The sequence below is a fragment of the Xanthomarina sp. GH4-25 genome (assembly GCF_045363175.1).
In the GTDB taxonomy this organism is placed as follows: domain Bacteria; phylum Bacteroidota; class Bacteroidia; order Flavobacteriales; family Flavobacteriaceae; genus Xanthomarina.
In genome coordinates this window covers 519045-574017 of the sequence record NZ_JBJFLO010000001.1, presented here as the reverse complement: position 1 = coordinate 574017, position 54973 = coordinate 519045, and the positions used below count along the sequence as shown (strand labels likewise).

Below are 54973 nucleotides of genomic sequence, written 5' to 3'. Positions count from 1 at the left end.
TGGTGCTAATCCTCAAACGGTTGAAACTTGTGGAACTTATAACGAACTTGGTGCTACGGCTAACGATCCTTGTTTTGGAGATATAACTGGTAGCATCGTTATTGATGCTTCGGCTGTCAATACGGCTCTGGTTGGTTCTTATTCTGTAACTTATAATGTAATGGATGCTGATGGAAACCCAGCTGCTCAGGTAACTAGAACGGTTGATGTTGTAGATACAACTATACCAACTTTCAATTCCTGCCCTCCTAGTGTTTCTGTAAATAACGATGCTGGAATTTGTGGAGCTATTGTAAACTATACTGTTCCAACAGCTACAGATAGTTGTGGAACTGCAACTGTTACTCAAACAGATGCTACTGGATTTACTTCAGGAGACATTTTCCCTATTGGTACTACAACAATAGAATACACGGCTACAGATGGAAATGGAAATAACACGGTTTGCTCATTTAATGTAACTGTAACAGATAATGAAGTACCAACGATAATCTGTCCTACAGACATTACTGTAAATGCTGATGCTAATTGTGAAGCAACCACGGTAACTTTAGGTGCTCCAACAACCTCTGATAATTGTGGTGTGGCATCTGTAACAAACGATTTATCATTGCCTTTATCTGTAGGAATTCATACCATTACTTGGACAGTAACAGATACAGCTGGATTAACAGCTACATGTACGCAACAAGTTACTGTTGAAGATGTTACACCACCTGTGATTACCTGTCCTACTCCTAACCCTTTCTATAACACAGATGCCGGACAATGCAATGCAACTCTTACATTTAATGCAACTGCTACAGATAACTGTAGTGGATCTCCTATTATAAGTTATGAAATAGCAGGAACACCAATAACGTTTCCTTATGTATTCCCTGTAGGAACTACAACTGTAGATGTTATTGCTGATGACGGAAACGGACTTACCTCTACATGTAATTTCAACGTTTTAGTAGAAGACCATGAAGCTCCGACAGCTGTTTGTCAAACAGTTCCAGTTACAATAACTCTAGATGCGACTGGAAATGCAAATATTGTAGCTTCTGACATAGATGGTGGCTCTTTTGATTATTGCGGAACAGTTACACTTAATGCTTCACAAACAGCATTTACATGTGCTGATGTAGGTACCAATATCGTGACATTAACAGTAACTGATACTGCTGGAAATTTTTCAACTTGTAATGCAGAAGTAATAGTTCTAGATCATGTGCAAGGGGCCACTGCTACAATAACCTCTACGCCAGGCTCGCCAATCTGTTTAGGAGAATCAGTAACCTTTACTGCAACTGGCACTAATTTAGGTGCTAACCCTTCTTACCAGTGGTATGAAGGAGGAACTCCTGTTGGTACAGATAGTAATACTTACGCAACTACAGGTCTTACTAATGGTGAAAATGTCTATGTAGAAATTACCTCCGGCCCATGTAATACGGTTACAATTAGTAATACGATAGTAATGACTGTTAATCCATTATTACCTGTAACATATACTCTAAATACTTCAGCTAATCCAGCTTGTTCAGGAGAGAATGTAACATTCTTTGTAACCGGTTTAATAAATGGTGGAGCGACACCAACCTATCAATGGTATGAAGGAGCAACTCCTGTAGGAACAAATACAAATTCATACACCTCATCAACAATTACAGATGGTGAAACAGTTTCTGTTGATGTAACATCAAGCTTGGCTTGTGCTAACCCTATTCCGGCTACTCAAAGCATTACTATGACAGTAACACCAAATGCTACCATTTCACTAACATCAGCTGCCGGAACAGATAATCAAGAAATTTGTAATGGTAGTAATATTACAGAAATCGAATATAATCTTGGCTATGTAACAGGAGCAGGAGCAACAGTTACTGGTTTGCCAGTTGGTTTTACCACCAATTATTCTGGAAGTAGTTTTACAATAAATGCTGGTTCAACAGTCCCTGTGGGTACATATAACTACACAGTTACTCCTATTGGTTGTGGTAATGCTACTGCAACTGGTACGATAATAGTGAATCCTGATGCTACAATAACTTTAATATCTCCTGATGCTTATGAAGGACTATGTAATGGCAACCCTCATTCAAATTCTATGACTCCTATTCAATTCCAATTAGGCCCAGGAGCTACAGGAGCAATTTTAAATAGTACTCCAGCATTGCCAGCAGGTATAATAGGGAGTTATAACGCAGGTACAGGTGTTTATACTATTAGTGGTTCAACTACACAAGTAGGAAGTTATGTTTATACAGTGACAACTACTGGCTGTGGGTCAGGAGCATCAATTGAAGGACTTATTAAAGTTTATAATGGACCACCAGTAATTAATGGAACTATAAATAATACAGGTGGATGGCCTACAAATATATGTGATACACCACAGACAGTAACTTTTTCAGTTCCATTAGATCCAAATGTAGAATCATACAATTGGACCTTCTCAAGTACAAATTTTACAATAGTCTCAAGTAACCCTAATGCTAACAGTGTTGAAGTCTTTATAACGGAACCTAATTGGTCAATTGGACATTGGGCTAATGTCACAGCCGTAAATCCTTGTGGTACAGATTCAGAGTACGAGAATGTGGTGAATTTAAATTTGAATCCTATTGATATTGAAGTATATACGCTAGATGACAATTCAGGAGACACGGATATAATATATGTTTGTGAAGGTACTACTTCGTATCAAATGGCTGGTGATGTTGGAGGTATAGATTATAGCAACTGGGAATGGAGTGATAATGGAGGAATTGATGGTACTCCAGGTAGCTTTTCTACAATAACATCTCCTCCGACCTATATTTGTGACTTTGAATTATTTGGTATCTGCTGGAGCGGTCATTGGGAATCAGGAGTAACAACAACTACTTTTAATAGTATATATACATTTCCTGCTAATGCTGAAGGTGGTGATATTATAACAATTACATTGGAAGCTAATCAAACTTTATGTGCCCCAGCTACTGACAACCTAGAAATCCATATATTAGAAGCAACAGACGCTGAAATCACCTCAACAGATACAACCATTTGTGAAGGAGAAAGTACTACGATAACCTTTGAAGGTGCTCCTGATAGTCAGATAAGAGTTTATGATGGGAGTGGGAATGTATGGTACAATGTTCAACCTGACGGTACATTTCCATTGACTGTTTCTCCAACCGTTACAACTACCTACACCTTAAACAGAGGGCGTTACCATCCAAATACTTATCCTGGAAGTAATAATAATAATTGCCCAACTGTTCTTAATGAATCTGTAACTATTACAGTTAACGAACCCCCAACAGTAACAGCTCCAGCAGATATTACCATCTGTGAAGGAGACACTGTATCTTTAGCTTCGGCTACAATTAATGGTACAAACGCTGTTGGTTCATGGACAACTTCTGGTAATGGAACATTTGCCGGTAACATATATACTCCACATGCTGCTGATGTATTTAATAGTCCTATTACTTTAACATACACCAACACTCCAAGCGATGGTATTTGTTCTCCAGTAAGCGACACCATGTTAGTGACTATCAATCAGGCTCCAACAATCTATGCTGGTGTCGATCAAACTATATGTAGTAGCGACTCTATTGCTATGACAGCTAGTTTTGGTGGTAGTGCCACATCTGGTACTTGGTCTGGTGGTACAGGAACTTTTAGTAGCAATGCTCCAAATGCCACTTATACACCAGGTGTTGGAGAAACAGGAACTATTATCTTAACCTATACGAGTAATGATGCTGATGGTGCTGGCCCTTGTGGTATAGCAACTGATACTGTTGAAATTACAATAAATCAAGGTGCAACAGTTAATGCTGGAGCAGATCAAACTATTTGTAGTAGTGATACCGTTTCATTGTCAGCTAGTTTTGGTGGTAGTGCCACATCTGCAACATGGAGTACAAGTGGTTCAGGAACATTTTCAGGTTCTACTTATACACCAAGTACAGCAGATATTACTAATGGATTTGTAACATTAACGTATACAACAAATAACCCACCAGGTATTTGTGGTATTGTTTCAGATAGTATTCTTATAACAATTAATGAAGCTGCTACAGTTAATGCTGGTTTAGATTCAACGATATGCTCTTCCCCATCTTCTAATACCATTGCATTGAACGCAAGTACAAATACAACGGGTAGTTGGTCTGGTGGAACCGGAACTTTTAGTGATCCTTCTTCACCTACAGCAACGTATACCCTTGGCGTTGGAGAAACATCTGGAACTTTATCTCTTACTTATACAACAATAGATCCTGATGGTGCTATTGGTCCTTGTTCTGCTGCTTCAGATACGGTTATTTATACAATAACACCATTCATAAACGCAGTAGCAAGTAACCTTACAACTATTACTAACTGTAGTAATACCAACATTCAATTAAATGCTAATGGTTCAGGATTCTGGTCTGCTACACCAGTAACACCTGGAAGCACTTTTGTGTTTTCTAATGTGAATGACCCAAATGCAATGTTTACAGGCGAGAGTGGTGCAGAATACAACATTACTTGGACATTAAACAATGTGTCTCCTTGTGGTATTGATACCGACATGTTAAACATTGTTTTTCCAAATTGTACAGATCAAATAGATTTCGATGGTACAGATGATAATATTAGTTTTAACAATGCGTATAATTTATCTGGTTCATTTAGTATTGAAGCTTGGATAAAACCAAATGAAATTAATGCCAATATTCAAACGATTCTGTCTAAACGTAATGCGAATAATTTAGCAACTGGCTATGATTTAAGATTGGTTGGCAATACCATATCGTTTCATGCAAATGGTTCAAATATTTCAGCTACTGGCATTACAGATAGCAGATGGTATCATATTGCTGTTACCTATAATGGAACACAATACAAATTGTATGTTGATGGTATTGATATGAACACAAGAACTGGCCCGAGCCCTACAACAAACACGTTTACAACACTTTTAGGTGCGATGTCGCGTGTTAATAATACACCAACAAATTACTTTAAAGGGTGGATGGACGAGGTTCGTATTTGGAATAGAGCCTTGACAGCAACTCAAATTAGAGAAATGATGAATCAAGAGATTCAACCTAATGGCGCATTAGTTCAAGGATCTGTAATCCCAGTAAACATTTCTGGACCATTAAATTGGAATACCGATTTAATAGGGTATTATAAAATGAATCAAGGGTCTGATATTTCAGGTGGAAATTTAGTTGCAAATGTTGGTGTTTCTGGTTTGTTACGAAACATTACAACTTTACAATCTGAATCTGCGCCATTGCCTTATATTAGCAATGCAGCTGGAAATTGGACTGCTGCTAGCACCTGGCTTAATGGCTCTGTGCAACAAATACCAAATACCAATGGACTTAATGGAAACCCTGTAACCTGGAACATTGTTAGAACCCAACACAATATTAGTTCTACTAATAAAAACATTACGGTTCTTGGTCTAATTGTAGATGAAAACACCTTGACGATTGAAAATTCAAACCCTGTTGAAGGTCAAAGCATCCGTGTAACTAATTATTTAAGAATTGGTGATTTAAACAATGGAAACAACCCTGCTGTACTGGATCTTGAAGGTGAATCTCAATTATTACAAAACACCAATAGTATTGTAGATTACACAGCAGATGGTGCATTACATAAAGACCAACAAGGCACAACCAACTTATTCAATTATAACTATTGGAGCTCTCCAGTAAGTACAGATGGTAATACCTATCAAATTGGTTCTATACTGCATGATGGAGCAAATCCTGTAGGATGGACAACTGCTAATGATGCCACGGGAAGCACAAACCCAGTAACTTTAAGTAGCCGTTGGTTATACCTTTACGAAAATTATCCAGTTGGAAATTATGCTGATTGGCATAGAATCAATCAAACTTATAATGTACCTGTAGGTCTTGGTTATACCATGAAAGGTAGTGGTGTAGGCGACCCTATAAACGATGTGCAAAATTATACGTTTGTAGGTAAACCAAATAATGGTATTATTACTTCACCAGTAACTGGTGGTAATGAAGCACTTGTTGGAAACCCATATCCTTCAGCATTAAATGCCAATCTATTTATAGCCGATAATGCAGGAAGTATCACAGGACCACTTTACTTCTGGGAACACTCTAGAACTAATGCATCACATGTTACAATAGATTACGAAGGTGGCTATGCAGCTTATTCTCTTTCTGGTGGTGTTGCAGCAACCACTCCTCCTACTGGTCTTGGTGGCATTGGATCCGTTGGTAAAATTCCAAGACAATTTGTACCAGTTGGACAAGGTTTTTATGTCACTGGCGACTCTGATGGAGGAACAATTACATTTAATAATAACCAACGTGAATTTAGAAAAGAAACAACACCTAATACATCTGTGTTTATAAGAAATTCTAATCAAGAAAGAACCGAATTGGAAGATCTAACAAAACGTGTACGACTAAACTTTACTTCTCCTGAAGGTGCTATTAGACCTTTATTATTAGCCTTTACGCCAAATAATGAAGCAACCGAAGGTGTTGATTATGGGTATGATGCTAAAAATTCTGACTACTTCCCTAGCGACATGTCTTTTGTAATTGATAATGAGAACTATGTCATTCAAGGTGTTGGTGAGTTTCAAATAGATAATATGTATCCTATATCTATCGAATTAGGAACCTCTGGAACCATTGAGATTGAATTAACAGATTTAGAAAATTTCGATGAAGAAATTGATGTATTTGTTTATGATGCCTTATTAGGAACCTATTCTAGAATTAATACGGTAAATTACCAAATAGCATTAGACGCTGGAAGTCATGCAGACAGGTACTTTATTGCCTTTAAAAATGAAGCAACTTTAAATACGGTTGATGAAGAATTCTCTAATGTGATAGTAAATTATTTAAATGCATCTAATGAAATCTATATTAATGTACCAAATGCATTAGAAATCAAACAAGTGTATTTAATTAATATGTTAGGACAAACGGTTAAATCGTGGAATAAAACCAATGCACCTTTATCTCATGAATGCAAAATTCCTGTGAGAAAAATTTCTGAAGGGACTTATATTATAAAAGTGAGAACTTCAGACAACAAACTTATTAACAAGAAAATTGTTGTGAAACAGAATTAATGTTTTAAAATTATTGTACAATTTTAAGCGACCCATTTGGGTCGCTTTTTTTATTTTAAATAAACCTGATACGCTTTATGAAACTATTTTTATTCCGACATTCAAGGAACAAACAAAAAAACATTTATGCATTTCATCGATTATTTTAGTATTTCATGGATTAATTGAAATAAAATACTATCTTGCTAGTCCCAAATTATATCAATTCATTTAAAACCTAACTAAAATGAATAAATTAACCTACTTATGTCTTATTGTGTTCTGTGCTACCTTTTTAACACAGGCAAGTCCTTTTTCAAATAACACAAGCACTGCTGAAATGTTTAACGACATCCAACGTGTTCGTATTGATTTTACAATGCCTAACGGTTATGTTAGACATTTACTGTTAGCTTTTACACCAGACAATGCGGCAACAGATGGAGTTGATTATGGATACGATGCGTTAAACTTCGATAATTTCCCAGATGATTTAAACTGGATGATCGACAGCCAAAGATACGTGATTCAAGGAGTTGGTGCATTCGATGTGTCAAAGCACTACCCTTTAGGTATGTTTTTATCGAATTCTGGAGATATAGCCATTTCATTAGACACTCTTGAAAATTTTAATACAGATATTTCTGTGTATTTATATGATACCGTTACCAATACACATACCTTATTAAATAACATGGATTTTCAACAAACAGTAACCCCAGGAACATATCTGGATAGGTATTATATTACATTTGCTAATACCACTTTTCCAAATGATTTAGAAACGCAATTATCTATTTCAGAGGAAGAATTAATAGACACTAAAATAGCCTATTTACTACAGTCTAATGAATTAGTGATTGAAAGCACTTCAACCATAGAACAAATTGAAATATACAATCTACTAGGTCAAAACCTGTCTCAATTTAAAAACATAAACAACAGTCATTTTAGAAATAATTTTATTACAGAATCAAAAAATTATCATGTTGTAAGGGTATATACTTCAGGTGGCGTCTTTAATAAAATAGTGTTCATGTAATTTGTTTCATAAATTGATTCAATCAAACATGAGATAGCGTTGTAATATTTCTTAATTTAACTTATAAGAACCCTACCACTGTTCCCGTTTTATAAGATGTTCAATATGCGCAAAATGATGGTTGCAATGCCAAGCATAAATACCAATATTTTTCTTTAATACAATTTCTTCGTCATGTTCTGGATGAATAAAACTTTTATTTAAATTGGTTTCATCTAAACCTTTTAATAAATACACCAATTTTGCGTGCACGGCCTTTAAATGATTTATGGATAAATTTATTGGAGCCGTTTTAGCATCGTCTAACTCTGCCCAAAGCGCTTCATAATAATATTTAATTACTGGCGTCTCTTCAGTTAATGCCCATTTAAATCGAATATAACTATGATGATGACTGTCGGCTAAATGATGTACAACCTGTCTAACTGTCCATCCATCCTGTCGATAAGGTGTATCTAATTGTGCATCTGATAAATTAGAAACTAAGTCTTCTAATCTCGCTGGAAATTGCTCTAAAGTTGCTATCCAAGATCCTAAATTTTTCTCAGTGATGTTTTTAGGACACTTGAAAGAGCCTATAGGGTATTTTAATTGTTCTAATGGTATTATGGTCATGACTAAATATAAAAAAAGCATCTCAATTGAGATGCTACTTTGTTATTAAATATTAAAAAAACTCAATCATTACTTTTCTTATAAGCTGCTATATATTTCTTTGCTCGTTTGTTTCCTGTATTCAACTCTAAAGCTTTTTCATAATTAATATATGCTTGTAAACTATCACCATTTCTTAAATAAGCATCTGCTAAACTATCGTAGGCATTTTCGCTTTCTGGATATAAAGCTGTGTTCATTTTAAACATATTTATTGCGTTTTCGTTTTCATTATTACGCAATAATTTATATCCCAGAGTATTAAAATCATTTTCATTAATTAGAGAGCTGGTAGAATCTTGTTTTTTAATCTCCAAAAAACCTTGAAGTGCTTTATCATATTCATGAGCTTTTAAATACATACTTGGTGTTTTAAAAGAATCTGCAACTTTTAAGTAATCGTAGGTTATCGGGCCACTATCTCCTTCTGGTATAACAGATAAAAAACGTTTTTTAGTTTCTGGATGCTGAACAAAACGTAATTTCTTATACATATCTGCAACAAAAAAAGTGTTTTTATCTAAAACTACAGGCTCAATAAAATCAGCGCCACGCCATTTCAGGAACAACTTATTATTGTTATAATAAACATCGATAACTTCATCTGGACTGTATAAATAACGACCTGAAGTTTGATTTATATGCTCTTGAGAATAATCTATGTTTTTTGAACAGCTTGTAATAATAACTGCAAAGAAAAAAGTAAGAATAAAAGCTTTTGGTGTCATTTTGAATAGATTGATTGGTTAATAGAAAATAACGAGCAAAAAAAAGTCTCATTATAAATGAGACGATTTTTTTCTATAATTGTTACTTTTTTTTGAAATATTCTCAATTCCATTTGCAGAAACAAACCATTCGAATAGGCAAATTTATTTCACATCCATTAATTCCACATCAAAAATCAACGTAGCATCTGGAGGAATAACACCACCTGCACCCTGACTTCCGTAGCCTAAATCGCTTGGAATAACCAATCGCGCTTTATCTCCAACGTTTAATAATTGAATGCCTTCATCCCAACCTGCAATAACCTGTCCTACTCCTACTGAAAACTCTAGTGGTTGTTTGCGTTTGTAAGACGAATCGAAAACAGTTCCATCAGGTAACTGCCCTTTATAATGTACTGAAACAGTTTTTCCTTTTTCTGCTTTTACACCTGTTCCTTTTTGAAGTATTTGATAACGTAAACCACTTTTTGTTTCTTCAAAACCTACAGCTAATTTATCTAACTCAGCTCTTTTTGCTTCACGTTCAGCAGCAACTCTTTTTTCTCGAGCTCCTTCAAAAGTTCTAAAAGCTTCAATAGCATTAAATGCTTCTGCTTCTGCTCCTTTTCTTATAATTTCTAAAGTGGTTAATTCATCTCCTTGTGCTATGGCATCTACCACTTCCTGACCTTCAATAACATTCCCGAAAACGGTATGCATATTGTCTAACCAAGGGGTTTCTATATGCGTAATAAAAAACTGAGACCCATTGGTTCCTGGTCCGGCATTGGCCATAGATAAGACACCTGGTCCAGAGTGCTTTAAATCCGGATGAAACTCATCGGCAAATTTATAACCTGGATTTCCTGTTCCTGTTCCTTGTGGGCAACCCCCTTGAATCATAAAATCTGGAATGACTCTATGAAATTTTAAACCATTATAATAAGGTGTTCCTTGGGCTTTCGCCGAATTTTCCATGTTACCTTCTGCTAGTGCAACAAAATTCCCAACTGTTCCTGGTACTTTTTTGTATTCTAGTGCTACTAAAATGTCGCCTTTACTTGTATTGAATTTGGCGTATAAACCGTCTTGCATATGCTTTGTTTTTTAATAATGTGCAAAGATAGTTAATGAAATTAAAAATGAAGAATTAATAATGAAGAATGCATGACGAAATTGTTAATCTCGCTACAGGCATCAAAAAAATATGACAAGGTTATCGTTACTAAGAGTCAAAGAATGTAAATTCACTAAAAACCGAATAATGGATGTAAGCAATAATATAATAACATAAACCTCAACAACAAACAATAAATCTAGTTTGCCACTTCGCTTATAAATTTAATACGATAGAGTCGTAATTCTTCATCATCATAATCGCCATCAAATTCATCTATAGCATCGTCTATCTTATCGGTTTTAGCTTCCATGAAGTAGTCGTGAATTTCTTCTTGTTGATCTTCGTCCAGAATACTATTAATCCAATAGTTGATATTTAATTTGGTTCCAGAAAAAACAATAGCTTCCATTTCTTTTATAAAGTCTTTCATCTCCATGCCTTTGGCTGAAGCAATATCATCTAAAGGTAATTTCCTATCGACATTTTGTATGATATAAAGTTTTAATGCCGAATTGGTTCCTGTAGACTTAACAACCATATCTTCAGGACGAATAATATCGTTTTCTTCAACATAATTTGCAATTAACGTCACAAAATCTTTTCCATATTTTTTAGCTTTCCCATCTCCAACGCCGTGCACATTACTCAATTCTTCTATAGAAATTGGATATTTTAATGCCATATCTTCTAACGAAGGATCCTGAAAGATAACAAAAGGTGGGATGCCCAGTTTTTTAGCATTCCTTTTACGTAAATCTTTAAGCATGTTCATGAGTTTTTCATCGGCTGAGGCTCCACCTCCTTTTGCAGATGTAATAATAGTATCGTCATTAGTACTATCAAACACATGATCTTCAGTCATCATAAAAGATTCTGGATGTTTAATAAAATGCTTTCCAGCATCCGTTATTTTAATTACACCATAGGTTTCTATATCTTTATGCAAGTATCCAGAAACCAAAACCTGTCTTACTAAAGCCATCCAATAACCTTTATCTTTATCTACCCCTTTTCCAAAAAAGTCTAACTCGTCTGTTCTATGAGACTTTATTAAAGCATTTGCTTTACCTATAATAACGTTTACCAGATCTTTAGATTTATATTTTTCATTGGTACTAACAACGGTTTCTAAAAGCAGTTTTACATGATTCTGAGCTTCATGTTTCTTTTTAGGATGACGAACATTATCATCTAAATCGCCACCTTCACCTGTTTCATTATCAAACTCTTCACCAAAATAATGAAGGATAAATTTTCTTCTGGAAATAGAGGTTTCAGCATATGCTACAACTTCCTGTAATAAAGCCTGACCAATTTCCTGTTCTGCAACAGGTTTTCCAGACATAAATTTCTCTAACTTTTCTATATCTTTATAAGCATAAAAGGCCAAACAATGCCCTTCTCCTCCATCTCTACCTGCACGTCCTGTTTCTTGATAATAACTCTCAATACTTTTAGGAATATCGTGATGAATAACAAAACGCACATCGGGTTTATCGATTCCCATTCCAAAGGCAATCGTCGCTACTACCACATCTATGTCTTCCATTAAAAACATATCTTGATGTTTGGCTCTTGTTTTAGCATCTAATCCTGCGTGATAAGGCACAGCTTTAATACCATTAACTTGTAACGTTTGTGCCAATTCTTCAACACGTTTTCGGCTTAAACAATAGATAATTCCAGACTTACCACTATTTTGTTTTACAAAACGAATAATATCTGCATCTACTTGTTTGGTTTTTGGACGTATTTCGTAATATAAATTGGGTCTGTTAAAAGAAGCTTTAAATGTTTTAGCATTTGGAATTGCCAGGTTTTTTAATATGTCTTCCTGTACCTTAGGCGTTGCAGTAGCTGTTAAACCAATAATTGGAATGTTATCGCCAATTCGCTGAATTATATGTTTTAGATTTCGGTATTCAGGCCTAAAATCGTGTCCCCATTCACTTATGCAATGTGCCTCGTCTACAGCCATAAAAGAAATTTTTACGGAACGTAAAAACTCAACATTTTCTTCTTTAGTAAGAGATTCTGGTGCTACATAAAGTAATTTGGTTACACCATCTACAATATCCTGTTTGACTTTTTTGATTTCAGTCTTATTTAAAGACGAGTTTAATACATGGGCAACACCTTCTTCGTTTGAAATGCCTCGTATAGCATCTACTTGATTTTTCATCAATGCGATTAATGGGGAAACTATTATCGCAGTTCCTTCTTGCATTAAAGCTGGTAATTGGTAGCATAAAGATTTACCTCCACCAGTTGGCATAATAACAAATGTATGTTGACCAGATAAAATACTTTTAATAACTTGTTCTTGCAATCCTTTAAACTTACTAAAGCCAAAATATGTTTTTAAGGCATCTTGTACGTTTTTTTCAACTATCGACATGAATCTTTTTAATTTTAATTTACACTTATATAAAATACATTAAATTAAAATTGCTATTAATTATCCTAATGTATTTAGAGACCTCTCAAAAAAAATTTCGTTAGATTTGTACCCTAATTTAAACGGACACAAAATCGTTTTGTTTGAATAACTTTAAAGATAATAAAATCTTTAAAAGCATCAACCCAAAAAAATAATAAATTTTGAACAGCCAGAATTCTATTATACATACTGCAAAACAAACCATTGAAATGGAAAGCAAGGCCATTTTAAATTTGGCCAGTTTAATTAACGAAGAATTTGCAGCAACTGTAGAGCTTATTTATAAGTCTAAAGGTCGCGTTATTATTACTGGAATTGGTAAAAGTGCCATTATTGCTACTAAAATCGTTGCCACTTTAAACTCCACAGGAACGCCAGCTGTTTTTATGCATGCTGCAGATGCAATCCATGGAGATCTAGGTTTAATTTTAGAAGACGACGTGGTTATCTGTATTTCCAAGAGTGGAAATACGCCAGAAATAAAAGTTTTAGTCCCACTAATAAAGAATGCTAAAAACAAAATGATAGCCATTACTGGCAATCTAGATTCCTTTTTAGGCCAACAAGCGGATTATGTATTAAACGCTTATGTGGAAAAAGAAGCCTGTCCGAATAACTTAGCACCAACAACAAGTACCACAGCTCAATTGGTTATTGGAGACGCTTTAGCTGTTTGTTTGTTGGAATTGAGAGGGTTTTCTAGCAAAGACTTTGCAAAATACCATCCTGGAGGTGCTTTAGGAAAAAAATTATATCTACGTGTTAGCGACATGTCCGAAGTCAATGAAAAACCTAGCGTAGCTTTAAATACAGGCATTAAACAGATTATTATTGAGATTACTGAAAAAATGCTTGGGGTTACAGCTGTGGTTGAAGATGGTAAAATCTTAGGGATTATTACAGATGGAGATTTAAGACGCATGTTGAGCAAATCGGATGATTTTACAACCTTAACAGCAAAAGATATTATGAGTCAGAATCCGAAACGAATTGACTCAAATGCTATGGCAGTAGATGCTATGGAGCTTATGGAAAAACATGGTATCTCTCAATTACTTGTTGAAAAAAAGGGACAATATGCTGGTGTGGTACATGTACACGATTTAATTAAAGAAGGCATTTTATAATGACAAAAAAGAATGTGAACGAAATGTCTTTCCTCGATCATTTAGAGGATTTACGCTGGCATTTAATTCGAGCTACCATAGCTATATTAATTTGTGGTACAGGGGCGTTTATCTTTTCAGATTTTATTTTCGACACCATTATATTTGGACCGAAGAGAATGAGTTTCCCTACTTACAAGTGGTTATGCAGTATGTCTCAATATATCGGTATTGAAACCACCTTTTGCCTGGACGAATTCCCCTTTAGAATTCAAAATAGAACCATGGCAGGACAATTTTCTGCCCATATCTGGACCTCTATTTATGCTGGACTGGTTATTGCTTTTCCTTATATTATTTATCAATTCTGGAAATTTCTAAGCCCAGGACTTCATGAAAACGAACGAAAACACTCCAGAGGCTTCATCATTATTTCATCATTCTTATTCTTCTTAGGGGTTTTATTCGGCTATTATATTGTAACTCCTCTATCTATTAACTTTTTAGGGACCTATAATGTAAGTAGTGAAATTTCGAACGAAATAGATATTAGTTCCTATATTTCTCTAGTAAGGTCTTCGGCTTTGGCTTCGGGTCTTATTTTCGAATTACCTATTATCATCTATTTTTTAACTAAAATAGGATTGGTTACACCTCAAATTCTAAAAAAATACAGAAAATTTGCTTTGGTAATTGTGTTAGTGGTTTCAGCCATCATTACACCACCAGACATTGCAAGTCAAATTATTGTAGCAATTCCTATACTAATACTTTATCAAGTAAGTATTTTTATTTCAAAAAGAGTGGTAAAAAATCAACAGAAAAAAGAAAAAAAACATGCCAGAAATAGTTAATGAATTCAACGAGTATCGTTCAAAAATGAACGACAAAATCTTAGCAGATAACAATAAAATCATCAAACGTATTTTTAATCTGGACACCAATGCGTTTCAGGAAGGTGCCTTAGATGTAAAAACCAAAGAATTATTAGGCTTAGTTGCCTCAACTGTTTTGCGTTGCGACGATTGTGTAAAGTACCATCTTGAATCAAGTTATAAAGTCGGCTTAAAAAAAGAAGAAGTTGTAGAAGCTTTAAGCATAGCCACTTTAATTGGAGGTACTATTGTCATTCCACATTTACGTCGTGCTTACGAATTTTGGGATGCTCTTGAAACCGAGCGTTAAACTTTTAATAAATGAAAGCTTAAAATATTAAGTATCTCTCTAATTTACTATTTTAGCAGGAATTACATGACTATATGAAGTTAAAAGCTGATAATTTAATGAAGTCCTATAATGGACGAAAAGTAGTAAAAGATGTCTCTCTTGAAGTTAATCAAGGTGAGATTGTTGGGCTTTTGGGTCCTAATGGGGCTGGAAAAACGACGTCTTTTTATATGATTGTTGGGCTTATTAAACCTAATGGAGGCAGTATTCATTTAGACAAAACAAACATCACCAAATATCCCATGTACAAACGTGCTCAAAATGGCATTGGCTATTTAGCACAGGAAGCTTCAGTCTTTAGAAAATTAAGTATTGAAGATAACATCTTAAGTGTGTTACAACTTACCAAGTTGACAAAGAAAGAGCAACACTTAAAAATGGAATCTTTAATTGAAGAATTTGGATTAGAACATATACGTAAAAGTCGTGGTGATTTGTTGTCTGGTGGTGAAAGAAGACGTACCGAAATTGCCAGAGCTTTAGCTACAGATCCAAGCTTTATATTATTAGATGAGCCTTTTGCTGGTGTCGATCCTGTGGCTGTTGAAGACATTCAGCGTATTGTAGCACAACTTACCAAAAAAAATATTGGCATTCTTATTACAGATCATAATGTACAAGAAACTTTAGCAATTACAGATAGAACGTATTTAATGTTTGAAGGAAGTATTCTAAAAGCTGGAGAACCTGAAGAATTGGCTAGCGATGAAATGGTTCGAAAAGTCTATTTAGGTCAGAATTTCGAATTACGTAAAAAGAAAATTAGAGAGTAAGCTTTTAACTCCCCAAAAACCAACAACCACTCCTCTACGTCACTTCGAGTGAAACCGAAGAATGAGGTGTTGTATCGAGAAGTAACCCATAACAGATAACCGTTACCCGCGAATCATCCCAACAACTTTCATCACAAGTTTAAAGAGTAACAGGGCTAAAAGTCCTACAACCAATCCAACTACAAATTCTTTAATGAGACTTGGCCAAGATTCTAAAACATGGTGCAGGTAGGCTATATTGTGAACAAAAATGCCCCCTGCAACCAGTAGGAGAGCAATTGTTCCAATTATAGATAAACTTTTAATAACATATGGTAACGACTGTACCAGCATGTTTCCAATAAAAAACAAGGCACCTTTCCCTTTACTTACTTTTACTAGACGCAGACCAAAATCGTCCATTCTTACTATTAAGGCTACTATACCATACACGCCTACAGTAGCAATAATGGCTACAATAGATACCACAATAATTTGCATCATTAATGTTTGTTCGAGTACCGAGCCCAAAGCGATAATAACAATTTCAACCGACAGGATGAAATCGGTTAATATGGCCGATTTAATTTTCTTTTTCTCTTGTTCTAATACCTCATCTTCGGAAAGTGATTGAGCATCTTCAGCAGTTTCAAGGTGTTTATGTGGCACAAAGACTTCATATACTTTTTCGGCTCCTTCAAAAGCTAAATAAACACCACCTAAAATCAAAATAATGGTGACAGCAGTAGGTAAAAAAGCACTTAATAAAAATGCAATTGGTAAGATTATTAGTTTATTAACAAACGATCCTTTAGAAATGGCCCATAAAACAGGTATCTCTCGGGAAGACACAAATCCTGAAGCTTTTTCTGCATTAACGGCCAAATCGTCTCCTAAAATACCTGCCGTTTTTTTAGTCGTTACTTTACTCAATACGGCAACATCGTCCATAAGAGCTGCAATATCATCAAGAAGAGCAAAAAATCCAGAAGCCATGTGTTAGTTTGGTGTTTAGTGTTAGGTGTTAAAAATATAAAAAAGGAATCTGATATGATTAAATACAACTTATTTAAAAAAGTGGTTTTATGAAATAGATGCCTGACTAAATAGAGATAATATTATATATAACAGAATGATTATTGGAATGGCTGCAAATTGTAAAACAGCCAATAACACCACACACAAAACGATAAAAATATAACGCAACGCATTATTTTTAAAACTAAAATCCTTAAACTTTAATGCAAATAACTTTACAGAAGAGACTAACATAAAAGCACTTACAAGCGTAAGAACAACTAAAAACCAGGTATTTAAAATCATCGCATTTATTAAATCGTTATTCTGAAACTCCATAATTAATGGCAAAGACACAATTAATAATGTGTTAGCGGGTGTTGGCAACCCTTTAAAATAAGATTGTTGATCTTCGTCAATATTAAATTTAGCCAATCTATAAGCCGATGCCATTGTTATTAAAAATCCTAATAGAGCAATGGGTGCAAATTGAAACCCTTGCCAGTGCATGGCACTATTCCATTCGTTAGAGAAAGATACCAAAGCTGGTGTATCACTAGACATGGCCAGTAGTTTAAACATAATAATACCAGGTACCAAACCACTTGTAACCATATCGGCTAAAGAATCTAACTGAATTCCTAAAGGACTTTGCACTTGAAGCTTTCTAGCTAATAACCCATCAAAGAAATCGAAAAAAATACCCAGAACTACAAACCCAGCTGCAGCTATAAAATTAGAATTAACGGCTAAAATCACAGCAATACACCCAGAGAATAAATTTAAAAGCGTAACAATGTTAGGAATCTGTTTTTTCATTAAAAATCACATATTTCATGTAAAAATAACAAACTATTTTCGTCTAATTGCAAATGAATTTCAAAATGATTGATAATAAATTTGCTTGTTCGTTTAATAAGACTGGTAATATAGTTTCTTAATAAGCTGCTCAATAATTCTAGTTGATGCTAAAAATACAGGAACTAGAAACGAATTTCAACGATTATTTTGACATTTAAATGGTATCCTACAACAATTATACAATAACTAGTATATTTTCAAGTTTAATATGTTGAAAAATTATAGCATATTTGCAGAAATAAATGCTTTTGAAAACGAAATTAACAAGCTTACTATTACTTATTTCCATGTCTGTATTCAGTCAAGCCGTTAGAAAATATTCTAACGAGTTCATGAATATTGGTGTTGATGCTGCTGCATTAGGTATGGGTAATGCTGTTACCGCTCATTCTGCCGATGTTAATTCTGGTTATTGGAATCCTGCAGGCTTAGTTCATTTAGAAGACAAACAATTGGCTCTAATGCATTCTAGCTATTTTGAAAGCATTGCCAATTACGATTATATTGGATTTGCCATGCCTATAGACGAAAAAAGTGCTATTGGTATTTCGCTAATTCGATTTGCCGTAGATGACATCTTAAATACCACACAACTTATTGATGATGAAGGGAATATTAATTACGACAGAATTAGCTTGTTCTCTACAGCCGATTATGGCGTAACCTTCTCTTATGCTAGAAAACTCCCTTTAGATGGATTGAATTATGGTATTAATGCGAAAGTCATCCGTCGTGTTATTGGAGATTTTGCATCTTCCTGGGGGTTTGGTCTCGATGCAGCCATTCAGTTTCAAACCAGAAACGAGTGGAAATTTGGTATTATGGCTCGAGATATTACAACAACTTTTAATACCTGGGCAATCAATGAGGAAGCATTTGCTACCATTCAAGATGCAGTTGAAGGGCAAAATCAAGAACTCCCTGAAACCACTGAAATAACCATTCCGAAATTACAATTTGGGGTTGCAAAAAAATTCATTATTAGATACGATTATTCCTTATTAGCTGAAGTCGATTTAAACATTCGTTTTCAAGAAAACAACGACATCATTTCTACCTCTTTCGCCAGTATAAATCCTGCTCTCGGTTTAGAGTTTGGGTATTTAGATATGATTTATTTAAGAACAGGGGTTAGTAATTTCCAAAATGAATTACAATTAGACGATAAAGAACGTGTTAGTTTCCAACCTAGTATTGGTGTTGGATTTAATTACAAAGGCATCCAAGTAGATTATGCATTTACAGATATTGGAGATCAAAGTATTGCCTTGTATTCCAATGTGTTCTCACTAAAAGTAGACTTTAGCATCTTTAGATAAATTCTAAGGTTTATAAAAAGGAAGTTATCATCAACCTTACTAGACTTCCCCCCTCTTAAAATAAAAAGCCTAGATAATTACTGTTTATTATATCTATTCAAATAGCAAAACATAGCTCTTGCTTCTCTAACTGACAAAGGGCCTATTTTTATTTTCGTAGAAAACAAGGTGAAATCTGAAGCGGTGGATGAAGGAGGATGGCCTAGCAAAGCGATTGCCATACGCATGATAAAGATTTTCGTAGTTTTCAAGAAAATTAAAATCAGCCTAGATTTTTTTGGTTCGTTTTTTCATCAATGGAAAAAATGAACATATAAAACAATTGTTTCAAATAGATATCACACCCAAAAAAAGCTCCCCTCATTAACTCTCAAATAAAGCAGCACAAAGAACTCAATCAAGCTTCTAAAAAATCACATAGTTTTCACTAAATTTGAAGCAAATAAAACCACCATATGCAGAAAATTGTTTTAGCCTTCAGTGCATGCCTTTTTGTTGTCCTTTCCTCATTTTCGCAAACAAGACGTCTCTCGCCAGATGCTGAAATTAGCGTCTTAACCATTGGTCCAGGAACTTCTTTAAACGATGCTTTTGGTCATAGTGCTTTTAGAATTAAAGATCAACGCCACGGTATGGATATCACATACAATTATGGTATTTACGATTTCAACACGCCTAACTTTTACCTGAAATTTGCTCAAGGCAAATTAAACTATCTTATAGGTAGAAACTTTTATGAAGACTTTTATAATGCCTATGTCTATCAAAATAGAACCATCCAGGAACAAACTTTAAATCTAACTCAAATTGAAAAGCAGCAAGTTTTTGATTACCTAGAAACCAATTACAAACCTGAAAACAGAGCCTATCTATACGATTTCTTTTTTGATAACTGCGCTACTCGAATTAAAGATGTTTTAGTAAAGACTCTAAACACATCCATTCAATTTAATCCGCCATCTGGTTTTCAACCACAAACATTTAGAACTTTAATTCAAAATCAGTTAGACACAAATTCCTGGGGAAGCGTTGGTATTGACATCGCCTTAGGCTCTGTTATTGACAGACCAGCAACTCCTGAAGAACATATGTTTTTACCGAAATACATACATGCCTTTTTTGAAGTTGCAACTTTAGGAAACTCTTCTAAAAGCTTGATGAAAAATAACAGATTGGTATTTAAAAAAAGAGATGTGAATGCTTCTCAACAGGTGTTATTTAGTCCTTATGTGTTATTTAGTATTCTGGGACTTATCATACTGAGCCTTACTTTTTTCGATTATAAAAACCAACGTAGAACCAAACTTCTGGACATAATTATTTTTTCTACAACGGGCTTGATAGGTGTTTTTATCCTGTTACTTTGGTTTGCAACAGACCATGAAGCCACAGCGCAAAACTATAATCTACTTTGGGCTTTTGCCTTGAATGTGTTTGTCGTCGCACAGGTTATTAAAAAGACTCCCAAGCAATGGTTTATTAAGTATTTAAAATTCTTAGTGATTATGCTGTGTTTACTAACATTCCATTGGCTTGTAGGCATCCAAGTGTTTGCAATAGCTTTATTGCCTTTGCTTATTGCCCTAGGTGTTAGATATGTGTTTTTGGTTTGGTATTATAAGATGTTGTAAGTCCAATGTCTCCGTCTTTGCGAGAAGCGCAGCGACGTGGCAATCTGTTTAATAAAACCAACCAATCATAAGATTGCCACGTCGTCCCTGACGTCTCTCCTCGCAATGACACGCGTTTAGGAAAAACTCGTAATAATTATATGTTGTTGGGTTCTTTTACAGGATTGAGACTGTACTAAACACTAAACCTACTGCCCTCTAAAGAACACCATAGTACTTAAGGTCTTGATAATAACATTGGCATCTAATAAAAAGCTTCGGTGTTTGATATAATACAAGTCGTATTGCAATTTCAGTAAGCTATCTTCAACCGTAGACCCATAACGCACTTTTACCTGTGCCCAACCCGTGAGTCCTGGTTTGATAATATGTCGGGTTTCATAAAAGGGAATTACCTGAGATAATTCTTTTACAAAATATGGTCGTTCGGGTCTTGGGCCAATCAAACTCATGTCCCCTTTTAAAATATTAATAAACTGAGGGAATTCGTCCAATCTGGAACGTCTTAAAAACTTCCCAAAAGGCGTTACTCGAACATCATCTTTCTCAGCCCAAACAGCACCTTCCTTTTCAGCATTTACAATCATGGTTCGGAATTTAATAATAGAAAACACGTTTCCGTTTTTCCCTACCCTTTCTTGAAAATAAAACAGAGGCCCACGATTGGCTATCAAATTCCCCAGAAACACAAAAGGCAAAAGCAAAAACCCTATTAAAACTCCAACAAGGGCTATTAATGTATCAAATAAGCGATGGTAAAACAAATACAATTTGTTTTGGTTGCTACGACTAAATGGAAAGTATTTATAGAAGTCCTTCCCTACAAATTGCACGGGAACCCGATACGTAATGTCTTCATACACTTGGGTGTATTCTTTAATAGGAAACCCGCGTTCAAGAAGCATGATTAAATCGCCATAAATAGCCGATGTAATGGTTTCAGCATTGTAACTAGCCACTACAATCTCAGAGATGTTTTCTTCATCAATAATACGATGCATGTCACTTGGGTCATACTCTAAAATACCTTTGTATTTTATCTGAACATCCTGAGATTCTTCACAGTTAATAAATCCTACAATTTTATAATTAGGGTCGGCGTTTTTAAACGCATCTACAATGGTTTCAATGTTTGAAGTCTCCCCTACAATCAACACTTTTTTATAAAACCTTGGAGAGGTAATAAAATAGACATAAATCAGCCTCCAAATAATAAGCGCAGAGACTATTGCCATATAAAAATAACCTATTTGCAATCTATTAGAAGGAAGGAAGGGTGTAAAAAATGGGGTTAACAAATAAAATAAAACGGTAAAGGAGCTGGTTAAGAAAATATTGCTCACCACTTTATCCATTCTGCTCGCTTTTTGTAAATCGTAGAGTTCAAAAATGGTTCCAAACACACTAATATAAAGCAACAAGACCAAAACCCAGGACCAATTTTGATGGGTAACGGTAAAATAATCGAAAGCAAATATTGAGCTCACGAGATATAACATGCCAAGAATGGACAATATATCTACCACTCTTAATAAAATCTTACGTTCAGAAATATTAAAATGGATATCTTGTTTCGGCATCTAATTGATTTATAAGGTAAAGATAGTAAGTTAAAGAAATTATGCAAGTATTTTTGTTGTTGGTTGGTAGTTCTAGAATGTGTTAGCTAAAAAAACGAACATGCTGATGATAAAGTGGATTAGAAACTAAAATTTAAGATATCTCAGCTTAGTAACTTAAACCATTGTTGTTTTACCAGTTCCCAATCGAATTGCTCTACTTTTTTTCTAGCGTTAAAGGCCATGGCGCTACTGGCTACCGGGTTATTCATCAGTTGCTTGATGGCTACTACAAAAGCCTCCACATCATCAGGGGGCACTAATAGGCTGTCTTTTTCATGTTTTAAAAGAAATGGCAAGCCTCCTACATTGGTGGAGACCACTGGGAGTCCTAAAGCCATAGCTTCTATAACGCTTACGGGCATATTATCGAAATTGGTGGTGTTAATAAAGATGTTATAGTCTTTAGCCAGAGCCAACCAGTCCTTTTTTGGAAGTTTCCCTGTAATCCTTACAGACACCTCAAGGCTTTTAGCCAGTTGTATTACATCTTCTAAAGAGCCATCAGAATCTGGCCCCACCATACATAAACTAGCTTTTAATCCTTCATCTTGTAAGGCTTTTAGTATTTTTACTGCGAGTGTGGGGTTATAAATATTAGAAAACGAGCGCACCCACAAGAGTTTCACTTCCTCAAGATTTTTTACTTGGAAGGAGTACTGATCCATCTCTAAACTATTGGGAATATACACGACTTTTTTATAGCCATGAGCTTCAAAAGCCTCTTTTAAATAAATGGATGGCGATATCAATTTATAGGCTGGCTTAAAGATGATGCGACTCAACCTTGGATTTTTTTTTAATCGCATAGGTAAATTTCCCCCATTGAGACTGGGCACATATTTTAGGCCTAAAAAGCGACAAAACTGACTGACTAAAAGGGCATAGTAAAAATTTAGAGTACTGTAAGTGTCTATTAATACTACATCTGTGGTTTTTCTATATTTGAAACAGCACCAAAGCATGTCCAGCATGCGTCTTATTTTATTTGGATATACAGATGCATACCTCATGTTAAAGCCTTCATGTTCCAACATGGGTCCTAAGACACTTATCGAAGACACATTGCTTCGTTTATGATTTAATTTGTTTCCTATGTACAGGACGTTTTTCATAAGTGACATTTAATAAAGCTAAAGCATATACAAAAGATGGGGCTGCAATACGCATGCCTGAATGGTTTATGGTGGCAAACCAAAAGGCCAGAAAAGCATAAAAAAAGATATTTTTATTATTTCTTCCTCTATAAGCTAGAGGCGTAATAATTAAAATTATTAATATTATTATTCCCAAAAAACCATGTTCTGCTAACAGTCTTCCTATTTCATTATGAGATGGCAAATGCCCAATCCCTTCTTCTACTCGCATATTTTTCGTTCTACTTGCACCTACTCCTAGAAAAGGACTATCTAAAAAGCCTTCTATTTCATCCACAAAAAGATCTACTCGACCAGTAGTTACATCTTCTTTTTCAATACCTGAAGCATTTTCATTCGCATAGCGTTTATCTATCAAACCCAATGTTTGATTGGAACTAATAATCCAAGTAACAGATATGGCAATAATTAATAAAACAAATGACATGATGATTTTATTTTTTTGTTTTAGCGAAGAATTGGAGAACAAGACCCATAAAAAAGCTGTAACTACAATAATTGCCGCAAAAACACCTCCTCTACTAAAAGTCACAATGGCTCTAAAGGTCATGGCTCCAAAAATAATTAGATTGATACCACTTAAAAGCATATTTGGAGATTTTAAAAAAAATCTAACTATAACCACAAACATTCCTAACCCTAATCCTGTTGCCACTTGATTAGGCCCAAAGCCTCCTGATGTTGCCAAATTTGAAGCAGTTCCAGATAAGGTGTCTTTAATTGTAGGATTAAATAAGAACAAATAAACAGTCGTTGAAATTAATGGATATAACATATATTGCATCACACTCAATAACTGATTATTAGTTACTTTTCTATCGTAACAAAATAAAGATGCTACTCCCAAACAAACGGGGCCACTTAATACAAAGGCTATATTAGTTCTAAAATGAGCTTCATAAGTCAAAGTAATAGATGCAACAACTATGGCGGGTACCAATAGAATTAAATAAATAAAATAAGGATAGCCTTTACCTGAAATCCCTTTAAAAAACATGCCCATTAACATGAAAAGGATTACCAAATATTTTGAACCTTCATAAGCTAACCCCCCTTTTGTCATCCTAAATAGCACTTCAGCTCCCACAAAATAAGCACATCCTTTTAATATTTCTAAGGTTTTATCTTTATCTGATGCTGAAACTATATGCCATATAAAGTATAGCATTGCAATTGTAAAATACGCTTTCGAAAAAAAATCAAACACAAAAAACAGCACACCTAAACCTATATGTATTATTACAAGTTCAATATATCTATCAGGTTTTTTTATGTTTTTCATAAATTGTAATTAATAAATTATTTCAAAATAGCATTACAAATTTTATTATTATAATGCTCAAATGTAAATAAATGTACAAGCCTTCTTTGAGAATCAATTATCTCAATATATTCTTCTTCTGTAAAGTTTAATAGTGTTCTTACTTTAATTATAAAATGATTATGTGTAACTTCATCCACTATCAATCCATTTACATCATTGATGATATATTGACTGATACTAGAAATATTAGAGACGATGGGCAGACATCCATAATTCATAGCCTCAGCAATGGCTTTTGGAAAGCCTTCTGAGGCGGTGGTGGGCATTAAATAGACTTGACACGCTCTATAAATCTCGAAGACTTCCTGTCTTGGTAAAAAGCCATGAAACTTAAATGTCACCCCAGCTGTTTTGCTTAGCTCCTCAAAATAGGCTTTTTCTGGACCATCCCCTACCAAATGCACCACTCCAATACGTTGTTTTTCAAGATCAGTTAGTGCTGCCATGGCTTGAATGATTCGCTCAACGCCTTTAGGCCTTTCTAAACGCCCTACATAACAGAAATGAATAAGACCCTCTAAGGATTTTTCTTTCCCTAATTTTAACCCTTCATCAAGTTCCGCATTCGTTAAGCAGGGATTTTCAAAAGTGATACAGTGTTTGGGCTGATGGTTCCAACTCCCATTGATGGTCACCTTCCTAGATTGCTGTTTCAACATCCAGCGTTGTAATCTATAGCCCCATGGTGGATGTTCTTGATTCCAATTCCCTGCATACTTAAACCAACCGGGTGTCTTAACACAAAAACTTAGAAAGGGAATCACATACACGCCCATGCCCGTAGGCGCTCGAAACTGGAACCAATCAACCTGTTTTAAAGTCCGATTAATAATTCGTAATACTTTAGGTGCCTTCCAAACAAGTTCTATTTTAGATATTATGCTTTGGCCACCTAAAGCAGGTAAAGGCACAAAAACCACTTTATCAGACAGATACGGCAAGGCACTTGGAGGAGCTTCGGTGTCATGTAACATGGCCACATGATATATGGTTTCAAAAATCTCAAGGAGGTGATTGATTTCCGTAATGGTAGGGCCCCAACCAACAATGGTGCCATCTGGGGCTTTATAATGTTCGGTATGTGATATAATGGCCAGTTTCATCTGCTTTTTTTATTGCCTTTTAATGGTCTTACTTCGATTTGACTCAGTACAGGCATGCTATTCGCATTTAATCATTTCTTTGGGTGATAAAATTTTGATCATGCTCGATTCATCTCTTATGCTTCAATAATCTTGATATAGGGCTTTATAACATCTTCCCATCTATGGGTGTCTGCCCAATTTTTAGCTTCTATTTTATAGGTGTCATGAGCCTCTAAAATGTTTTTTAAAGCGTCTTGAAATTCTGATGCATTTTCATGAGCTACCAGACATCCCGATTTCCCATCTAAAATGGCATCTTCAATGCCACAGCCCTTAGAGCCTATGCTTGGTATTCCCAAGGCATTTGCTTCTATCAGTGCCATTCCAAAGCCTTCCACATCGCCTGATGCTGTTTCGGTACTTAACATCACAAACACGTCCATAACCTGTAACAAAGCTTGTAATTCGGCATCCTCGAGACGACCATGAAAAACAACGTGCTTAGCTACACCTAAGTCTTTCGCTATTTGTTTAAACCTTTTTGCTTCTGTTGGTAATCCCACACAATGATACTGAATTTTCGGATAAATCTTCAAGAGTTGTGGTAAGTGTTTAATCACCTGTAGCTGACCTTTCCTTTGAGTAACATTCCCTACAGTCATGAGTTGGGGATATCCCTGAAGGGCTCCATGGACAGGAACCACCGTTTGCCACTTTTTAACATCATACCCATTGGGAATCACTATGGTATTGAGGTTTAAATGCGAAACCAGACTTTGTGTGTACTGCGACACTGCTATGATGGTGGAAAATCGTTTTAAGGCGCTTTCAATACTCTTTTTTAGAAGGTACTTTTTAAAATTCACCTCAGAACCATGAATCACTGCTAGATAGTGTTTCTTATAAAACAAACTCACAAAAGCTACCATCCACAAGGAAAATTTTCCTGATGCTAAAACCACCTCGTTCGATTTAATCAACCTAAAAAGTAAAACCAGACGTTCCAGATACATCAAAATCCTAATAGACTTCCAGGTTACCCGTTGGACACCGAATTTCAATGACTGATCAAAACCCAATTCTTCCTCACCCGATTTTGAACGTTGGTCTGCTAAAACAGTCACACCATAGCCATGTATCTGAAGCTGTTCAGCAAGGTTAAACGCGTGATAGCCGATACCTCCTGGTTGTGGAGGGAATTCGGAGGTTACTATGAGGATGTTTTTGTTCAATACCTTATTTTATTCTCTATTTTTAATTTTTATCGTCATTACTTTATACCCTGTCATTGCGAGAAACGACGAAGGAGTGACGTGGCAAATGCAAAGCATTCACGAACTCCAACTTTTAAAAATAATATTGCGTGAGTAATCTCATGAAACTGAGAACAATTTTAATGACAGATTGCTTCACTGCGTTCGCAATCACAGCTAGCAATAGTTATTGTCATGCTAAGCCTGCCGAAGCATCTCTATCTTACAAACCCATAACTCCATAAAATTGCCACGGTCGTACCTCACTCACAATGACGGTTCAATTTTTTATTCTAGTTTTTCAATCAATGGTCCTTGCTTTAGTTTTTCACTTGCCAAGCGCCAAGACTTACACACTTGAAACAACACCAAAGGCAACAATAACAAAGAAACAAAAACGCCTAGAATCATCATGGGTTTATTCCTTTTAAATTGATAAGGCATGATAGATAAAGGCACGGTTCTTGATAAAGCAAACCTAGCTGCCTGGTTCCCAAAATAACTTCTATAGAAATACAATACTGATGGGATGGGTCTAGGGGCGAACCATTTTTTAGTTCTAAAAGCATCCCAACTGCCCATTTCCCTCAGGCCACCAGCATTTGCTTTTATATCTATACAAGCGGCCTTAGGATTTGATACACTACTAAAACTATACAAATAAGCCCTTAATCCAAATTCTCCATCTCCCATTCTTTGTTTTTCAAACTGCCTATCAAAAAGTCCTACTTTTTCAAAAACGTACTTGTAAAGCATAGCATTTCCTGTAGCAAATTGAGATGCTATCGAAAAAAAAGATCTATCATATGGTAATTGTTTCCCTAACGGATAAAAAACCCCAGCAGAAATGTCTGCTTTAAAATAATCCAAGCACTTTAAATGTGATGAAATCCAATCTTTATTAATCCTCACATCATCTTCACTTAAAGCAATTATATGTCCTTTTGCAACCTTAACTGCCGTATTTCTTGCTAACCATAAAGCTTTTTCTTGTTGTTTAATAACTTTTAGATTTAAATGAAAGTCCTTATAAAAGGATAAATTAAATAAATCTGATTGATCCACTATTATCACTTCAAAATTCTTATAATCTTGTTGTTCAAAATCCTTTAAAACATCCTTTAGATAAGTATATCTATTAAGGGTAGGTATTATAACACTTACCAAAGGGCTTTCCTTGATTAAAATTGATTGAAATGATTGCCAATCTTCATAGATTAAAGGAGACTTTAAATAATCACTCCGTTTTATTTGTCTCGTCTCATAAAACGCTTTTAATTCTTTAAACGGATTTTTGAAACTAAACAGCCTTATTAAAAGCACATAAAACACCCAAAATGCACTAAAATATTTTCTTATAAAAACATACTCATCATAAATTGGAACTTTCGAAATAGATTGGATGGTTTTTTCTTCTCCTATATACCCTTTATGAATTGCTTGCCAGGATGCATCATAGTTTTTAGCTTCAACACTTCTGTAACGACTATCTTCTTGTAATTGAGATTTCAAATTTGATGGAAAAAATTCCATATCAGGAAAAACATATCCTTTACTTTCTCTTTTTATAGAAAAATAGCTTGTAGGTTGCAAATATTTTAAAAAACTAAACAAGAAATTATAGTGATTTAGGTAATGGTGAATTTTGAGATACTCCTTTCAAATATTCTGGATAAGGTACTGATTCAGGCATCAATAATAAATGACATTTACCTCTATTTTTAATTGTTGAGGCTTCTTTTAATTCTTCCCCTGTTTTTAAATACCAAACTTTATACTTTGCTTTATTGCTCCAATCAATCATATGTTGACCTGCTTGTTCCATGCCTAAATCTTTTACATTGTGCATTTCAATAAAAAAAGCACATTGGGTTTCTTTAGCAACTTTAAGAGCCCCATCCATGACTAAAGTTTCAGCACCTTCAACATCAATCTTTATAAGGTCGGGTTTTAACTCATAAAAAGAATATAAATAATCTAATGTTACGGTCTTTACTTCAGTAAAACTTTGAGTTGCTGCAGCCGACTTTGCGTGAGATGCATGCATTGATCCAGCAGCACCAGAACCAATAGTGTAAAATTTTATGGAACTATTCTCTTCATTACTTACAAAACCTGAATAATAAAAAGATTTAAAGCCTAAATTATTTCCTACTAAATTTAAATGAGCTTCATTTAAAGCTTTTGGATTTGGATCCACTAATACATAAGGCTTTTTAGGATCCTGTATTAGTGCTAATAATGCTGTATAACCAACATTACAGCCAATATCGAAAATAACAGAACTATGTTGAGCCAAATAAAAAAACCAGGCATCATCTTGATCCACTGTATTCCTTATGGTTCCAGGAGTTGTTTTTAATGTGACTCCACATAAACTCGTGTTTATTAATTTATAATCGTTTCGTACTAATTTATATTTTATTCCAGTTAAAAGTTTCTTAATCTGCATTTAAAAAAGTATTAAAAAATGAATATAATTGTATGTGTTCTTTCCACAATTGCCTGTTTTTTAAAAAAAGTTGATTTAAAGATGTCTCATCATGTAAACTATGAAAGCCTGCTATTTTTTCAGCAATTAAATGCCTTTCATTATATTCTACCCAAACCACATGTTTTTCCCAATCAATAATGTGGCTTAAAGGTAACAAACAATCTGTATTTACAAAGACAGGTATCCTGCCCATAGCTAGGGTCTCGTAAAATCGAGTCGAGAAATTTCCTGCCCCTCTAACACATAAAATATAATCAGAGTTATTAATATTTTCATAAAACTCTTGAGTTGAGCTATGCTGGTCCTTTTCTAATGTAATTCCAGCTCTATACTTTTTTCTAATAATAAAATTACAAATAACATTATTAGATCTTTTTAAAGATTTTAAAATCTGAAAACGCAAATAAGTTGCAGACATTAATGGCTCTAAATCTCTATTTCCATAGCCAATAATTGATAACATATTTTTAAGACCTAATTTTAAATAATCTTCTATGTTATGTAAACCTAAACTTTTAGCTTGACCACAAAAACCTATTATCGCCTCTTTCGAATAAGGTTTATTAAATATTATCTCTTGATTGTAATGCTTTTTTAAAGGATCTTCTATAAAAACAGGTAACCCAACATGGTTTTCTGGTAATTTTGATTTATAACCACTTGCCCTAAACACTAAACCTTTATAGACTGAAGGAACTTTAACTCCAAAATCTCCAAACACGAAAGAAATAACCTGCTTTTTATTAGGTAATTGACTATAATACTCTAATACTTGAGCTATTTTATTACATCTATAATAATAATTCCAAGACATGGGTATAATTACAAAATCTGCCTTTTCTAACGACTCTGACATAGAAAAGTCTTCCGTCATATTCTGTGCTTCCTTAAGCAATGACTTTAATAACGGAAAGATGTGCCATCTAGCCGAATTATCAAAAAACTCTTTAGGGTAATAAAATGTCATGATGTTATTTAAAATCCTTATAAAATGTGATAAAAGCTACTTTTTGAAATTCTATTGTAAATTGCTCTTTAACACGTTTTTTAGCGTTACTAATTATTTCAACCTTGTCTTTATGCTCTAAATTTAATATATCTCCAATTTTTTTAGCTAACAATTTTGGTTGTCGCATTGGGACAATCCAACCTGTTTCTTCGTGCAACACATTCTCTGCCAACCCCTCTGCATTACTTACCACACATAGCAAACCCATGGATTGTGCCTCAAGAACGGCATTACAAAAGCCTTCTTGCACACTATATTGCAAATACAAATGAGAGGTATCTAATCTTTCTTTTATTTCCTCCTTTGCTAACTTTCCTGTAAAAGTAACATTATCTGTTAATCCCAATTGATATACAGTAAATTTTAAATATTCTAATTCATTACCATCTCCAATAATCGTATAAGTAAACGGAACTCCCTGCTCTTTCAATATCGCTAAAGCTTCCAAGGTATAATCCAAACCCTTTTTCCAATGCAATCTAGCTATTGTTATTATTTGAATTTCCTCTGCTTCAATTAAATGATCCAAATCTGTTCTAAAAAATTCAACATCAATGGCAGGTGTTATTTTAATAACTGGTGCTTGATCCTTATAATCATTCATATAAAGTAATTCTTTAATATCATCTGAAATTACATGAATTTTATCAACCACTTCCCATAGTCTGTCATAACAATTTGGATGCTTTATCGGATAAACTCCAATATCAAATCCACGGAAACTAACTGCCATTTTGCAACCAATGGCTTGTGATATATTTTCACGTCCTAATGCTAAAGTTCCAAACCCAAAATGTAACCAATCTAAATTTGATTTTAAAAATGGTGCATTTAAATAGATTTTTTTTAGGATATTTTTGAGTGAAGTTTTAGCTTGACGCTCAAGTCTATAAAATCTATAGACTTTTTTTAAATGTATTATTAAACTAAAGTAAGTTTTTATAACTTTAAAAGGTAAATAAAATTTATTTGTAGAAGAGCTTGGCAATTTTTCTATGTCGCACAAAGAGAAATCAGGAAAAACTTCCTGACAAAACAGGATAACATGATGCCCATTATTTTGTAATCCTAAAATTTTCGATGTAAAAAATGTTTCAGAATAACCAGGGGAAGATGAAAGTACAATGCCTATTTTCATATTATTCCTTTAACTATATCTCTATAAATATTTAAAAAACTTGAAATCATATATTTTTCAGAATGATTCTCTTCTATTTTAATCCTTGCCTTTTTGGTCATCACATGATACCTGTCAAGAGTCATCTCTGATACTTCAAAAATTCTATCTGCCATGGCATCAACATCCCTTACAGGTATTAAAAAACCTGATTCTGCATGATCTACAACTTCATTCATGCCACCACAATCTGTAGAAATCACTAAAGTCCCTAGAGCCATAGCTTCTAAAACTACATTTGCAATACCTTCTTCAATACTTGGTAACAATAAAACATCAGCCGTTTTCAATTTTTCTATTACTGCTTCAAATTCTAAAGGTTTAACAAAAGTAACATGTTGTTCTAATTCTAATTTTTTTTGCTGAAATAGTAATGGTTCATCAGTCTCAATTCCTATAATGGTATAGTGAAAATTCAAATTTTTCTTTTTTAATAAGAACATGGCATCAAGAGCATATTGATATCCTTTAGCAAAATGAGGACGCCCAATTGATACTATATTTAAATGTTTATTAACAGAATCTTTTGGCACATATTTTAAAGCTTCTAGAGGCAAACCACTTTTCACTACTTTTATTTTCGATTCTGAAACCCCATACTTTATTGTTTCTTTTGCTATAGATTGTGATACTGCATGAAACAAATTAACCTGTGGAAATAATTTTAAATATTGTTCATCTAAAACGCTATCAGCTTTTGGACTTATAGTAATATGAGTGCCTCTTAAACTAACAATTAATTTCATTCCAAAATCTTGAACCCAAATCCAATCTGCTAGACTTTTCACCCACTGTAAATGAAAAATATCTGGTTTGTAATATAATACGGGATAATATTTTAATTGTAACATAAATCTAGACCCTCTATTAGATGCAATAAACCTATCCAGCTTTTTTTTATCACTCCTATTAAATAGACTCAATAGTATGGTATACTTAAACAAACGCAAAGATTTATTTATTTTATTTCCATACGTATGGTACTTAATATATTTGGAAGGATTAGGCTTTCCAGTGTTTTTACCAAAAATCAATACTTCAATCTTTTGATTTGCTATTCCATCAATTAACCTTTCAATAAAAGTGGTACTTTTACTTACCCCAGAATAAATAGCAATCTTTAATTGATTTTTCAAAATATTATAATATCCTTTTAATTCTTAAGTTGCTTTGTTGAAAACACAGATAACGTTAATAACATACTTACAGCATGAGAATAATAAACAGCATCTTCTTCTTTAAACAACTTGTAATATTGTTCTCTAATATCTCTTGATACTAAAACATCAAAAGATGTATTATCAAATAACCAGTTTCTTAATGCCTGGTCATTTGATTGTCCTAAAAACTGTAATTCCCAGTTTCGTTGAATGAAGGGGTCCCTATTAACCAATCGCTTCATTTTATTTAAAACACGATAGGGTAAATTCCATGGGATTTTATTATATGAATAGTTATATAAGTTAAATGGACGATGTGCTTCCCATGTTAGTTTAGCCAATTCTGGCATACGCTTTTTAATATATGCTATTTGAATTTGTCTTCCAGCCAGATAGCGTTCAGGTACGGCACATATAAATTCACACATGCGATTATCGTAATATGGTAAACTTATAGGATGTACAGAATCAAAAATCCTTAGGTTAATACTGGTCCACCTAGGAGCCCAATATAAACTTTTAAAAGCACGGATCTGTGCATTGGCATTGTCTTTTATATTAATAGATTGCAACAAAGTTAAAATTCTAGTTTTTAAATATATTTTAAAATCTCCTTTTAACCCCCAAGAATCCCAAAGCGATAGTGCCAATTCCAATCCCCCCTTTTTAATAATCTTTTTCAGTATAACATCTACTTGCCCCTCTATAGATAAATCATCGTCAACTCCCATATCATCAAATAAAACATCTCCCCAATGTCCCAAACTAAAAACATCTCCCATTTTAGAATATCTATCCACACAAGCCATCTGCCTAGAATGTGTAAACTCAGAATAACATTGAGTCATATTGGCTAATGCATCTATTGAGTTCCATAAATAACCGTTAGGAATTTCTAAAGCTTCAAAAGGAAAATGACATAATGAAGCTATTTGTTTACTATATTTAGTTTCATCATGCCCTCCTTTAAAGGCATAACTGTATACATGAGGCTTTATACCCAAATGTTTTAATGCGATTGCTTGAGTTCTACTATCTAAACCTCCAGACAATGGTAAAATAACCTGTTTGTTATCTGATTGTTCTTTAACAATACGCTCAAATAATACAGCAAATTCATCTACTATTTTTTCAAAGGATCTTTCAAGAGGCTTATAATGCCAATTAAAATATGGGGTTTCTGATAATACCGTTTGTGAATCTTTATCAATTAAATAATTACAAGCAGGCTTTAGAGCTTTTTGTTCAGTATAATAGCTGTCTTGATCTAAAAAAAAACCAGTGGCAGCAAAAAAACAAATAGCCTCTTTATCAAGTGTTTTCTTTTCACCAACAAAGCTTTGAGCTATTGGAATTATGTCAGTAGTTAGTTTATATGTATTTTTATTATTCTGCAAGTTTTAAATATAAGTTTTCATGCGATTTGATAAAAGCATGTAATGAAAATTGTTTTATACAATAATGCCTAAGCTCTTTACCTATTACATTCCTCTCTATTGAGGATTTGGAATACATCTCAAGAATTTTTTGGCTTAATTGCTCTATATTTTCAGATTCAAATAACAAACTATTAAAATCTTTTAATACATAATTTATTCCTGAAATATCACTTCCTAAAACAGGCGTTTGCATAGACATGGCCTCAACTAATGCCATAGGCATTCCTTCTTTTTTGCTAGAAATAATATAAAGGTCGGCTTGAGCTAAAAAAGGTCTAACATCGGACTGTTTCCCCAAAAAAGTAATTTGATTTTCTAAGCCCAAATTCATTACTAGCTGTTCTAAATAAGCTGCATATTTTGTTTGCTTATCTCCAATAACTTCTAAATATATGTCAGTTTTATTTGTTTTTTTTATTGCTTCTATTAGGGTTTCAATGCCTTTAACTGGCACTAAGTTGGCTACAGTAATTATTTTAAAAAATAATGCGTTTTCTGTTTTTGGAAATAAATCTGGATGATAATGCGATGTATCTAACCCAAATGGGATTAATTTTTTTTGTATTTTATATGGAAAAAATTCATCCATATCTGTATTAACTGTAATAATAAAATGACTTAAAAAACTACGTAACTTCCAGTGTATATGGCCCCAGCTCATCGCTTTTTTAGTGTAAACAAATTTACTCCCTGCCCATCTAGTAGCCAACACCTCAGTCCAATCACTACTCCAATGCCATGAGTGAACAATATCAATAGACTGTTCTTTTAAAAATTTTTTAAAAGGTTTTATTCTAGAAAACAACTTGTAATATGGCCTTAATTGAAAGGTCGTATCCATCAAATAAACAGGTAAATTAAGCGCCTTAATTTCTTTGAAAAAAAAACCTCTATCATGCTTACAAACAATTAATACGTCAAACACATTTTTATCTAATCCTTTTGCTAAATCATAAAGAACTCTACCACTTCCAGCCGTATTAAAATTGGGTATTGTAAATAATATTCTTATTTTTTTTGACATTAAGTATTCATTTCTGTTTTAAAAAAATAGCGATTCAATTTTAAAAACATCCTGTTTGATAAGCAATTAAACTGGAACAAATATAAAAGTATCCAAGCTATTATATACAACCTAAAGCTGAAATAGTGCTTTTTATAAAACATCTTTAGAACAGGTTTTACATATTTTACTTGAGTTCGATTATTGGATCTCTCCAAGTACTTAACACACATAAAATAATATGATCTTATTAAATGCTTCTGAGTGTTAGTTAAATTATCAAAATCAATTAGCTTATTAATAAAATAAGAGACTGATGTACATACAGGTGCTACAAAGTTATTCCTGTCTCTTATTGGCTTCACATGATAATAAAAATCAATTAAATTATCCTTAACTTGAAAATAGTTACTACTTGATAAGGCTCTTATAACTAATTCAACATCTTGCAATCTTTTAAGTTCTGTATTAAAAGCTCCAATTTTTAATAAAAATGATTTTTGCCATAACACTGATGTGGTTTGCCATAGAAAATTGGCATTAAGAAAAGCGTCTAGATACTTAGTGGTTTTAGGTTTGGAAAGTATGTGCTCTCCATTTTCATTAACTACTACCATATTATTAAACACTACAAAGTCTAACACATCAATATCTCTGTTTTTTACAAAATCTATTGAAATACTATCGTCTGAATCCAAAAACACCAAATGATTAAAGCTACTTATTGATAGCCCTAAATTCCTACATACCGAAGCATTGGTTTTTTTTATTTGAAATTGTAATTTTATTCTTGAATCTGATACCTCTTTAAAAAATAATTTAATTTTATTTACTTGATGTTCACTAGAATTATCATCAACAATAATCCATTCCCATGTATCTAAAGTCTGACCTATTAATAGCTTATAAATATTTTTAAGTCCTTCAAAATTATCGAAATGTGGCGTGATGATGCTTAAGCCCATACTATACTAATTTATTATTAATAGCCCATTTTTGCCAAGCGTACAAGTGCCAAAGCCCCCAAGGATCTACTTTTTTTGTTTGACTATAAAAGCCATTAACAACTGATTTTAAGTAGTCTTGATTGATATATGTTTCTCCATAAAAAGGTGTTTCTATAACCGTTTTAATAAAATCATTTTTTAAATCATTTTTTAACCACTCTTCTATTGGTACTGAAAATCCTTTTTTTTGTTTAACAACTTTTTCAATTGGAATCATTTGATATAAATCGTCTTTTAAAATAAGTTTAGGTCTATCATGTGTAATTGTAAACTCAGATAAGACTGTTTGGCTAAATTGCAGCATGTTCTTATCTAAAAAAGGCACTCTTACTTCTAAACTATTTGCCATACTTGTTAAATCTACTTTTCTTAGGGTACGTTGCATATGCGCAAAAAATTCATTTTTTCTTAAATATTGCAACACATTGGCTTTATTAAGTTTTCCTTTATAAGTATATATCCTTAATAATTCCTTTGAAAAATTATAATTAGGCATAAAGAAATCAAGTTCTGTAAAGTGTGTTTGTTTATTTAAGATCCAATCTGAAAATGACTTAGTAATTGTTAAAGCTGAAGATAGTTTTTTATTTCTTTTTTTTGCAAATGGCACCATTATTTTACGCATCCATAATGGATATTTAAACCAATGACTTTGATTTAAAGATTTTCTAAATCTAGGGTAACCCCAAAACAATTCGTCACCTCCATCTCCTGATAACATAACTGTTGCATGAGTTTTCGCTTCTTTTGTTGTTAAAAATGTTGGTACTGAACTATAATCACCAAACGGTTCTGGCATAGCTTTAAAATGTGCATCTACATGCTTCAACAATTCTTTCGTATTTGTTTTAGCTACAATATGGGTAACATCTAGGTGCTCTGCATATGTTTTTGCATCTTCAGATTCATCAAACACTGTATCACTAATACCAAAAGTAAATGCCCTTAAATCTGCTTTATATTTTTTGGCATAAGCAGTAATTAAAGTACTATCATATCCTGAACTTAAAAACGTAGCTAAAGGGACATCAGAAACAAGTTGTTGCTTTATAATGTTATCCATACAATTAGAAAATCTTTCACGGGTTTCTTTTATAGAATCAAGAAGTTTTGGATCTACAGTCCATTTACAGTAATAGGTTTTACTTATAATATCCATGCATTCTAAATCCCAAACAATTAATTGGCCAGGCTCTACTTGATAAATATTCTTAAAAATGGTATTAGGTGCAGACATGTAGCCTAATCCAAAAAACTCCTTCATAATGTCTGGTCTCAATTCCTTATTTTCAAAAGAAGGGTGTTTAAAAATTTGATCGAATTGTGAGGCGAACAAGATCTCCTTATCACATAGTCCATAATACAAGGGTTTTATTCCAGAAAAATCTCGTATTAAATATAGTTTTTGAGTTAAAGTATCCCAAATTGAAATAGCAAACATGCCATTAAGTGCTTCTACAAATGCATCAATAGGTATTTTTTCTAAAAGATGCACCAGAATTTCACTATCAGAAGTTGATCTTAGCGCATCATCATTAATTTGATGTTTTAATTGTAAATCTTTGTAGTTGTAGATCTCCCCATTAAATACCATAGCAAATCTGCCCGATGGACTTAGAATGGGTTGCATGCCATTCTCTGAAACATCTAGAATAGCAAGCCTGTTAAACCCAAGCTGACAGTTGGCATCTTTCCAAACTCCTTGTTGGTCGGGGCCACGTTGTTTACTCAAATCCAAGAGCTCTTTAAAACTATTTTCCTTTAATAATTTTGGAGATACTTCACCTAAAAATCCACACATATCTACATTTCAAATTTAGGACAAGATAAAATCTTCTGTTGTTTTAGCAATAACTTTCCAATCATATTTTATTGCTAAGGCTCTTTGTTTTTTACTTATGGATTCAAGAAACTCATCATCTTGCAAAAGTCTCACAATGTAAGCAGAAGACGCCTGTAAATCTTCAGTTTTAAAAACAGGAATACCACTCTCACGTGGTATATAATCTGTTACTGCTCCAACCTTATTAGTTATTAATGGACAACCACAAGCTAAAGCCTCTAATATAGAATTTGACGCCGTACAATCTATTAAAGATAGCAACAAACCTTTTGATTCTTGATAATAAGATAATAATTCGGAATCAGACACCTTATTGGTTATCACTTCAACATTTTTTATTGAGGCATAAATGTGCTTGTTTTCAGGAGTTATTAAAACAAGGAAACTTGTTAAAATCTGCTTGTTTACTTCTTCAATTATTGCTAAGTTTCTAACATGATCTCTATGAGAGACACCTATCAATAAAATTTGATTCTTTCTTACTTGTTGTTCATCATATCTAAAATACTGGGTATTTATCCCATGTGGTATAAACTTAATTTCTGCTTGTGTGTATTGTTGTAAGTAGCTTATTTGGTTAGAACCCATAACAATTATCTTGTCTAAGGCACCTAACACTTCCTTTCGTTGATATCCCATTCTTTTGTCTAGTTCATATGGTGGATGATGAAAGGTGGCTATTAGCTTGTTTTTCTTTAAATTAAATGGGAATTTTTTTATGTTATGTAAATAATAATAATCCATATCTCCATACAGAACATGAATGTTTTTTTTCTTAAAAATCTTAAATAAGAACTGCCACTCTTTAATAACTGTGTCGCTTTTATAATTTTTTAATTGCGTTTTGCTTGCAAAAAACTGAATAAACCGGTAGGGCAAAAAATATTGTTTTCCTATGTTAAAGGGCACATTAATAAAATCTAAAAGACGTTCGTAACCTGAAAAAGCACCATGACGCGACCAGTTTTTAGTTAATGCATAGAATTGATTCTTCATAAATGGTTAATATATTGTGCTAATTATAGCAAAATGTAAGCATAAACCGTAAATTTAAAATAATCTATGCTAACTAAGAATTTAATAGAACATTATCTATTTAACATTTTTGTATTAGATTAGCAAAAGAAACATAAAATTCCATACCATTATTTATGCTTTTTAATTCTCTAGATTTTGCTATTTTTCTACCCATTGTTTTTATTCTATACTGGTTTGTTTTTAATAAACAAATTAAAACTCAAAATATACTTATTGTCCTTGCTAGTTATGTTTTCTATGGCTGGTGGGACTGGAGGTTTCTTAGTTTAATTCTATTTAGCACCATCATTGATTACCTTGTTGGACTAAAAATGTCTGAACAACAGAATAAGAAAAAAAGAAAAGCCTTACTCTGGATTAGTATTTTAGTAAACCTTGGATTTTTAGGATTCTTTAAATACTATAACTTCTTTTTAGATAATTTTATTACAGCCTTTTCGTTTTTTGGAACCGAAATAAATGCACGTTCATTAAATATTATATTACCCGTTGGTATAAGCTTCTATACATTTCAAACCTTAAGTTATAGCATGGATGTGTATAGAAAAAAATTAGAGCCTACTAAAGACTTTATTGCCTTTGCTGCTTTTGTTAGTTTCTTTCCTCAATTAGTTGCTGGACCAATAGAAAGAGCTACCAATTTATTACCTCAATTTTATAAGCGTAGACGTTTTGAATATAACAAAGCTGTTGATGGTCTGCGCCAAATACTATGGGGCTTGTTTAAAAAAGTGGTGATTGCCGATAATTGTGCCGAATTTGCTAATATTATTTTTAATAATTCTGACACCTATTCTGGTAGCACCCTAGTATTAGGTGCTGTATTTTTTGCTTTTCAAATTTATGGAGATTTTTCTGGGTATTCAGATATTGCTATTGGAACTTCAAGATTGTTTGGTTTTAATTTAAAACAAAATTTTGCCTTCCCTTATTTCTCAAGAGATATGGCAGAATTCTGGCGTAGATGGCACATATCGCTTTCTACCTGGTTTAGAGATTATCTGTACATTCCTTTAGGTGGTTCTCGGGGCTCTAAAACTAAAGTCATTAGAAACGTCTTTATCATATTTCTAGTCAGTGGCTTCTGGCATGGAGCTAATTGGACATTTATTGTTTGGGGAGCTTTAAATGCCCTCTATTTTTTACCCCTTTTATTATCAAATAAAAACAGACATCATATAGACATTGTAGCCAAAGGCGCCATTCTACCAACACTACAAGAAAGTTTTAAAATATTAATAACTTTTGGTTTAACCACTCTAGCTTGGGTGTTTTTTAGAGCCGAAAATATCACTCATGCTTGGTCTTATCTTTCTAACATTGCAAGTAAGTCATTATTTACCATACCAGAAATTAGACCTACGTATATATTTCTTTTACTTATTTTTTTCCTAGTTATTGAATGGAAAGGAAGAGAGAGTTTATATGCTTTGGAACATATGGGTTTAAAATGGAAAAAACCTTACCGTTATGCATTTTACTATTTACTTCTTTTTATTATTTTTTGGTATAGCAGAAATGAGCAAGAATTTATTTACTTTCAGTTTTAAATATGAAACAATTTATATTAAACATATTAATTTTTATATTTCCAATTCTTATCGTGCTTTACCCTTTAGATATAGCATTATCTAAGTCCTTATCTAAATCTACCAAATACCCTGGAAACTATACGGCCTGGAATGATATTTATGCAGGAACAGTCAAGTCTGATATTTTAGTCTTTGGGTCCTCAAGAGCAACCCATCATATAGATCCAAAAATCATGGAAGACGCTTTAGGTTTAAAAACCTATAATTTTGGTGTTAATGGACATGGCTTTTGGATACAACATTTAAAATATTTAGAATACCTTAAAAACAATCCCCATCCTAAACACATTTTCATAGTTGCAGACTGGTTTACTTTAGAAAAAAGACCAGACCTCTATCAATACAACCAATTTTTGCCTTACATGCTATGGAATACCAATATTAAAAACTACACACAATCGTATCAAGGCTTTACGTATCTAGATTATTATATTCCTTTATTACGTTATTATGGCAATACAACGGCTAAAGACCATGCTTTTAATTATGCTTTAAAAGACAAAGAAAAAATAATCCCTTACAAAACTAAAGGCTATAGAGCTGGTCCAACAGATAAAAGTAAGAGCGAGACATCTGAAAACATCTCTTTAAACAACACTTATTATTCGGCTAAAATAGATTCTTTAACGGTAAACTTATTAAACAACTTTCTAGAACACTGCAGTAAAAACCATATTCAGGTAACTTTTGTCTATACCCCAGAATATATTGAAGAACAAAAATTTATTAAAAACAGACAAGAAGCCATAAACATTTATAAAGAGCTTTCTAGCACATACCATATTCTATATTTAGATTATTCTAGTAGTCCAATAAGCAAGAATAGAAAGTACTTTAATAGCACCATGCATCTAAACCAAGAAGGTGCTGAATTATTTACAAAAACATTAGCCCACGATTTTATATTAGAAAATAAATAGCAGATACATGTAAAGACACCACCATGATAAAGTTTATAAAAAATAACATTCTTTTTAGTTTTTACTTTGCTTCTGGTCTTGTCTTGCTTATTAGTTTAACAAACCTATTTATACAAAAAAAAGCCGATTTTAAACTTAAAAACAATATTAAATATGTGGTTTTTGGGAATTCGCATCCAGAGTGCGCCTTTAATGATAGTTTAATTTCTAACTTTAAAAACCTAGCAGATTCAGGAGAATCTTATTTCTACACCTATCAAAAAGCAAAACAAGTATTAAAACAAAATCCACAAATAGAAACTGTATTTATAGAATATTCCACAAGTAATATAAACAAATCTGAAGATGAAAAAATTTGGAATAACACGCATTTAAACTTTCATTTTCCAAGGTATTCAGCTTTTATTAACCTACCAGACAATTTGTTTTTGTTTTCCAAAAACGCCAATACCTATTTAAAAACACTCCCAATTTCTTTAAAGTATAAACTAACTCGAATAATTACTAATAATTACGAATTTATTAATGCTACTGGTGGCTATACTTCTTTAGATAAAGAAGTATCAGATTCTTTAATAAAAACTATAAAAACACCTGCAAAATTACTTAATAGCCATTTAAATAATCTGTCTATTATTAATATGGAATATCTAGAAAAAACAATAAAACTCTGTACAGAATACAACAAAAAAGTATATTTAATAAGAACCCCTTATCATAAAAAACATTTTGAAAATGCCTTTGAAGCAGATTATCAAAAAATAAAAAATATTAAATTTAAAAATATTCCGTTACTAGATTTTATAGACTTTAATCTTAAAAATCAGGAGTTTGCAGATTTACAACATCTTAACAAAAAAGGAGCTAATAAGTTTTCCTTATGGTTTGACAGCCAGTTAAAAAATATGTCTTTGTTTAATATCAAAAAATAAATACAAAAAACACAATCATCAACGAAATTTATTTATGAAGGTATTTTTAAAAAAAATATTGTTTTTTTCTTTACTCTTATTTATATTAATTTCAATTAGATTTATTTTTTTACCATACTATTTTGGTAATGATATTTATGCTTCCAAAATAAAGCAATTTGAATATAGCCCAAAAACATATAATACTGTTATTTTTGGCTCAAGTAGATTATATAGACAAATAAATCCTACTCTCCTAGACTCAATTTTAAATAAAACAAAAACATATAATTTTGCTACACCTGCAACTTATTATCCAGAATCTTTATATTTATATGAATCTTTTATAGATAATTTAGAGACCAATAAAATAAATTATGCTTTTGTAGAAATTCAACATCTTGAACTATTTAAAAATAATGCTAAAACTTTAAGAGGAAACTATTGGAATACATTGCCTTCACTATTAAAATGTTTAGACTTTATTAATAACTCACATTATTCAGACAACAAAAAACATCGATTAAAACAAACTTATTATTATAGCTTTATTAATAGAATCATTGACTTTTCTTCAATTAACAAGATTTTAAATAGCAATAAAGTAAATACAGGAGTAAATGGCTTTTATTCCCTTGAAAAAGAAATGTCGGACAAAACAGAAAACTTTAATGATTTATTAAAACGTAATAATTTGATTAAATCTGATACAATTATTTTAAATAATCTAGTTCAATCTGCAATTAAATTAGATTCCATACAATTAATAAAATCTAATTTAAATTTAGCTTATTTTAATGAATTAACAAGATTGATTAAAAAATCAAAAGTAAAAGGAATTAAGCTTATTTATATATTACCCCCAAGACTTAATTTAGAATATTATAAAGAATTAATACCTGTTTGTGAAAAACTCCCTCAATCAAATATAATTAATCTAGCTTCATATAAATTATATAAAAATTTATATGATAAAAAATATTCTTTCGATTTTGATCATTTAAACGATAAAGGTTCAGAAATATTCACAAAACTTATTGCGTACCGAACTCTAAATATTTTAGAGGATTTTACAGTTAATGAATGATATTATCTAAAATTCATTATAGATTTCAATAAGTTTTTCTATTAAAACAGAATTATCATAATATTGTTCAACAAATTGTCTCCCTTTTTTACCCATGTTTATTTTTAACTCTTGATTAAGGATAAGTTTTTCAATTGCTTTAACAAATTCTTCTACATTATTCTCATTAACTACAAATCCTGTTTTACCTGGAATCAATCCATATTTCATACCCCCAACATTAGAAACCACTACAGGTAATTCCATAGATTGTGCTTCCTGTATAACCAAACCTTGAGTTTCTGCCCTTCCAGTTTTTGTATCATGACGTCCAGGTAACAAAAAAACATCAGCTTGCTCAAAAGACAATTTCAGGTCAGCTTGTGATTGGTTTCCATATAAAAAAACTGCATCCTGTAAATCTAAATCAATTATATCCTCTTTCAATTTATCTCGTAACATCCCTTCTCCAATTATATGCAACCTTACCAGATTATGCCCTAATTCATGCAGTTTTTTTACAATTTTAACTGCTAAGTCTGGCCCTTTTAATGAAATTAGCTTTCCACAAAACAATATGTTAAAACAAGGTGTTTCTTTTTTTGAAGAGGTTTGTTTAAAAAAAGTAGTGTCTAACCCAACAGGTAAAATATAACAAGGTGTTTTATTTATATTAACCTGTTGAAGCAGGTTTTCAAGATAAGGCGTATTAACTGTAAAAGCATTCGCTTGATTTAAGATGTGTTTATAAGATGCTTGATAATCCTTTAATGTATTTGGCACCAAATCATACCCATGAAACGTTGTTATTAGCTTTACTTTATTAGGTATGATGCCTTTATCTTTTAAATAAGCGATCCTTTCGCCATTCATACCAAAATGAGCATGAATAATCTTAAAAGTATAAGGAAGCAAAAACCATTGTGCTTCAAAAAACAACTTTAAAGTATAGGCATCTTTGCAATAACTAAAAATATTTAGTGTTTTAAAAAAACGTGACCACACAATCTCATTTCTATTGTGCCAAGTCCAAAAAATAAACGACTTAAATCTACGCCATTTAGAAACGGGTGGTTTAATAAAATAATGTACTTTATTAAGTAAATCGTGCTTTAATAAACTGTTATGTATTGGAATATTTTCAACTTGATTGTAAGCAAACAAGGTAACACCATATCCCTGATCAATCAAAGCATTTATTTGGTTAACAATAAATGTTTCAGAAACCGAAGGAAAATACTTTACTACAATTGCAACTTGTTTGACTTTCATTCATTTAAAAAATTTTTTTCCTATAAAAGTAAAAATCTGCCATAGAGGTATTATTAGGGTCAGCCTCATTAAAAGGATACCTATTCTCTAAAAACAACATCAAGTCCCAAGTATTTGATACGTTTGCTTCTATCCAATCGGTAAATTTTCGACATTTTACATGAGCCGTTAATTGCTTGTTATAGTTACTAGAATATATAATTACAAACTTATTCGAGGTGTCAAACAAACGACTCATATACTCATTAAAAACAGAATCTTCCACTAAGTGATATATAACATCTAAAGATAGTACCAAATCTGCTTTTATAGAGTTTTGTTCTTTATTAAAGCTACTATAAAAAGATTTTGATTGGTCAACTTTAAATTTACTTCGACATATTTCTAAGGCCTTTTCAGATACATCAAAACCAATATACTTTGGATAATTTGCCAGACTTAGTTGATTACCATCTCCACAGCCATATTCAATAACGGTTTGAATGTTTTCTTTAGCTACAAAAGCATTTAAAATCTCAGCTTTAAAATTGGCTAATCTGCCATAACTTCCAGCTCCAGAATTTTTATTAGCCACATATCTGTCTTCCCAATATTTTCCAGAACTCTCAAACGCTTTTGAGCGTTTTCTTTTTTTTATAAAAGACTTTATATAAGAGGTTACTTTATTTAATTTTATCATTTCCTTAATCATTTTCTTAAAAAACCCAAAGTCCTTCATTTTAGAAGCAAAGCTTATAGTTTTAACCATAGCTTTAATAATTTGGTTGTTTTGTATAAGTTGCTTGATGTAATTAGTTGCAAAATAATAATACTTAATCTTTAAAGCTAAAATACTGTTATTATTTGCATATAATTCGCGATAACACATAACGGCCATTTTAGCTCTTTCTAATTTCGAGGCAGAAGAATACACACCTGTATCAAGAGTTCTATAAACTGCACTATCGAAATTTAAACAAATACCAGTTCCATTTTTTAATAACTCGGTATATAAATAAATATCTCTAAAATGCTGATATTTTTTTATGGTTTCCATATTAATGGCAGAGGCCTTAAACATTAGGGTAAGTGTTCCTCCATACCAGCCTTTGGTAAACATCTCAAAATCAAAAATAAGGTGCTCTTCATTCTTAAAGAAATGTTTGTTTTTATCGGTTAATTCTAAGTTTTCTTGTAAAGTTAAAAAGCGAGTAAAGCAAAATACAACTACTGGTTCTGCTTCTAAAAAATCAACCTGTTTTTGTAATTTTAATGGGTCAGACCAATAATCATCTCCTTCAAGCATAGCTATATAAGTAGCATCACTTTTTAAACACAAATCGTAAACTTGAAAAGCATTATTTGTTGGCCCCAAATTGTTTTTATTCGCAACCAATGTTATTTTACCTGGATAAGACTCTTGAAGTTGTTTACAAATTTGTGCTGTTTTATCGGTAGAACAATCTTCACCAATAAAAAGGTGAAAATTAAATGAAGTTTGTTGCATCATTACAGATGTAATGGCTTGTTCTACATATGCTTCTTGATTATAGGTTACCATCCAAACAGCAACCTTTAAATCCTCCTTCATTATTAATTCATTTTATAAAATTGCATATCCAAACCCTGTTTCACCAAACCCATTCCCATTATAGAAAAGGTATTTTTTATTTTTAAAACGCACCACATTTGGATAAGATTGCATCATACTATCCCAACCTTCCTTTGAAATGTCAATGCCTGCTTCTTGATCTTTTCGTTTCCAAGAAATCCCATCTACAGATTCGGCATACCCAATTCTGTAAGCACTAAATTTATTTACTCGATATTCTGAGGCCTTTCTATAAGCATACCACATTTTATAAATACCATCTTCCTTTAATACAGAGGCACTAACTATCCCTCCTTCATTAGCATCTTTAAAATCAATAGCTATAATTCCTTCCCGGTTCCAATGTATCCCATCGGTAGACTCTGCGTATTTAATATGATAATATGGCTCCATTTTCCCCTCTATCTCAAGCCATTTTACACAAGACAAATACCACATGCGCCAAAGTTTATTTTCTATCATTACATAAGAGGTACCTGTAAAGTAGGGCTCTAAATGTGTGGAAGGCATGATGGAACCTTTATACATTTTTTCAAATGTTTTTCCATTATCTAAACTTACAGCCAAACCAATAGCATTATGATAGGGAACCGTTTGTTTAATAGTCCAACCAATATAATACATGTATTTCTTACCATGATGTGAAACTATAGATGAAGGCATAACTCCCGAATCGTCAAAAGTTCCTGGCTCTCCTAAACTAAATAAAAAGTCAGGATGTTCATAAAGTATATGCTCTGGGTTCCCTGCTTCTACTTCTATATAACTTATCTGACTTTGTCCTTTAGCATTTCGGCTGGAATAATAAATGCGCCACATGCTATCAGTTACCATATCAACCACAGGACATTGGGCATGACTTTTATTCCATGCATGTTGTCCTTTAACATTAAAAATCACTCCTTTTTTATCCCAAATCATATAGCTACTTCCATGCTTGGTTTATCAATTTTCTTTGCTGGATGCCCTACATAGGTACTCCACGGCTCTGTACTTTTTGTTAAAGAAGCAGACATAGCAATTAAACTGCCTTTGGCTATATGTAACCCATCTCTAATAGTGGCATTAACACCAAAAAAACTATGAGTGCCAACTATACAATGTCCCGAAAGCACTACGTGAGAAGTAAACATAACATGATCTTGAATCTCACAATGATGCCCAATATGGTTGCCACTCCACATAATAACATTATTACCAATAGTCGTAAAAGGTTGTATGGTATTGTCTTCCAAAATAAAACAATTCTCACCTATAGTATTATTAAATAAAGTAGCTTTTGAACTAATATAACTAATAAATTGATACCCTTTTTCTTTAGCTTCCAGATAGACAGACGCTCTTAAAGTATTCATTTTTTTTGGTGACATAGGTGCAAAAAACAGATATTTAGATGATGGGTAATCTTTATCTACACTTTCAAAAGCAACAACAGGCAGACCCTTAAATGTTTTTGTTTCTGGCAAATAAGCTTTATGAACACAAAAAGCTACTACTGAATAATCACTATCGTTCTCTAGATAATAATGTGCCAATTCAGCAAAATCTTGAATTCCAAAAATAATAACCTCTTTCATGTGTTTATGTTTATTTCTTTTCAATGGTCACATGTAACTTCCATACAATCGCCTTTCATTTTTCACTTTTATTTTGTCCTGGATGTTTCATATTTATTTATAAATATAGACGGTATATTCATACAGTCCATAATCGTTTCTAATTATAAAATTCCGTGACAATTGTTTGGTCATAAAATCTATTAATAAATCTGTTGATAAATGAAATAAATCCCAACGTTCCCAATCTACAGCTTTAGACATGACATTAAATGCAATACCTTTGTCTGCTTTATTAAAAAGCACCAAAAGCAATTGCTGCATGTATGCCCACATTGCCTCAAAAGTTAATTCTCTTTTTTCTGTAAAAACACCATTACAAACAATATAATCAAAAGAAGGCAATTTTGATGCATCCTTTAAAACATCTAATTGATAATAGGTGTTTTCTGGGTATTTCTCCTGAGCCAGATTTACAAACTTTTTTGTTATATCTAAACCAGAATATGTAACCTTAGAAAATGTATGTTCCAACATATATTGATAGAGATGAGACGTACCACAACCAAAATCTAATAAAGAAACCTCTTGACTTTCTTTTTTAAAACGCATAAGGTCTAACATAATACCATAACGCTTTTGAGCATCGCTTATATTTGGCCAATCCATTCCTAAATGGGTATCACCATGTGTGTTTAAACAATTTTCGTAATGTGCAATAATTTTTTTGTAAGCGTCCTCTTTCATTTTAATTTATAAGCATTTATCAGATTCAGGATGTCCTGTTTAGAATTAAACATCATGACATCTATAATAGATAACCAAGGTACAAATTCATTATTAAATTGTTGGTAGTTAATAGGTAGGGATTCTAAAAAAGTCAATGCAATTCCTTGATTTTTAAAATAAGCTTTACTATACAATTCTTGACCACCAACAGCATTATAATACTCTTGGCCATGTTCCTTTTTTACTATAGCAATCAATCTATCTTCTCTCCCATCTTTAAAACTTTCTGCATGTGCTTCAGAACTCACTTTAAAAGTTGTATCCAAATCTAAATAGTTTGAAACTAGTTGAACGCTCTCCATAGCAAATTGAGCGATGCTTTGATTAGGTTTTGCTGAATTAAAAAAGGTCTCCAACAAGGGCATAACTTGATTAAAAAATGGGGCTTGTAGATAGTTTTGTCTAATAGATATTAAAAGTTTTTTTAAAGCTGGCGATTCGGCATCAATTACAATTTGATTTATTCTTTTATTTTGACTTATCCCTTTACAAGGGATGGTAAACCTTGTTTTTCTGTTTTGAAACAAGAGATTGTTTCTATGTATAAAACCTTTTTTAATAAAATTCACATCATCGTAAAACACAAAGATATCCACAGCTTGAATGAGTTGAAAATACCCAATGTATGGAAATATATATGGCTGCATGATGGCTACTTTCATATATGTTCTAGAATTATAGAGATGATTTGTTCTTGGGATGCCTTTTCTAAATCTGGGTATAAAGGCAAACACATAACCCTTTCGGCTACAGATTCTGAAACTGGACATGACACACTTTCAATATATGGCAAGGTATTTAAACTAGGGTAAAAATAACGCCTTGGAAAAATGTCTTGGGCTTCTAATGCCTGCTTTACCGAAAGCAATTGCGCTTGGTTTTTAAAAATTACGGGGTAATAACTCGCATTCCATTGGGTTTCAGGTCGAATTTCTAAAGTTTGTATATAGGTGTTTTTAAATGCCTCCAGATACTTTGATACTAAAGTGTGCCTTTTTTCAAGAATGCTTTCTAAATAAGGTATTACGGCTAGTCCCATAGCAGCTTGAGGCTCACTCATTTTAGCATTAATACCTATGCCTTGAAAGGCTTCATTCCCTTCATGTCCAAAGTTATGATGATAAAACAAACGATTATTAAGTTCTGTATTATTACAAAATACAGCACCTCCTTCTCCCGTATGAAACAATTTGGTGGCATGAAAACTACAGGTACTCACATCACCATAATTAAAAAGAGATTTCCCTTTATAAGTCACCCCAAAACAATGGGCAGCATCATAAATGACTTTGAGGTTGTGTTTTCTTGCAATGTCTTCTATAGCTTCAACATGGCAGGGGTTTCCAAACACATGGGTTGCTAAAATAGCAGATGTTCTTGAGGTAATAACAGCTTCAATCTTTGTTTCGTCTATAGTTAAATACTCTGGATGAATATCTACAAAAACTGGGGTACAGCCCTCCCAGACAATACTACTGGTAGTTGCTACATAACTAAAGGGTGTAGTAATAATGTCTCCTGTTAAGTTTAATGCTTTTATGGCTATTTGCAAAGGCAAAGTACCATTAGTCATGGCTAATACATTTGGCACGTTTAAATAGGCTTTTAAAGAAGCTTCAAGTTCTTGTACCAAAACACCTCTATTGGTCATCCAGCCTGTGTCCCAGGCACGTTTTAAAATGCTTTGATATTCGGCTTGAGGGGGTAAAAACGTTTTGGTAACATGAATCATACAACTTATTTTGGTGTTAGGTTTTATTTTTCCAAGGAAAATCAGTTCGGGTTATGGGTTGCCCTAAAAACTGACACAATTTAGCATAATCAGTGGACTTTGAAACATTGATTACCAATAATTTTTCTGGTCTGCTTTTAAAATAGTCTTTAACGGTTTGGTTATAATTTAAATAAAAACGCATCATAAGGTCTTTATTGTAAATATCGTTTTCAGGAGTTGGATAAATATATCTATTTGCATTAAAACTATAGCCTTTATAACGATAGCTAGCCTGTTTTAAATGCATAGCAGTTGGAATGGTTTCTCCATCGGCCCACAACTTGGAATGAAACTTGGTTAAAGACACGTACCATTGTTCTGCATTGTCTCTTTCTGTTAAAATAAATTTAGCATTTTTAAAAGCCACATCTAAATGTTGATAAGTATAAGGCAAGGAAAAAGGAATGTCTTGAAAAGCTTGGGCTGTGTTACAAAATTTAATAATTTTATTAAAATCCCTAGCATGCCAAGCATCTAACAGCAATTCTCCTTCTATTTGATTGCCCAACTTGTATCCAAAACCATGTAATACGGCTTCTATAGTAGTGGTACCAGTTTTATTGTGACCTATACAGAATATTTTTTCTTTAGGTTTCTTAAATAACATAAATAGTATGAATTGAATATTTTTTATTTTTTAAAATAATGTTTTAAACCACGTAATTTTAAATGTATAAGTGCTTTAACTTTCAGCGTTCTAAAATATACTAGAATTAAATTAAAAAAATGTTTAAATGGCAGCCCTTTATTAACAAATAAAAGTTTTTCATATTTAGACAATATAACCTTTTGTTGTTTTTTGGTAAAACTATCTAATTTTATATTAACTAAATAATTATAAAACAAAAGTTGCGCTTGATGTTTCTGTTTTAAATTATCTGTCTTACTTGAAATATGTAGATTGGACATCCTAATGGACACTGTTGCCTCGTTAATTGAATATATAGGTAATCCATCAGAAAAATCAAGCCAAGCCCTATCGTCAGAGTGCCATGCTAATGGATAATTAACAAATCCAAACTGATTGTATTTTGCTTTAGAAAATATATATTCTGATAAGGTACTTCTGTTTTCACCTATAATTCTTCTATAAAAGGAAGTGTAAGCATTTTCTAACTCTGGTTGCTTGAAAATAGAAGAAGTTGTTTTTGTTATTTCATTTATCACATGGGTTGCAAATCGAATAACATAACTGCTATTATAAAACAACTCGTGGTGTTTAAAAAAAGATTCTACAACTGTAAGCTCCAAAACATCATCGTCTCCTAAAATCATTAGCCAAGGTTCGTCTTGTGCCAGTGCTATACATCTGTCCCACTGCTTTGTTAAAGAATCTTGACCCAAATTATTATGAAATCTATGGTATATAAAATCAAATTGTCCTTTAAAGTGTTCAAGTAAAAAATCTGGAGATTCTGGACTTGCATCATCCCCTATATAAACTTTAAAACGCTTATCTGTTTGATTGGCTAAAGAAACGAGTGTGTCTTCAAAGAAAGTCAATTTATAATAGGGAATAATAATGGCTAATTCAGCTTTCATCTTATTCTATTTTTCTTTTTTAATTGCTCTTCTTGTTGCTTCTAGATAGGCGTTTCCATACTTTTTGCAAGGTTCTAAATGATTGCCCTCTGCCCACTCGTTCATGGCATTTATAAATATAAAATTTTCTTCTTGAGAATAAGGTTTAAATTGTTTTATTAATGCATAAAGCCATTTAAAATAAGAATGTGGATTACTTCCAATACAAATTACTCCATTGCTTTGTTTTCTTGGGGTATTATCAAAATTTGGCGTGACACTTTTATAGAGTTTAAAATGAGGTTGCTCTCTTTCAATACTATCTTTTACGGCTTTTTTATAGTCCCTAAAATCTAATTGATTAGGTTTCCTTAAACCTAATTTATATAGAATTTTATTTGTCAAACTTGGTCTAAACTTATGTTTTATTACCAAATGTGGAGAGAACTCTACAGCAGCATCAAAGCCCTTATCTTTGGGGTTAATTATGGTATTAAAGCTCTCTACATGACAAAGATATAAATCTTTATACCCAAACTCATTCTTGGCTATGTCTCTCCAAATATCTAGTGTTTTTATAATCTCTGGAAATAAATCCTGTCTATATATTAAAAAAACCGGGCAGCCATTAACTTGTATATAGCGTTCATCTTTAAAAACATGTTTACATAACCAACGAATGTGTGTTTTATCATCTTCAAAACTGTAATCTTGCTTCATTAAAATATCGGCATCTTTCCCATCCCAACGTCTCGTCCAGTTTTCATTGGCCCAACAAAACATAAAAGGCATGTCCGGTTTTTTTAATCGAAGCATATCATCAATGGGTTGGTCTAAGAGTCTTTTCCCATTAAACCAGTAATGGTAATAACAAAACCCATACAGGCCATGGTCTTTAGCCAATTGGGCTTGAGCTTCCCTTACAGCCGGCAAGCGCAAATCGTAATAGCCTAAGGTGGTTGGGATATGTGGTTGATAATGGTTATTAAAAAGTGGTCTTGCTTTCTTTACATTAGTCCATTCTGTAAACCCTTCTCCCCACCAAGCATCATTCTCTGGAATGGGATGAAATTGTGGTAATACAAAGGCTATGGGTCTAATATTCATGATGATTTTACTCTTTTATAGTTTAAAACAAGCTTTTAATTTATTTTTTACCTTTCTAAAAAAAACAGCACTTTTACGTTGTTTTTTATACTTAGTTTTAAATTTATCAATTTCATTTTTTAAATATTCTTTTGATTTAGTGTCTAATGGAACTCTATTATAAACTGTACTAAATGTAAAAATGGTCATTTTTAATTTTAATAATCTGCTTTTTCCAGACCAAACACCTTCTTGATGGCTTCTATAAACTGCCATTACATCATTTAGTTTTTTTATTTTTTTATCCTTAATAGCAATCATATAAAGTACCCAATCTCCAATAGGAACTTTTGAAAACCATTTTGGAAGAGTAAAATTATTGCGTAGCATGACTGATGGTGTATGAATATAATTGCCTTGAGCTAAATCAACTACTGTTGTCGTTTCATTTACATTTCTTGTTATGAAATCTGACTCTAAATGTTGTGTATCCTCATTAAAAACTTTAATGCTATGAAAGCAAATATTATAATCTAAATTGGCATCCAAAAAATCTACTTGTTTTTGTAATTTCAAAGGATCAGTCCAGTAATCGTCGCCTTCACAAAGTGAAATATACTCCCCTTTATTAAATCCAAATGCCTTAACGAAATTTGGCTGCATTCCTATATTTTTGCTATTACAATTATATATCACACGTTTAGAAAACGGGTGTTCTTTAAGGATTTTTTTTATAATTTTATCTGTAGAATCAAGAGAACAATCATTTGAAACAATCAATTCAAAATCAAAGTTTGTTTCTTGCATTAAAACACTATTGATTGATTTTTCAATATATTTTTCATGATTATAAGTCATCATTATGATACTCACCTTCATTTTAAATATCTTTTTCCATGTAAATAAATCTTCCCTTTTTTTCCTTAACTAAAAAACCATTTTCTAAATAAAATTTTTTTGCTCTTTCATTTTCTGTTAAGGTTTCTAAGCCAAACTTTTTAAATCCCCTATCAATTAAATAAGATGTTGTCATATCAAGTAAGAATTTTCCAATATTTTTAGACCTAAAATCTTTATTTACTGCAAGCATCGTTAAATAAGCTACTTTTGTTTCAAAATTATTAGCATAGAAAGCTATAAAACCTATCAACTGATTTTCTTTATAGAATGGTATCACAACAGCTGATCTAACTATCTTATTTACATATTCATTAATATTAATTTTTATGAATTTGTTGTCAAATTCAATATTTATTTCCTTTAGTAAATCAACTAAATCTTTATTCATAATTGTATGATATTATAGAATATATTATTC

Annotated in this window: 46 protein-coding genes (1 of these 46 running past the window's edge); 12 read left to right on the top strand and 34 right to left on the bottom strand. The window is 32.7% G+C overall.

The window, feature by feature from the left end; all coding sequences use genetic code 11:
* Together ACI5KZ_RS02620 and ACI5KZ_RS02615 are read left to right on the top strand one after the other, a co-directional pair.
* Positions 1-7111 (top strand): HYR domain-containing protein (locus ACI5KZ_RS02620; RefSeq protein ID WP_406846809.1); only part of this gene is annotated, 7111 nt, incomplete at its 5' end.
* Between the two features lie 226 nt (positions 7112-7337).
* A complete protein-coding gene (locus tag ACI5KZ_RS02615; protein ID WP_406846808.1) occupies positions 7338-8132 on the top strand; it encodes a hypothetical protein in 795 nt (264 codons plus the stop codon).
* 72 nt (positions 8133-8204) lie between these two features.
* On the opposite strand, the gene ACI5KZ_RS02610 is transcribed toward ACI5KZ_RS02615, so the two are convergent.
* From ACI5KZ_RS02610 to ACI5KZ_RS02595, 4 genes are all read right to left on the bottom strand, one after another.
* Positions 8205-8747, bottom strand: a complete 543-nt coding sequence (locus tag ACI5KZ_RS02610; RefSeq protein WP_406846807.1) for a YfiT family bacillithiol transferase — start codon at positions 8745-8747, stop codon at positions 8205-8207.
* A 62-nt stretch (positions 8748-8809) separates the two neighbouring features.
* The gene (locus ACI5KZ_RS02605; protein ID WP_406846806.1) at positions 8810-9514 is read right to left on the bottom strand and encodes a tetratricopeptide repeat protein; all 705 of its coding nucleotides are present in this window, start codon (positions 9512-9514) and stop codon (positions 8810-8812) included.
* Positions 9515-9658: 144 nt separating this feature from the next.
* Positions 9659-10591: a peptidylprolyl isomerase gene (locus tag ACI5KZ_RS02600; RefSeq protein WP_109307961.1), complete on the bottom strand. Its 933-nt coding sequence runs from the start codon at positions 10589-10591 to the stop codon at positions 9659-9661.
* 221 nt (positions 10592-10812) lie between these two features.
* Positions 10813-13014: a RecQ family ATP-dependent DNA helicase gene (locus ACI5KZ_RS02595; RefSeq protein ID WP_406846805.1), complete on the bottom strand. Its 2202-nt coding sequence runs from the start codon at positions 13012-13014 to the stop codon at positions 10813-10815.
* A 251-nt stretch (positions 13015-13265) separates the two neighbouring features.
* Between ACI5KZ_RS02595 and ACI5KZ_RS02590 the strand changes: the two genes are divergently transcribed.
* From ACI5KZ_RS02590 to lptB, 4 genes are all read left to right on the top strand, one after another.
* The gene (locus ACI5KZ_RS02590) at positions 13266-14183 is read left to right on the top strand and encodes an SIS domain-containing protein (protein ID WP_109308140.1); all 918 of its coding nucleotides are present in this window, start codon (positions 13266-13268) and stop codon (positions 14181-14183) included.
* Positions 14183-15016 (top strand): twin-arginine translocase subunit TatC, encoded by an 834-nt coding sequence (tatC, locus tag ACI5KZ_RS02585; RefSeq protein ID WP_406846804.1) that lies wholly within the window; start codon positions 14183-14185, stop codon positions 15014-15016. Before ACI5KZ_RS02590 ends, tatC begins: the two co-directional genes overlap by 1 nt.
* Entirely contained in the window at positions 15000-15347 is a 348-nt protein-coding gene (locus ACI5KZ_RS02580) for a carboxymuconolactone decarboxylase family protein (protein WP_406846803.1), read from the top strand. The genes tatC and ACI5KZ_RS02580 overlap by 17 nt, the downstream gene beginning before the upstream one ends.
* Before the next feature lie 74 nt (positions 15348-15421).
* Positions 15422-16162 carry an LPS export ABC transporter ATP-binding protein gene (lptB, locus tag ACI5KZ_RS02575; RefSeq protein WP_406846802.1) on the top strand — a complete coding sequence of 247 codons (741 nt, stop codon included), beginning with the start codon at positions 15422-15424 and terminating at the stop codon, positions 16160-16162.
* 102 nt (positions 16163-16264) lie between these two features.
* Here the strand turns inward: lptB and ACI5KZ_RS02570 are convergent, their stop codons facing one another.
* Together ACI5KZ_RS02570 and ACI5KZ_RS02565 are read right to left on the bottom strand one after the other, a co-directional pair.
* Complete coding sequence (locus tag ACI5KZ_RS02570) at positions 16265-17137, bottom strand: DUF808 domain-containing protein (protein WP_406846801.1); 873 nt, start codon at positions 17135-17137, stop codon at positions 16265-16267.
* An 87-nt stretch (positions 17138-17224) separates the two neighbouring features.
* A complete protein-coding gene (locus ACI5KZ_RS02565; RefSeq protein ID WP_406846800.1) occupies positions 17225-17977 on the bottom strand; it encodes a CDP-alcohol phosphatidyltransferase family protein in 753 nt (250 codons plus the stop codon).
* 329 nt (positions 17978-18306) lie between these two features.
* On the opposite strand from ACI5KZ_RS02565, the gene ACI5KZ_RS02560 reads away from it, so the two are divergent.
* Positions 18307-19338, top strand: coding sequence for a PorV/PorQ family protein (locus ACI5KZ_RS02560; RefSeq protein WP_406846816.1), 1032 nt, complete (start codon positions 18307-18309; stop codon positions 19336-19338).
* Positions 19339-19793: 455 nt separating this feature from the next.
* Complete coding sequence (locus tag ACI5KZ_RS02555; RefSeq protein ID WP_406846799.1) at positions 19794-20969, top strand: DUF4105 domain-containing protein; 1176 nt, start codon at positions 19794-19796, stop codon at positions 20967-20969.
* Positions 20970-21157: 188 nt separating this feature from the next.
* Here ACI5KZ_RS02555 and ACI5KZ_RS02550 read toward each other — a convergent pair whose 3' ends face one another.
* From ACI5KZ_RS02550 to ACI5KZ_RS02480, 15 genes are all read right to left on the bottom strand, one after another.
* Complete coding sequence (locus ACI5KZ_RS02550) at positions 21158-22549, bottom strand: sugar transferase (protein ID WP_406846798.1); 1392 nt, start codon at positions 22547-22549, stop codon at positions 21158-21160.
* Between the two features lie 143 nt (positions 22550-22692).
* The gene (locus ACI5KZ_RS02545; protein WP_406846797.1) at positions 22693-23703 is read right to left on the bottom strand and encodes a glycosyltransferase family 4 protein; all 1011 of its coding nucleotides are present in this window, start codon (positions 23701-23703) and stop codon (positions 22693-22695) included.
* Positions 23663-25027: an O-antigen ligase family protein gene (locus ACI5KZ_RS02540; RefSeq protein WP_406846796.1), complete on the bottom strand. Its 1365-nt coding sequence runs from the start codon at positions 25025-25027 to the stop codon at positions 23663-23665. The genes ACI5KZ_RS02545 and ACI5KZ_RS02540 overlap by 41 nt, the downstream gene beginning before the upstream one ends.
* Positions 25028-25044: 17 nt before the next feature.
* Positions 25045-26172, bottom strand: coding sequence for a glycosyltransferase (locus ACI5KZ_RS02535; protein ID WP_406846795.1), 1128 nt, complete (start codon positions 26170-26172; stop codon positions 25045-25047).
* Between the two features lie 116 nt (positions 26173-26288).
* A complete protein-coding gene (locus ACI5KZ_RS02530) occupies positions 26289-27386 on the bottom strand; it encodes a glycosyltransferase family 4 protein (RefSeq protein ID WP_406846794.1) in 1098 nt (365 codons plus the stop codon).
* 309 nt (positions 27387-27695) lie between these two features.
* On the bottom strand, positions 27696-29000 hold the full coding sequence (locus ACI5KZ_RS02525; protein ID WP_406846793.1) for a glycosyltransferase family A protein: 1305 nt from the start codon (positions 28998-29000) through the stop codon (positions 27696-27698).
* A 25-nt stretch (positions 29001-29025) separates the two neighbouring features.
* A complete protein-coding gene (locus ACI5KZ_RS02520) occupies positions 29026-29859 on the bottom strand; it encodes an FkbM family methyltransferase (RefSeq protein WP_406846792.1) in 834 nt (277 codons plus the stop codon).
* Entirely contained in the window at positions 29849-30868 is a 1020-nt protein-coding gene (locus ACI5KZ_RS02515; RefSeq protein WP_406846791.1) for an exostosin family protein, read from the bottom strand. The genes ACI5KZ_RS02520 and ACI5KZ_RS02515 overlap by 11 nt, the downstream gene beginning before the upstream one ends.
* Before the next feature lie 4 nt (positions 30869-30872).
* Positions 30873-32048: a glycosyltransferase gene (locus tag ACI5KZ_RS02510; protein ID WP_406846790.1), complete on the bottom strand. Its 1176-nt coding sequence runs from the start codon at positions 32046-32048 to the stop codon at positions 30873-30875.
* Positions 32045-33223 carry a glycosyltransferase family 4 protein gene (locus tag ACI5KZ_RS02505; RefSeq protein ID WP_406846789.1) on the bottom strand — a complete coding sequence of 393 codons (1179 nt, stop codon included), beginning with the start codon at positions 33221-33223 and terminating at the stop codon, positions 32045-32047. The genes ACI5KZ_RS02510 and ACI5KZ_RS02505 overlap by 4 nt, the downstream gene beginning before the upstream one ends.
* A 17-nt stretch (positions 33224-33240) precedes the next feature.
* The gene (locus ACI5KZ_RS02500) at positions 33241-34644 is read right to left on the bottom strand and encodes an asparagine synthetase B family protein (RefSeq protein ID WP_406846788.1); all 1404 of its coding nucleotides are present in this window, start codon (positions 34642-34644) and stop codon (positions 33241-33243) included.
* A complete protein-coding gene (locus tag ACI5KZ_RS02495; protein ID WP_406846787.1) occupies positions 34634-35710 on the bottom strand; it encodes a glycosyltransferase in 1077 nt (358 codons plus the stop codon). The genes ACI5KZ_RS02500 and ACI5KZ_RS02495 overlap by 11 nt, the downstream gene beginning before the upstream one ends.
* Complete coding sequence (locus ACI5KZ_RS02490; protein WP_406846786.1) at positions 35710-36654, bottom strand: glycosyltransferase family A protein; 945 nt, start codon at positions 36652-36654, stop codon at positions 35710-35712. Before ACI5KZ_RS02490 ends, ACI5KZ_RS02495 begins: the two co-directional genes overlap by 1 nt.
* A gap of 1 nt (position 36655) precedes the next feature.
* Positions 36656-38497, bottom strand: a complete 1842-nt coding sequence (asnB, locus tag ACI5KZ_RS02485) for an asparagine synthase (glutamine-hydrolyzing) (RefSeq protein WP_406846785.1) — start codon at positions 38495-38497, stop codon at positions 36656-36658.
* A 15-nt stretch (positions 38498-38512) separates the two neighbouring features.
* The gene (locus tag ACI5KZ_RS02480; RefSeq protein ID WP_406846784.1) at positions 38513-39535 is read right to left on the bottom strand and encodes a glycosyltransferase family 4 protein; all 1023 of its coding nucleotides are present in this window, start codon (positions 39533-39535) and stop codon (positions 38513-38515) included.
* Positions 39536-39690: 155 nt separating this feature from the next.
* On the opposite strand from ACI5KZ_RS02480, the gene ACI5KZ_RS02475 reads away from it, so the two are divergent.
* From ACI5KZ_RS02475 to ACI5KZ_RS02460, 4 genes are read left to right on the top strand one after another with little or no spacing between them, the layout of a single operon-like run.
* Entirely contained in the window at positions 39691-41127 is a 1437-nt protein-coding gene (locus ACI5KZ_RS02475; RefSeq protein ID WP_406846783.1) for an MBOAT family O-acyltransferase, read from the top strand.
* A 2-nt stretch (positions 41128-41129) separates the two neighbouring features.
* Complete coding sequence (locus ACI5KZ_RS02470) at positions 41130-42089, top strand: hypothetical protein (RefSeq protein WP_406846782.1); 960 nt, start codon at positions 41130-41132, stop codon at positions 42087-42089.
* A gap of 23 nt (positions 42090-42112) precedes the next feature.
* On the top strand, positions 42113-43021 hold the full coding sequence (locus ACI5KZ_RS02465; RefSeq protein WP_406846781.1) for a hypothetical protein: 909 nt from the start codon (positions 42113-42115) through the stop codon (positions 43019-43021).
* Between the two features lie 34 nt (positions 43022-43055).
* A complete protein-coding gene (locus tag ACI5KZ_RS02460) occupies positions 43056-44087 on the top strand; it encodes a hypothetical protein (protein ID WP_406846780.1) in 1032 nt (343 codons plus the stop codon).
* Between the two features lie 6 nt (positions 44088-44093).
* Here the strand turns inward: ACI5KZ_RS02460 and ACI5KZ_RS02455 are convergent, their stop codons facing one another.
* From ACI5KZ_RS02455 to ACI5KZ_RS02395, 13 genes are all read right to left on the bottom strand, one after another.
* Complete coding sequence (locus ACI5KZ_RS02455) at positions 44094-45338, bottom strand: glycosyltransferase family 4 protein (RefSeq protein ID WP_406846779.1); 1245 nt, start codon at positions 45336-45338, stop codon at positions 44094-44096.
* A gap of 4 nt (positions 45339-45342) precedes the next feature.
* On the bottom strand, positions 45343-46908 hold the full coding sequence (locus ACI5KZ_RS02450; protein ID WP_406846778.1) for a glycosyltransferase: 1566 nt from the start codon (positions 46906-46908) through the stop codon (positions 45343-45345).
* Between the two features lie 12 nt (positions 46909-46920).
* Entirely contained in the window at positions 46921-47850 is a 930-nt protein-coding gene (locus ACI5KZ_RS02445) for a hypothetical protein (RefSeq protein ID WP_406846777.1), read from the bottom strand.
* Positions 47847-48506, bottom strand: coding sequence for an acetyltransferase (locus ACI5KZ_RS02440; protein ID WP_406846776.1), 660 nt, complete (start codon positions 48504-48506; stop codon positions 47847-47849). The genes ACI5KZ_RS02445 and ACI5KZ_RS02440 overlap by 4 nt, the downstream gene beginning before the upstream one ends.
* 93 nt (positions 48507-48599) lie before the next feature.
* On the bottom strand, positions 48600-49232 hold the full coding sequence (locus ACI5KZ_RS02435) for a class I SAM-dependent methyltransferase (protein ID WP_406846775.1): 633 nt from the start codon (positions 49230-49232) through the stop codon (positions 48600-48602).
* Complete coding sequence (locus ACI5KZ_RS02430) at positions 49229-49936, bottom strand: WbqC family protein (RefSeq protein ID WP_406846774.1); 708 nt, start codon at positions 49934-49936, stop codon at positions 49229-49231. Before ACI5KZ_RS02430 ends, ACI5KZ_RS02435 begins: the two co-directional genes overlap by 4 nt.
* Entirely contained in the window at positions 49933-51006 is a 1074-nt protein-coding gene (locus ACI5KZ_RS02425) for a DegT/DnrJ/EryC1/StrS family aminotransferase (protein ID WP_406846773.1), read from the bottom strand. The genes ACI5KZ_RS02430 and ACI5KZ_RS02425 overlap by 4 nt, the downstream gene beginning before the upstream one ends.
* 16 nt (positions 51007-51022) lie before the next feature.
* Positions 51023-51655, bottom strand: a complete 633-nt coding sequence (locus ACI5KZ_RS02420) for a sulfotransferase (protein WP_406846772.1) — start codon at positions 51653-51655, stop codon at positions 51023-51025.
* A 23-nt stretch (positions 51656-51678) separates the two neighbouring features.
* Positions 51679-52590, bottom strand: coding sequence for a glycosyltransferase (locus tag ACI5KZ_RS02415; RefSeq protein ID WP_406846771.1), 912 nt, complete (start codon positions 52588-52590; stop codon positions 51679-51681).
* Positions 52591-52596: 6 nt separating this feature from the next.
* Positions 52597-53676: a glycoside hydrolase family 99-like domain-containing protein gene (locus tag ACI5KZ_RS02410; RefSeq protein ID WP_406846770.1), complete on the bottom strand. Its 1080-nt coding sequence runs from the start codon at positions 53674-53676 to the stop codon at positions 52597-52599.
* A 15-nt stretch (positions 53677-53691) separates the two neighbouring features.
* On the bottom strand, positions 53692-54534 hold the full coding sequence (locus tag ACI5KZ_RS02405; protein WP_406846769.1) for a glycosyltransferase: 843 nt from the start codon (positions 54532-54534) through the stop codon (positions 53692-53694).
* A 1-nt stretch (position 54535) separates the two neighbouring features.
* Positions 54536-54943 carry a GNAT family N-acetyltransferase gene (locus ACI5KZ_RS02400; protein WP_406846768.1) on the bottom strand — a complete coding sequence of 136 codons (408 nt, stop codon included), beginning with the start codon at positions 54941-54943 and terminating at the stop codon, positions 54536-54538.
* Between the two features lie 28 nt (positions 54944-54971).
* Positions 54972-54973 carry a 2-nt sliver of a polysaccharide ABC transporter ATP-binding protein gene (locus ACI5KZ_RS02395; protein ID WP_406846767.1) on the bottom strand. The gene runs 1228 nt beyond the window's last position, so only 2 of the gene's 1230 nt are visible here; the start codon falls outside the window, past its right edge — the gene reads right to left on this strand; only part of the stop codon is in view: it crosses the right edge, with 2 bases visible at positions 54972-54973.

Coding starts and splice junctions, on each gene's coding strand:
- ACI5KZ_RS02615 (WP_406846808.1), top strand. CDS start 7,338: ATGAATAAATTAACCTACTTATGTCTTATTGTGTTCTGTGCTACCTTT.
- ACI5KZ_RS02610 (WP_406846807.1), bottom strand. CDS start 8,747: ATGACCATAATACCATTAGAACAATTAAAATACCCTATAGGCTCTTTC.
- ACI5KZ_RS02605 (WP_406846806.1), bottom strand. CDS start 9,514: ATGACACCAAAAGCTTTTATTCTTACTTTTTTCTTTGCAGTTATTATT.
- ACI5KZ_RS02600 (WP_109307961.1), bottom strand. CDS start 10,591: ATGCAAGACGGTTTATACGCCAAATTCAATACAAGTAAAGGCGACATT.
- ACI5KZ_RS02595 (WP_406846805.1), bottom strand. CDS start 13,014: ATGTCGATAGTTGAAAAAAACGTACAAGATGCCTTAAAAACATATTTT.
- ACI5KZ_RS02590 (WP_109308140.1), top strand. CDS start 13,266: ATGGAAAGCAAGGCCATTTTAAATTTGGCCAGTTTAATTAACGAAGAA.
- tatC (WP_406846804.1), top strand. CDS start 14,183: ATGACAAAAAAGAATGTGAACGAAATGTCTTTCCTCGATCATTTAGAG.
- ACI5KZ_RS02580 (WP_406846803.1), top strand. CDS start 15,000: ATGCCAGAAATAGTTAATGAATTCAACGAGTATCGTTCAAAAATGAAC.
- lptB (WP_406846802.1), top strand. CDS start 15,422: ATGAAGTTAAAAGCTGATAATTTAATGAAGTCCTATAATGGACGAAAA.
- ACI5KZ_RS02570 (WP_406846801.1), bottom strand. CDS start 17,137: ATGGCTTCTGGATTTTTTGCTCTTCTTGATGATATTGCAGCTCTTATG.
- ACI5KZ_RS02565 (WP_406846800.1), bottom strand. CDS start 17,977: ATGAAAAAACAGATTCCTAACATTGTTACGCTTTTAAATTTATTCTCT.
- ACI5KZ_RS02560 (WP_406846816.1), top strand. CDS start 18,307: ATGTCTGTATTCAGTCAAGCCGTTAGAAAATATTCTAACGAGTTCATG.
- ACI5KZ_RS02555 (WP_406846799.1), top strand. CDS start 19,794: ATGCAGAAAATTGTTTTAGCCTTCAGTGCATGCCTTTTTGTTGTCCTT.
- ACI5KZ_RS02550 (WP_406846798.1), bottom strand. CDS start 22,549: ATGCCGAAACAAGATATCCATTTTAATATTTCTGAACGTAAGATTTTA.
- ACI5KZ_RS02545 (WP_406846797.1), bottom strand. CDS start 23,703: ATGAAAAACGTCCTGTACATAGGAAACAAATTAAATCATAAACGAAGC.
- ACI5KZ_RS02540 (WP_406846796.1), bottom strand. CDS start 25,027: ATGAAAAACATAAAAAAACCTGATAGATATATTGAACTTGTAATAATA.
- ACI5KZ_RS02535 (WP_406846795.1), bottom strand. CDS start 26,172: ATGAAACTGGCCATTATATCACATACCGAACATTATAAAGCCCCAGAT.
- ACI5KZ_RS02520 (WP_406846792.1), bottom strand. CDS start 29,859: ATGCAGATTAAGAAACTTTTAACTGGAATAAAATATAAATTAGTACGA.
- ACI5KZ_RS02515 (WP_406846791.1), bottom strand. CDS start 30,868: ATGACATTTTATTACCCTAAAGAGTTTTTTGATAATTCGGCTAGATGG.
- ACI5KZ_RS02510 (WP_406846790.1), bottom strand. CDS start 32,048: ATGAAAATAGGCATTGTACTTTCATCTTCCCCTGGTTATTCTGAAACA.
- ACI5KZ_RS02495 (WP_406846787.1), bottom strand. CDS start 35,710: ATGTCAAAAAAAATAAGAATATTATTTACAATACCCAATTTTAATACG.
- ACI5KZ_RS02490 (WP_406846786.1), bottom strand. CDS start 36,654: ATGGGCTTAAGCATCATCACGCCACATTTCGATAATTTTGAAGGACTT.
- asnB (WP_406846785.1), bottom strand. CDS start 38,497: ATGTGTGGATTTTTAGGTGAAGTATCTCCAAAATTATTAAAGGAAAAT.
- ACI5KZ_RS02480 (WP_406846784.1), bottom strand. CDS start 39,535: ATGAAGAATCAATTCTATGCATTAACTAAAAACTGGTCGCGTCATGGT.
- ACI5KZ_RS02475 (WP_406846783.1), top strand. CDS start 39,691: ATGCTTTTTAATTCTCTAGATTTTGCTATTTTTCTACCCATTGTTTTT.
- ACI5KZ_RS02470 (WP_406846782.1), top strand. CDS start 41,130: ATGAAACAATTTATATTAAACATATTAATTTTTATATTTCCAATTCTT.
- ACI5KZ_RS02465 (WP_406846781.1), top strand. CDS start 42,113: ATGATAAAGTTTATAAAAAATAACATTCTTTTTAGTTTTTACTTTGCT.
- ACI5KZ_RS02460 (WP_406846780.1), top strand. CDS start 43,056: ATGAAGGTATTTTTAAAAAAAATATTGTTTTTTTCTTTACTCTTATTT.
- ACI5KZ_RS02455 (WP_406846779.1), bottom strand. CDS start 45,338: ATGAAAGTCAAACAAGTTGCAATTGTAGTAAAGTATTTTCCTTCGGTT.
- ACI5KZ_RS02450 (WP_406846778.1), bottom strand. CDS start 46,908: ATGAAGGAGGATTTAAAGGTTGCTGTTTGGATGGTAACCTATAATCAA.
- ACI5KZ_RS02445 (WP_406846777.1), bottom strand. CDS start 47,850: ATGATTTGGGATAAAAAAGGAGTGATTTTTAATGTTAAAGGACAACAT.
- ACI5KZ_RS02440 (WP_406846776.1), bottom strand. CDS start 48,506: ATGAAAGAGGTTATTATTTTTGGAATTCAAGATTTTGCTGAATTGGCA.
- ACI5KZ_RS02435 (WP_406846775.1), bottom strand. CDS start 49,232: ATGAAAGAGGACGCTTACAAAAAAATTATTGCACATTACGAAAATTGT.
- ACI5KZ_RS02430 (WP_406846774.1), bottom strand. CDS start 49,936: ATGAAAGTAGCCATCATGCAGCCATATATATTTCCATACATTGGGTAT.
- ACI5KZ_RS02425 (WP_406846773.1), bottom strand. CDS start 51,006: ATGATTCATGTTACCAAAACGTTTTTACCCCCTCAAGCCGAATATCAA.
- ACI5KZ_RS02420 (WP_406846772.1), bottom strand. CDS start 51,655: ATGTTATTTAAGAAACCTAAAGAAAAAATATTCTGTATAGGTCACAAT.
- ACI5KZ_RS02415 (WP_406846771.1), bottom strand. CDS start 52,590: ATGAAAGCTGAATTAGCCATTATTATTCCCTATTATAAATTGACTTTC.
- ACI5KZ_RS02410 (WP_406846770.1), bottom strand. CDS start 53,676: ATGAATATTAGACCCATAGCCTTTGTATTACCACAATTTCATCCCATT.
- ACI5KZ_RS02405 (WP_406846769.1), bottom strand. CDS start 54,534: ATGAAGGTGAGTATCATAATGATGACTTATAATCATGAAAAATATATT.
- ACI5KZ_RS02400 (WP_406846768.1), bottom strand. CDS start 54,943: ATGAATAAAGATTTAGTTGATTTACTAAAGGAAATAAATATTGAATTT.